Origin of the sequence: Acinetobacter nosocomialis (assembly GCF_041021905.1) — a bacterium.
In the GTDB taxonomy this organism is placed as follows: Bacteria; Pseudomonadota; Gammaproteobacteria; order Pseudomonadales; family Moraxellaceae; genus Acinetobacter; species Acinetobacter nosocomialis.
The window spans coordinates 1,557,128-1,614,798 of sequence record NZ_CP157432.1 but is presented as its reverse complement, the minus strand read 5'-3'; the positions used below and the strand labels follow the sequence as shown (position 1 = coordinate 1,614,798).

At 40.0% G+C, this 57,671-nt stretch carries 52 protein-coding genes (2 of these 52 running past the window's edge); 23 read left to right on the top strand and 29 right to left on the bottom strand.

Translation table 11 applies throughout. The features are described 5' to 3' along the window. From ABLC00_RS07425 to surA1, 3 genes are all read left to right on the top strand, one after another. Window positions 1-63: the 3' portion of a CinA family protein gene (locus ABLC00_RS07425; protein ID WP_033846800.1), read on the top strand. 432 nt of this gene lie to the left of the window's left edge; the window shows 63 of its 495 coding nt (coding positions 433-495); its start codon lies off the left edge, out of view; its stop codon occupies window positions 61-63. Between the two features lie 259 nt (window positions 64-322). Then, window positions 323-544, top strand: a complete 222-nt coding sequence (locus ABLC00_RS07420) for a hypothetical protein (RefSeq protein WP_000108365.1) — start codon at window positions 323-325, stop codon at window positions 542-544. Window positions 545-649: 105 nt separating this feature from the next. Continuing rightward, entirely contained in the window at window positions 650-967 is a 318-nt protein-coding gene (gene surA1 / locus ABLC00_RS07415) for a surface antigen protein 1 (protein ID WP_002048358.1), read from the top strand. Window positions 968-1,036: 69 nt separating this feature from the next. Here the strand turns inward: surA1 and ABLC00_RS07410 are convergent, their stop codons facing one another. The 3 genes from ABLC00_RS07410 to ABLC00_RS07400 form a co-directional block, all read right to left on the bottom strand. Beyond that, a complete protein-coding gene (locus ABLC00_RS07410; RefSeq protein WP_002048363.1) occupies window positions 1,037-1,258 on the bottom strand; it encodes a hypothetical protein in 222 nt (73 codons plus the stop codon). 87 nt (window positions 1,259-1,345) lie between these two features. Then, window positions 1,346-1,774, bottom strand: coding sequence for a hypothetical protein (locus tag ABLC00_RS07405; RefSeq protein ID WP_001136759.1), 429 nt, complete (start codon window positions 1,772-1,774; stop codon window positions 1,346-1,348). Between the two features lie 270 nt (window positions 1,775-2,044). Beyond that, on the bottom strand, window positions 2,045-2,188 hold the full coding sequence (locus tag ABLC00_RS07400; RefSeq protein WP_004887681.1) for a hypothetical protein: 144 nt from the start codon (window positions 2,186-2,188) through the stop codon (window positions 2,045-2,047). Between the two features lie 963 nt (window positions 2,189-3,151). Between ABLC00_RS07400 and ABLC00_RS07395 the strand changes: the two genes are divergently transcribed. Continuing rightward, a complete protein-coding gene (locus ABLC00_RS07395; RefSeq protein ID WP_004709395.1) occupies window positions 3,152-3,442 on the top strand; it encodes a hypothetical protein in 291 nt (96 codons plus the stop codon). 1 nt (window position 3,443) lies between these two features. Here the strand turns inward: ABLC00_RS07395 and ABLC00_RS07390 are convergent, their stop codons facing one another. Next, window positions 3,444-4,349, bottom strand: a complete 906-nt coding sequence (locus tag ABLC00_RS07390; protein ID WP_002048352.1) for a LysR family transcriptional regulator — start codon at window positions 4,347-4,349, stop codon at window positions 3,444-3,446. 111 nt (window positions 4,350-4,460) lie between these two features. On the opposite strand from ABLC00_RS07390, the gene ABLC00_RS07385 reads away from it, so the two are divergent. Continuing rightward, window positions 4,461-5,699 (top strand): SGNH/GDSL hydrolase family protein, encoded by a 1,239-nt coding sequence (locus ABLC00_RS07385; RefSeq protein WP_033846801.1) that lies wholly within the window; start codon window positions 4,461-4,463, stop codon window positions 5,697-5,699. A 45-nt stretch (window positions 5,700-5,744) separates the two neighbouring features. Here the strand turns inward: ABLC00_RS07385 and ABLC00_RS07380 are convergent, their stop codons facing one another. The 4 genes from ABLC00_RS07380 to ABLC00_RS07365 all read right to left on the bottom strand — a co-directional run bounded on the left by ABLC00_RS07380 (window position 5,745) and on the right by ABLC00_RS07365 (window position 10,438). Beyond that, entirely contained in the window at window positions 5,745-7,028 is a 1,284-nt protein-coding gene (locus ABLC00_RS07380) for a DcaP family trimeric outer membrane transporter (protein ID WP_080775657.1), read from the bottom strand. Window positions 7,029-7,272: 244 nt separating this feature from the next. Further along, window positions 7,273-7,944, bottom strand: coding sequence for a class I SAM-dependent methyltransferase (locus tag ABLC00_RS07375; RefSeq protein ID WP_033846803.1), 672 nt, complete (start codon window positions 7,942-7,944; stop codon window positions 7,273-7,275). Window positions 7,945-8,015: 71 nt separating this feature from the next. Then, the gene (locus ABLC00_RS07370; protein WP_033846804.1) at window positions 8,016-9,710 is read right to left on the bottom strand and encodes an AMP-binding protein; all 1,695 of its coding nucleotides are present in this window, start codon (window positions 9,708-9,710) and stop codon (window positions 8,016-8,018) included. Window positions 9,711-9,820: 110 nt separating this feature from the next. Further along, a complete protein-coding gene (locus tag ABLC00_RS07365; protein ID WP_000120687.1) occupies window positions 9,821-10,438 on the bottom strand; it encodes a TetR/AcrR family transcriptional regulator in 618 nt (205 codons plus the stop codon). A 144-nt stretch (window positions 10,439-10,582) separates the two neighbouring features. Between ABLC00_RS07365 and ABLC00_RS07360 the strand changes: the two genes are divergently transcribed. The 5 genes from ABLC00_RS07360 to ABLC00_RS07340 are packed head-to-tail and all read left to right on the top strand — an operon-like array spanning window position 10,583 to window position 17,096. Continuing rightward, window positions 10,583-11,755: an isovaleryl-CoA dehydrogenase gene (locus tag ABLC00_RS07360; protein ID WP_001053639.1), complete on the top strand. Its 1,173-nt coding sequence runs from the start codon at window positions 10,583-10,585 to the stop codon at window positions 11,753-11,755. A 24-nt stretch (window positions 11,756-11,779) separates the two neighbouring features. Then, entirely contained in the window at window positions 11,780-13,381 is a 1,602-nt protein-coding gene (locus ABLC00_RS07355) for a carboxyl transferase domain-containing protein (RefSeq protein ID WP_033846805.1), read from the top strand. A gap of 9 nt (window positions 13,382-13,390) precedes the next feature. After that, window positions 13,391-14,194, top strand: a complete 804-nt coding sequence (locus tag ABLC00_RS07350; protein WP_033846806.1) for an enoyl-CoA hydratase/isomerase family protein — start codon at window positions 13,391-13,393, stop codon at window positions 14,192-14,194. Window positions 14,195-14,205: 11 nt separating this feature from the next. After that, on the top strand, window positions 14,206-16,197 hold the full coding sequence (locus ABLC00_RS07345; protein ID WP_033846807.1) for an acetyl/propionyl/methylcrotonyl-CoA carboxylase subunit alpha: 1,992 nt from the start codon (window positions 14,206-14,208) through the stop codon (window positions 16,195-16,197). After that, window positions 16,194-17,096 (top strand): hydroxymethylglutaryl-CoA lyase, encoded by a 903-nt coding sequence (locus tag ABLC00_RS07340; RefSeq protein ID WP_033846808.1) that lies wholly within the window; start codon window positions 16,194-16,196, stop codon window positions 17,094-17,096. Before ABLC00_RS07345 ends, ABLC00_RS07340 begins: the two co-directional genes overlap by 4 nt. A 251-nt stretch (window positions 17,097-17,347) precedes the next feature. On the opposite strand, the gene ABLC00_RS07335 is transcribed toward ABLC00_RS07340, so the two are convergent. Further along, the gene (locus tag ABLC00_RS07335) at window positions 17,348-18,289 is read right to left on the bottom strand and encodes a LysR family transcriptional regulator (RefSeq protein ID WP_032011831.1); all 942 of its coding nucleotides are present in this window, start codon (window positions 18,287-18,289) and stop codon (window positions 17,348-17,350) included. 204 nt (window positions 18,290-18,493) lie between these two features. Between ABLC00_RS07335 and ABLC00_RS07330 the strand changes: the two genes are divergently transcribed. Beyond that, complete coding sequence (locus ABLC00_RS07330; RefSeq protein ID WP_348941087.1) at window positions 18,494-21,976, top strand: indolepyruvate ferredoxin oxidoreductase family protein; 3,483 nt, start codon at window positions 18,494-18,496, stop codon at window positions 21,974-21,976. A gap of 61 nt (window positions 21,977-22,037) precedes the next feature. On the opposite strand, the gene ABLC00_RS07325 is transcribed toward ABLC00_RS07330, so the two are convergent. Both ABLC00_RS07325 and ABLC00_RS07320 read right to left on the bottom strand, forming a co-directional pair. Further along, entirely contained in the window at window positions 22,038-22,841 is an 804-nt protein-coding gene (locus ABLC00_RS07325) for a thioesterase family protein (RefSeq protein ID WP_032028460.1), read from the bottom strand. A 196-nt stretch (window positions 22,842-23,037) separates the two neighbouring features. After that, window positions 23,038-24,840: an acyl-CoA dehydrogenase C-terminal domain-containing protein gene (locus ABLC00_RS07320; RefSeq protein ID WP_033846810.1), complete on the bottom strand. Its 1,803-nt coding sequence runs from the start codon at window positions 24,838-24,840 to the stop codon at window positions 23,038-23,040. Window positions 24,841-25,145: 305 nt separating this feature from the next. Here ABLC00_RS07320 and ABLC00_RS07315 point away from each other — a divergent pair, with 305 nt between their 5' ends. Continuing rightward, on the top strand, window positions 25,146-25,595 hold the full coding sequence (locus tag ABLC00_RS07315; RefSeq protein WP_080775655.1) for a PaaI family thioesterase: 450 nt from the start codon (window positions 25,146-25,148) through the stop codon (window positions 25,593-25,595). A 20-nt stretch (window positions 25,596-25,615) separates the two neighbouring features. On the opposite strand, the gene ABLC00_RS07310 is transcribed toward ABLC00_RS07315, so the two are convergent. From ABLC00_RS07310 to ABLC00_RS07285, 6 genes are read right to left on the bottom strand one after another with little or no spacing between them, the layout of a single operon-like run. After that, on the bottom strand, window positions 25,616-26,833 hold the full coding sequence (locus ABLC00_RS07310) for an MFS transporter (RefSeq protein WP_033846812.1): 1,218 nt from the start codon (window positions 26,831-26,833) through the stop codon (window positions 25,616-25,618). A gap of 18 nt (window positions 26,834-26,851) precedes the next feature. Next, window positions 26,852-28,168: an outer membrane trimeric porin-like protein DcaP gene (dcaP, locus tag ABLC00_RS07305; protein ID WP_033846813.1), complete on the bottom strand. Its 1,317-nt coding sequence runs from the start codon at window positions 28,166-28,168 to the stop codon at window positions 26,852-26,854. Between the two features lie 37 nt (window positions 28,169-28,205). After that, window positions 28,206-28,859: a 3-oxoacid CoA-transferase subunit B gene (locus ABLC00_RS07300; protein WP_000116037.1), complete on the bottom strand. Its 654-nt coding sequence runs from the start codon at window positions 28,857-28,859 to the stop codon at window positions 28,206-28,208. Continuing rightward, window positions 28,859-29,527 carry a 3-oxoacid CoA-transferase subunit A gene (locus tag ABLC00_RS07295; protein WP_002048307.1) on the bottom strand — a complete coding sequence of 223 codons (669 nt, stop codon included), beginning with the start codon at window positions 29,525-29,527 and terminating at the stop codon, window positions 28,859-28,861. The genes ABLC00_RS07300 and ABLC00_RS07295 overlap by 1 nt, the downstream gene beginning before the upstream one ends. A gap of 47 nt (window positions 29,528-29,574) precedes the next feature. Then, window positions 29,575-30,858: an MFS transporter gene (locus ABLC00_RS07290; protein ID WP_002048335.1), complete on the bottom strand. Its 1,284-nt coding sequence runs from the start codon at window positions 30,856-30,858 to the stop codon at window positions 29,575-29,577. Window positions 30,859-30,916: 58 nt separating this feature from the next. Then, complete coding sequence (locus ABLC00_RS07285) at window positions 30,917-32,071, bottom strand: acyl-CoA dehydrogenase family protein (protein ID WP_033846815.1); 1,155 nt, start codon at window positions 32,069-32,071, stop codon at window positions 30,917-30,919. 312 nt (window positions 32,072-32,383) lie between these two features. On the opposite strand from ABLC00_RS07285, the gene ABLC00_RS07280 reads away from it, so the two are divergent. The 6 genes from ABLC00_RS07280 to ABLC00_RS07255 all read left to right on the top strand — a co-directional run bounded on the left by ABLC00_RS07280 (window position 32,384) and on the right by ABLC00_RS07255 (window position 38,957). Then, window positions 32,384-33,172 (top strand): enoyl-CoA hydratase, encoded by a 789-nt coding sequence (locus ABLC00_RS07280; RefSeq protein ID WP_000116913.1) that lies wholly within the window; start codon window positions 32,384-32,386, stop codon window positions 33,170-33,172. Between the two features lie 29 nt (window positions 33,173-33,201). After that, window positions 33,202-33,963 carry an SDR family oxidoreductase gene (locus ABLC00_RS07275; RefSeq protein WP_033846816.1) on the top strand — a complete coding sequence of 254 codons (762 nt, stop codon included), beginning with the start codon at window positions 33,202-33,204 and terminating at the stop codon, window positions 33,961-33,963. A 61-nt stretch (window positions 33,964-34,024) separates the two neighbouring features. Continuing rightward, the gene (locus ABLC00_RS07270; protein WP_033846817.1) at window positions 34,025-35,548 is read left to right on the top strand and encodes a 3-hydroxyacyl-CoA dehydrogenase; all 1,524 of its coding nucleotides are present in this window, start codon (window positions 34,025-34,027) and stop codon (window positions 35,546-35,548) included. A gap of 14 nt (window positions 35,549-35,562) precedes the next feature. Then, window positions 35,563-36,768 (top strand): 3-oxoadipyl-CoA thiolase, encoded by a 1,206-nt coding sequence (locus tag ABLC00_RS07265; RefSeq protein ID WP_000930801.1) that lies wholly within the window; start codon window positions 35,563-35,565, stop codon window positions 36,766-36,768. Between the two features lie 109 nt (window positions 36,769-36,877). Next, complete coding sequence (locus ABLC00_RS07260) at window positions 36,878-37,720, top strand: IclR family transcriptional regulator (protein ID WP_000081482.1); 843 nt, start codon at window positions 36,878-36,880, stop codon at window positions 37,718-37,720. 64 nt (window positions 37,721-37,784) lie between these two features. Next, window positions 37,785-38,957 (top strand): MFS transporter, encoded by a 1,173-nt coding sequence (locus ABLC00_RS07255; RefSeq protein WP_080775654.1) that lies wholly within the window; start codon window positions 37,785-37,787, stop codon window positions 38,955-38,957. A 39-nt stretch (window positions 38,958-38,996) separates the two neighbouring features. Here ABLC00_RS07255 and ABLC00_RS07250 read toward each other — a convergent pair whose 3' ends face one another. Beyond that, entirely contained in the window at window positions 38,997-39,968 is a 972-nt protein-coding gene (locus tag ABLC00_RS07250; RefSeq protein WP_033846819.1) for a nitronate monooxygenase family protein, read from the bottom strand. 284 nt (window positions 39,969-40,252) lie between these two features. On the opposite strand from ABLC00_RS07250, the gene ABLC00_RS07245 reads away from it, so the two are divergent. Then, entirely contained in the window at window positions 40,253-41,062 is an 810-nt protein-coding gene (locus tag ABLC00_RS07245; RefSeq protein ID WP_004709435.1) for an enoyl-CoA hydratase, read from the top strand. Between the two features lie 65 nt (window positions 41,063-41,127). Here ABLC00_RS07245 and ABLC00_RS07240 read toward each other — a convergent pair whose 3' ends face one another. Both ABLC00_RS07240 and ABLC00_RS07235 read right to left on the bottom strand, forming a co-directional pair. Continuing rightward, on the bottom strand, window positions 41,128-41,973 hold the full coding sequence (locus ABLC00_RS07240; protein WP_000996083.1) for an IclR family transcriptional regulator: 846 nt from the start codon (window positions 41,971-41,973) through the stop codon (window positions 41,128-41,130). A 186-nt stretch (window positions 41,974-42,159) separates the two neighbouring features. Next, on the bottom strand, window positions 42,160-43,377 hold the full coding sequence (locus ABLC00_RS07235) for a CaiB/BaiF CoA-transferase family protein (protein WP_348941089.1): 1,218 nt from the start codon (window positions 43,375-43,377) through the stop codon (window positions 42,160-42,162). A gap of 331 nt (window positions 43,378-43,708) precedes the next feature. Here ABLC00_RS07235 and ABLC00_RS07230 point away from each other — a divergent pair, with 331 nt between their 5' ends. Together ABLC00_RS07230 and ABLC00_RS07225 are read left to right on the top strand one after the other, a co-directional pair. Beyond that, window positions 43,709-44,860: an acyl-CoA dehydrogenase family protein gene (locus tag ABLC00_RS07230; RefSeq protein ID WP_033846820.1), complete on the top strand. Its 1,152-nt coding sequence runs from the start codon at window positions 43,709-43,711 to the stop codon at window positions 44,858-44,860. 61 nt (window positions 44,861-44,921) lie between these two features. After that, entirely contained in the window at window positions 44,922-46,172 is a 1,251-nt protein-coding gene (locus tag ABLC00_RS07225) for an MFS transporter (RefSeq protein WP_016804477.1), read from the top strand. Window positions 46,173-46,396: 224 nt separating this feature from the next. Here the strand turns inward: ABLC00_RS07225 and phnX are convergent, their stop codons facing one another. The 8 genes from phnX to pobA all read right to left on the bottom strand — a co-directional run bounded on the left by phnX (window position 46,397) and on the right by pobA (window position 55,879). Next, on the bottom strand, window positions 46,397-47,212 hold the full coding sequence (phnX, locus tag ABLC00_RS07220) for a phosphonoacetaldehyde hydrolase (RefSeq protein ID WP_033846822.1): 816 nt from the start codon (window positions 47,210-47,212) through the stop codon (window positions 46,397-46,399). 27 nt (window positions 47,213-47,239) lie between these two features. Continuing rightward, on the bottom strand, window positions 47,240-48,427 hold the full coding sequence (phnW, locus tag ABLC00_RS07215) for a 2-aminoethylphosphonate--pyruvate transaminase (protein WP_025469320.1): 1,188 nt from the start codon (window positions 48,425-48,427) through the stop codon (window positions 47,240-47,242). 26 nt (window positions 48,428-48,453) lie between these two features. Beyond that, window positions 48,454-49,608, bottom strand: coding sequence for a TIGR03364 family FAD-dependent oxidoreductase (locus ABLC00_RS07210; protein ID WP_033846824.1), 1,155 nt, complete (start codon window positions 49,606-49,608; stop codon window positions 48,454-48,456). 101 nt (window positions 49,609-49,709) lie between these two features. Beyond that, complete coding sequence (locus ABLC00_RS07205) at window positions 49,710-51,419, bottom strand: putative 2-aminoethylphosphonate ABC transporter permease subunit (protein WP_033846825.1); 1,710 nt, start codon at window positions 51,417-51,419, stop codon at window positions 49,710-49,712. Continuing rightward, on the bottom strand, window positions 51,413-52,615 hold the full coding sequence (locus ABLC00_RS07200) for an ABC transporter ATP-binding protein (RefSeq protein WP_033846826.1): 1,203 nt from the start codon (window positions 52,613-52,615) through the stop codon (window positions 51,413-51,415). The genes ABLC00_RS07205 and ABLC00_RS07200 overlap by 7 nt, the downstream gene beginning before the upstream one ends. A gap of 22 nt (window positions 52,616-52,637) precedes the next feature. Next, window positions 52,638-53,675: a putative 2-aminoethylphosphonate ABC transporter substrate-binding protein gene (locus ABLC00_RS07195; protein ID WP_004709446.1), complete on the bottom strand. Its 1,038-nt coding sequence runs from the start codon at window positions 53,673-53,675 to the stop codon at window positions 52,638-52,640. Window positions 53,676-53,766: 91 nt separating this feature from the next. Beyond that, window positions 53,767-54,489: a UTRA domain-containing protein gene (locus ABLC00_RS07190; RefSeq protein ID WP_002048349.1), complete on the bottom strand. Its 723-nt coding sequence runs from the start codon at window positions 54,487-54,489 to the stop codon at window positions 53,767-53,769. A 175-nt stretch (window positions 54,490-54,664) separates the two neighbouring features. After that, entirely contained in the window at window positions 54,665-55,879 is a 1,215-nt protein-coding gene (gene pobA / locus ABLC00_RS07185) for a 4-hydroxybenzoate 3-monooxygenase (RefSeq protein WP_044423689.1), read from the bottom strand. Between the two features lie 141 nt (window positions 55,880-56,020). Here pobA and pobR point away from each other — a divergent pair, with 141 nt between their 5' ends. Continuing rightward, on the top strand, window positions 56,021-56,836 hold the full coding sequence (gene pobR / locus ABLC00_RS07180; protein WP_032041103.1) for an IclR family transcriptional regulator PobR: 816 nt from the start codon (window positions 56,021-56,023) through the stop codon (window positions 56,834-56,836). A 56-nt stretch (window positions 56,837-56,892) separates the two neighbouring features. Here the strand turns inward: pobR and ABLC00_RS07175 are convergent, their stop codons facing one another. Beyond that, window positions 56,893-57,489 (bottom strand): NAD(P)H-dependent oxidoreductase, encoded by a 597-nt coding sequence (locus ABLC00_RS07175; protein WP_044423690.1) that lies wholly within the window; start codon window positions 57,487-57,489, stop codon window positions 56,893-56,895. 98 nt (window positions 57,490-57,587) lie between these two features. Here ABLC00_RS07175 and ABLC00_RS07170 point away from each other — a divergent pair, with 98 nt between their 5' ends. After that, window positions 57,588-57,671 carry the 5' end (the start) of a LysR family transcriptional regulator gene (locus ABLC00_RS07170; RefSeq protein ID WP_044423691.1) on the top strand. The gene runs 828 nt beyond the window's last position, so only the first 84 of its 912 coding nucleotides appear in the window; its start codon is at window positions 57,588-57,590; its stop codon lies beyond the right edge, outside the window.

The following is a 57,671-nucleotide window of genomic DNA, read 5'->3' as shown; positions in this document are numbered from 1 at the left end:
ATTACTCAAGATATAAAATTTATTATATTAGATAAAAAACACCTTAACCTATATAAAAGATAACAAATATACATTTAGACATATTTATTATCTTTTTTAAATGTTGTGTACTGAAATGTAATTTATTAAACATTCATATTAATAATGTTTATTCTAAAAAATTACTTATATTAAAAATCAGCAATTTATTCAAATTTTAAATTTACAGTTAAATATAGGGTAACACCCCTACCCTACACATTTAAAATCTACATGTTTTAATAAACCTATCTGAAGCTCTCAGATAAAACACATCGTCATAATTGATATGAGGTATTAAAAAATGAGCACTACTAATAATCAAGCAAATCAACGTAATAATCAGCAGCAACAACAACAGCAAAATGACAACCGTAATCAACAGCAACACGGTAACCAACAGCAAAACGATCAACAGCAACAAAATAATCAGCAGCAACAGCAAAATGATAACCGCGGCCAACAACAAGGATCTAACCAAAAAGATTCTGGCCAACAAAACTCAAATAACAACCAACAACGCTAATCGTTTTGAGTTGTTCTTTGATGCGGTCAATCATTTAGGAAGGTGAAAGCACCTTCCTAAATCAAAATATAAACATAAAATTCAATAAAATATGAGGGAATTCTGATGACAGATCAAAATACAGATCATGCTCAACTGGTAGCTGGCGATCATAACTATTCTGACTCTCGCTGGCGTGAAAGCTATCTTACTCGTCCTTATTATCAAGAAGCGCAATTAACTACACCAGATCTAGATTATGATCGTGATTTTTCTGCAGCTTATGAACTTGGTCATCGGGCTCGTTCTGAATCTAAAGAAGGAACTCAGTTTGAAGATATGGAAGGTAGCTTAAAGCAAAAATGGGAAGAGCTAAAAGCCGAGTCCCGCCTTAAATGGGAACACGCTAAACAAGCGATTAAAGATGCATGGGATGATATGTAACATTCTCAAGTGGTCCAAAGCTATAAGCTTATTTCCTATTGGCCCTGGGAAATAGGCTTTTTTATTGTTTTAAAAATATGGTGGCATATTAAAATTATGATTAAGGTACTGATTTGCTAAATTTGGATCATCAAAAACTTCTTTCTTAAATTGTACGCTCACGGTTGTAGTGAGTACATGGGTCGGCTTAATAGTCACCTCCACTACATATTTATTTTGCTCGTGCTTAGCTTTTACGCCATAAATTTCAGAATCATTAATGCAAGTTCCATCTGTAAAATATACAAACATACGTACTACCTTAAATATCACTAAACATAAAGGTCCTATCAAACATAAAGCCTGACTCAGTTAATATGGTCAGGCTTTTCCTCAAAATCAACTTTGATTTTTTTTAAAATATTCAATTATTTCTTCCCCATTATTTACAGGCTTTTTCTGCGAGGGGTAAGTTTCTTCGTAAGCATAGGCGGGTAAAGTAATTTTAGCTCGAATTGGGGGTAATTTCTCTTGTCCACCCGTAGTAATCCGCTCAATAAAACCAGCAAGCCAGAGTACAAATTCTTGAGTATTCTTACTTTTAGGAATAAGACTTAAATCCAATTTAATTTTTGACTCTTGCAAGGGCTTAATAAGTATTTCGGCAAAATCAATATAATTATATAAAAGCTTTAACTTTGTCCCCTTTATTTCTTGTCTGAGTTCGATCATCAAGTTGTTAAGATCTTCCATTGGATCATCTGTAAAACCTTTTTTTTCTTTAACATTTTGATATATTTTCTCAGCTATTTTTAAATATTGGGGCATATCCTTACCTTTAGAGTTCATTATTACTAAAATGAATTTTGGATGAATATAAGTAAGCTATTGTGTTTGTTTTATTAACTTTTTGAAAAGATATATTCATTTTACAACAATTCAGTAACACTAAAAATTCCAGTTATTTAAACAACATAAATTATTGATTTATATTTTATTTTAAAATATTTGATTACTTGTTAAGTTATATTCTTTAGATAAAATAACGATAAAAAAAGCCCACTTATAAAGTAGGCTTTTTTAGTAAAAACTAATTTATTACGAGTTTTTATTCATATCATGAGAGGTCGCTGGATCACTTGCTCCATGCATGCCATCATTTCTTGAATTACGGTCTTGGCAAGCACTCATGCCCATAGCAATTGCCAGCACCATACTTACTGCACAAAATATTCTTACCATTTAAATCACCTTTATAAATATTAAAATGTAGGTTTATGAATAACATTATCTTATGTTGGCCTACCGCAGTGGTTCTCTTAACTTTTGTAGATTATGCAAGCTTTTGTAAAAACCCAAAAATATGATTAATAAAATTACATTTCTTGCAATTGAAATTTTGGTTATTTTTTGGCATGCAGTGTTGATACTACATCGTCTAGGTTATAAAAATCGAATTATTAAATAGTTTAGCCAAACGATACATCTAATTAACGACATTGACATACTATACAAATAAACAATTAATAAATATTTGATATATAAGATTAAAAAACAACTCCAAAGGTGAAATAAAAAACAGTTATATACACATTATATTTTTTAATTTTTCTATTTTCTAAATAAAAACAGGCAAATATTTATATCAAATTATATAAATCAATCTTTTATTTTTGCAATTGACCCACCCTAATGCTCAGCTTATGATGCTCGCGCTGACCAATTTTGTCAGTCGGTTTTAGCAGACCGTCTACCTAAGTGCACTAAAAAACACGTTTTTTGGTGTGATGCCCCTCGTGCCTTTGATGGAGGAACGAGAGTGGGACACCTTCGGGTGTGCTGGTTTCTTAGGTATCAGTCTGCTAACCCTCTTTCGTTTCGCCACCATAATGATTAGCAATGAGTGGGCATAACTTCTTTTAATCAAGGAGTCACTCATGACTATTATTCTATATTTTTTACGTACTTTTATTGATTTTACTTACATTCGGCATTTTTTATTTGTTCAAGCATTTTTAGAGATCGTATCCATTTCTCAAAAATAAAAACTTTCTATAGAGTTCAAAAATCGTTTACTTAAATCTTTTTTCTACCCTTTTTATATAAGTTTGGGTTAAAAGTTTTAAGTATTCAAATACCACATAAAGATTAGAACTTCTATCAACATCACTTAACGATAACAACACCCCATGCAGAGTAACAACAATGTTTTTTCTCTATCGTTTTGTTTTGGTGAGCCTTGTTACACTCAGTGTTTTAAATCTGATGGGCTGCAGACCCATGAGTAAAAATGAATTTAATACACGTTGTGTTGGGGCGGGACATGACCTTTCACAGTGTAATTGTATCTATAGCTCGTTAGAGCAGCACTATTCACCACAATTTGTAGAAAGCTTACCAAAAGTGAGCTTGCAGAATATTGATACTAAAATGAATTTTGTAGAAACAATGAATAAAACTATGCAACAGTGCCAATTTAGTGCAAGGAAACAATGAGTTACTGTATAGGAGCATGCTCTACCAAAAAATCTAAAAATGCGCGAACACGATTTGGAACATATTTATCATGACCAATCCAGACAGCATGGAATTCTTCACAAGCATGAATATTCCAGTCTTCAAGAATCTTGATGAGTTGCTTTTGCTGTATTGCTTTTTGAATTTGAAATTCATTCAGCTGAGCAATACCAACGCCTGCCAGTGCTAACTGTAAAATTGCTTCACCCTGATTTACTTTTAAAACTTTAGATGGCGTTAAGTTAATTTCCTGAGTTGCTTTTTTGAATAACCAGGTTTTGTTCTGGCGTTGATAACTTACATCTAAAAGCCGATGTGCATGTAGCTCATCCGGATGTTTGGGACAACCATACTTTTCAATATATGTAGGTGAACATACATAATATTTATGTGTACTCCCGAGTGAGCGAGCTACCAAATTGGAGCTTTTCAAAGGTCCTGTTCGAATCGCTACATCAATTCTTTGTTCAACTAAGTTAATTACTTCATCACTCAAATGAGCTTCTAATTCAATTTCAGGATAGCGTTGATTAAACAAACTAATGCAAGGCAATAAAAAGTGAGTCCAATATGAAAAGCTGGTATGGATTCTAATTCGCCCTTGCGGTTTATGGTGAGCAGTAACAGATTGTTCAAGTTCATCTAAATTATTGAGTATTTGAAGGCCTTGCTCATAAAACTGACACCCTTCACTGGTAAGCTGAAACTGACGTGTTGAACGGTTCAATAACCTGACACCAAGTCTTTTTTCTAAACGGGAAATTAACTTACTGACCGCAGACGGCGTCATATCACATGCTCGTGCTACGGCTGAAAAACTTCCAAGCTCGACTACACGTATAAAAATTGCCAACTCACCAGATCGATTAATATCAAAATAAGACATAACAAAATTTATTTATGAATTGTATTCACAAATCTTATTCCGCTTAGCCCGCTATAACAAGGCATCAATTTATTTCAAGATAACTTTAATTCGTTTTAAAGAGTTCACGAGATGAAACTTTCTCAATCTACCCTATTTTCTCTGGTTTTATTTACGAGCGTTGCACAAGCAGAAGTACCAAAGAACCATTGGATTACCACTTGGGCTGCCAGCCCCCAAAAAGTCTGGAATAAAGATTTCGTTTTTCCGACACTCATTCCAGAGCAAATATCCAACCAAACAATTAGGCAGGTAAGCCAAATTAGTTTGGGTGGTGAAACTGTTCGGCTCGTTTTTACCAATCAATATGGCGAGCAACCGCTTTATATTGATCAAACAACGATTGGTTTAGCGAACGCAGTAACTCCAAAATCTAAGAGCACCTATTCCGTTTATTTTTCTGGTCAACTTAAAGCAAAAATTTTACCTGGCAAACAACTGGTGAGTGATCCAATCAAGTTAGCTGTTCCCGATCATGCTCAATTGGTGGTGAATAGCTTTATTCAAAAGCCTACAACGTTTAAAACATTTCATTGGGATGCCAAACAAACCAGTTGGCTCATTAGTGGAAATCAGACAACAAATTTAAATGCGCCTACGAATGCCAAAACTACAACAGCACGATTATTACTGTCTGCAATCGAGGTAAAACCCAAACAGAAAGCTCAGGTGGTTGCTGTTATTGGAGACTCAATTACCGATGGAGCGACTGCAACCTTAGATGCGAATACGAGATGGACCGATTTTTTGGCTAAGCGTTTATCTCCCCATCAAGTAGCGGTAATTAATAGCGGAATTTCAGGAAATCGACTGCTTACCGATGGTATGGGCGATAGTGTTTTAAAACGTTTAAACAATGAAATATTTCAATATACAGATGTTAAAACTTTAATCGTTTTAATTGGTATAAATGATATTTCATGGCCCGGCACAGCGTTTGCTCCTAAACAGCAAATACCTTCTTTTGAAGCCTTAACTAAAGGTTATCAACGTGTTGTAAATGAAGCTCACAAGCAAGGTATTCAGGTAATTGGTGCAACCTTACTTCCGTTCTCTAGTGCTTTGCCTAATACCCCTTTAGATAATTACTATCAACCCAACAAAGATCAATTACGTCAGCGCATTAACCACTGGATAAGAACCAGTCATACATTTGATGGTGTACTTGATCTTGATGAAGGCTTAAAAGATCCAAAGCATCCCAATCGATTAAATCCAATTTATGATTCTGGAGATCATTTACATCCTAATGACCGTGGCAATCAACACATGGCGGAATTGGTAGATTTAGATCAAATTACTAAAAATTAATGATTGCCCCATCAGGTGAGCCTTTCATCTGATGGGAATAGCTATTTAGAAATCATAACTTGCTATCATGTTGAAGCGGTTATCCACCCCGTTTCGACCATCGAAAGTTTCTCGTTCGCCATATACATATTCAACACCTAAGGTAATTGGCTTGTATGGGTTATACATCGTATTTACCCAGCCCTGCCAAAGCTGTTTGTTTTGAGTCGTGCTATTGTGCTGTAATTCGGCAAAACGGTTATCGTCTTTAGCTTTCATATAGCCATAAGCTAAAGTCGAGCGAATTTTTGGCGTGAATTGATGAGTTACCCCCAAAGACACCGTATCAAATTCATTGCTATGCATGTTGTTCTGCTCATCTATTGCATAGCCACTATTGCTCCACAATAAGAAACGTCCATCGCCTTTGACATGGTAATAATCGGCTTTAAGTAAAGTATCGGGTGTCATTTGGTATTTACCGCCGAAACCTACGCCCCAAGCCCATTCACTGTCATTATTGGTTCTTTTTTCTGCAATAAAACTACGGCCTGAAAGCATCGAACCATTGGCAAATTTATGATTTAAGCGCCCCACTAAAGCAGGTAAACGCATTTTGTTATCTGGATCTGTTGCAGCAGTATATTTCGGGTCTTCAACTGATACTGCAAAACTTGTATTTGCCGTTAAATTATCGCTATAGCGAACCATAGGCGATCTAAGTAAAGCACTGCCTACAAATGTTCCTGCATCGATTGTTTCTGGGTAATATTCAGGGGCAATAAATGTCGACCATGTTTGACCAATCAACCATTTATCATAAGTTAAATAAGCATGACGTATACGGAACTGATCACGAGTAGCCGCCCCAAAAAAGTCCATTTCTAACTTTCCACCCACATCACCAGCAGTTGTTGGTGTTTTAAAATTCAATCCGAAACGAGTCACATAAACCGTACTGTGCAATTGGTCTTTCTGTGCAGATTCTTCTGGCGTATGTTCAAGTGGAACTCCACTAATATTGTTATACATCGTAGATGCACCCTTAATTTGGTAAGAAGCATCTGCTCGTATATAACCATATAAGTTAAATTCTGTACCCGATTTAGTTAATACTTGTTGTATGGATTGTGGAGCTTGAGTAGCCACAGGAGCGACTTGTTCTACTTTTTCTTGGCTTAAAGATTTTTGAGTTTGTATATCTGCCTGTAGCATTGCCCGTAATTCGTTTACTTCTTGGCGAAGTTGCTCTATTTCAGGGTTTACTTGACCAGCAAAAGCAGAAGGCATAAGTAGAGTCACAGAAACTGCCAACAAGTTTTTTTGAACCGTTGTATTTAAAACTTTCATCATGAAATTTTCCTTTAGACCTTTAAGTAGTCTTAAAAGTCTCGACATCCTTTTTGTTATGTACCTATCTAAAATAGATCCTTAAAAATTTGCCTTTCTTTCACAAGAAAGACCTTCCCTCATATTTTTTAGCCGTATCCTCCCTAACGCTGCAAAAGCAACTTTTTAATTTTTCATTTTTTTATATTCTCTTCCACATTGAGAATATTCAGTTTTAACCCCTTATTTATATTCCCCAATAGTATTATTTTTTTGCATTAAACCCCTGATAAGTCAAAATTTGCGTATAAGGCTGTACACTTTCAAAGCCTGTCTTTTCCAAAAGTTTTATATATCCTTCAGTCGTTAAGCTAAAAAAGTCCTCCGCCATACGCTCCAACATTTTTTGACATTGTTCTTCTGTTAACCCTTGAGCCAAGCACAAATAACGCAATGCTTGAAGCTGCTGTGGATTTACACAAGTCATGAGGTCATAAGTAAGTAAAGGCGCCTTTTCTTTTAAGCAATCATAAATATCCTTAAAGAAGGTTGGTTTTATGTCATCTGCAATAAAATGCGCCACAAGAATAGACAATCCAGCATCGAAACATGGTTCCAAAGGCAGTGCTGAAGTATCACCATGTACAAAAGTGACTTGGGTAGATTTACCTAAAAGTTCAACCTGCTCCTGAGCTTTTTGCAGCATGGTTAAAGATGGATCGACTGCTGTAAATTGCCAGTTTGGATGTCTTTTAAGTAAATATTCGAGTTCATAACCCGTACCACAGCCCACAATTAAGACATGAGCATCTGGTGGCAACACCGACTGTAAAATGGCATCCACCTGTAGATGGATGACTTCATAACCCGGAATTAATTTACGAATATGCGCATCATATCCTTCAACTACTTTAGGGCTATTAAAGTCTTTTGCCATTTTGTTTTATTCCTTTTAAAACTGCTTTTCGGTTTATCATTTTCTGCACTTTGAACGAGCTTTTAACTTATTTAGTCAAAGACATTGCCCGTTAAATTAAGTTCAGCTCGCATAATTTCCTGCAATTTAAACTTTTGCGCTTTGCCAGAAGCAGTCATTGGAAACTCACTAAAAAATCGGACATAGCGCGGCACTTTATTATGAGAAATATGCTCTTTGCAAAATTGGCGAATGCTGTCTTCATCGACTTGGTGATGCTCATGCAAAATAATGCATGCGCAAAGTTCTTCACCATATTTCGCATCTGGCAAGCCAATCACCTGTACATCGCTTACATCTGGATGGGTATATAAAAAGTCTTCAATCTCTTTTGGAAAGAGGTTTTCTCCTCCGCGAATCACGACATCTTTAATGCGGCCTTTAATTTTAATAAAACCGTCTTGATCCATCTCGGCAATATCACCCGTATGCATCCAACCAGCAGCATCGATCACTTCACGGGTCTTTTCTTCTTCTCCCCAATAACCAGCCATCACTGAATAACCACGAACGCATAACTCACCCAATGTGCCTTGCGGAACAATTTGTCCTTCTAAATCGACAATTTTAATTTCAACATGCGGATGAACATGCCCAACTGTGCTTACCCGTTTATCGATTGAATCGTTTACCGAGCTTTGTACACTCACTGGCGAGGTTTCGGTCATACCATAACAAATGGTAATTTCCGACATATGCATTCGGTCTATGACACGCTGCATAATTTCACGTGGACAAGGACTACCTGCCATAATGCCTGTTCTTAAGCTCGAAAGATCAAACTCATTAAACTGTTCATGTTCTAAAGTGGCAATAAACATGGTTGGTACACCATAAGCTGCCGTGCAACGTTCTTGATGAATCGCTTTTAAAGTTTCTAAAGGATTAAATACAGCCGATGGATAGACCATGGTTGAACCATGTGTCACACACGCTAAATTCCCCATCACCATGCCAAAACAATGGAACAATGGCACAGAAATACAGACTTTATCTTGAGCAGTTAAACGAATGCCTTCACCGACAAAATAACCATTATTTAAAATATTATGATGGGTCAACATGGTCCCTTTAGGATTACCTGTTGTACCTGAGGTGAATTGAATATTAATGGTTTCATCAAACTGGAGCTGTCTGGCTAATTGTTTTAATTGTTCTAGCTGTTCAGAAGTTGGTGTGGTGACTAAATCACTAAAACGATAAATACCCGTATGTTGTTGGTCATCAATTTTAATGACAAATTTTAAATGCGGCAGACGCTCTGAACTGAGCACTTTATCTGTACAGGTGGTTAACTCAGGGGCAATTTTTGTGAGTAATTCTTGGTAATCAGTCGTTTTGAATTGAGAAGCAATAATCAATCCTTTGCACGAGACTTTATTCAACACATATTCAAGTTCATGACTTTTATAAGCTGTATTCAGGTTAACTAAAATAATCCCTGCTTTAAAAGCTGCAAATTGGGTTACCGTCCATTCCACACAGTTAGGTGACCAAATCGCTAATCGGTCTCCTTTTTTTAATCCCAATTTTAATAGGCTACAAGCAAAAGCGTTTACTTCATCTTGTAAAGCTTTATAGGTTAATCGTCTGTTTTGATGAAAACTAACGATTGCTTCCTTTTCAGCATATTGCTGACAGGCCTGATCAAATTGTTCACCAATGGTCATACCCAATAAGGGTTGTGTACTTGGTCCCGAGGCGTAGCTTAACCGTTCTTGTTGCATTGAATCATTCTCCTTGATTCTTCTAATTCTCTTCTTACCTGATCTAATTGTTGTTACTGCAACTACTTTTCCAAACTACTTATTTTGTGTTGTTTTATCCTTTATATGCCCTATTTCTTTTGCACAGCATCCACACAAAAGTCCGCAATCTGTTTTGAAAAATAGTCTTTGTGCGCATGATCAAACTTTGTATTTTGAGCTGGGTCTAGAGGTTCAACCACCACATAGGTCATAGCACCGACTACACAAAGTGCTGCTGTGTTTAAATCATCCAAGACAAACTCACCACTTGCATTTCCATCCGCAAGTATTTTTTTAATACTTTGTTTAATCAATTGCTTCACACGAAAACGCTCATGTTCAACCGTTGAATCGACGGGTTCAAACATGAGTGAATACGCAAGCTGAGGACTATTTAGTGCCCGTTTTACAAAAGTTGCCACCGCCTTGTGTAATTTCTGCTTTGCCGATAAGTCACTTTCGGTAATCGAATCGATGACCAATAGCTCTGTATTAATGGCATCAGACAAAACTTCTATTAGCACTTGGCTTTTATTATCGAAGTAGCGATAAACCAGTCCACTAGATACACCTGCTTGCTCTGCAATTGTTTGTATTTGTGCGTCCTTAAATCCTCCTTCTGAAATTATTTTTCTAGCTGAATTCAAAATCGATTTACGATTTTGCTCCATCCGCTCTTGCATTAAAGATGATCGTTTATAGCTCATAATTTATTCTCTAACAAATAAAATGAATTGTAAATCATTTTATGAATCTGTATTCACTTTTTCAAAAAATCATTGTATGGTAATTATCAAATACCCACAAAATATTTTATGGACAACAAATATAACCAATAGGATGAAAATATCATGAACCTACGCAGCTTGAATTTCGGTCTAGATGAAACTTTAATTGCGCTTCAAGATTCGGTAGCCGCATTTTGTGCAAAGGAAATTGCACCAATTGCCCAACAAGTTGATCAAGACAACAAATTCCCTGCACATCTCTGGAAAAAATTCGGAGATATGGGCCTTTTAGGCATGACAGTTTCTGAAGAATATGGCGGTGCCAATATGGGTTATTTAGCTCATATTATTGCCATGCAAGAAATTTCTCGTGCTTCGGCAGCCATTGGTCTTTCTTATGGTGCTCATTCTAATTTATGTGTAAACCAAATTAACCGTAACGGTAACGAACAGCAGAAACAAAAGTATTTACCAAAATTGATTTCCGGTGAATATGTGGGTGCACTTGCCATGTCTGAGCCGAATGCAGGTTCTGATGTCGTCAGCATGAAATTACGCGCCGAGCAAAAAGGTGATCACTTTGTTTTAAACGGTTCAAAAATGTGGATTACCAACGGCGGTGATGCGGATGTACTGGTCGTTTATGCTAAAACCGACCCACAAGCGGGCCCTAAAGGCATGACCGCATTCTTGATTGAAAAAGGCATGAAAGGCTTTAGTCACGGCAACCACTTAGACAAACTCGGTATGCGCGGCTCTAATACTTACCCACTGTTCTTTGACAATGTAGAAGTTCCTGCTGAAAACGTACTCGGTGGTGTGGGTAACGGGGTTAAAGTACTCATGAGTGGTTTGGACTATGAACGAGCAGTTTTAAGTGCCGGACCTTTAGGCATTATGGATGCTTGCTTAGATGTCGTTATTCCCTACTTGCATCAGCGTGAACAGTTTGGTCAGGCTTTAGGTGAATTCCAGCTTATGCAAGGCAAACTTGCCGATATGTATTCAACATGGTTGGCATGTAAAGCTCTCGTTTATGCTGTTGGTGCTGCCTGTGACAAAGCAGATCATGACCGCAGCCTACGTAAAGATGCCGCAAGTGCTATTTTATATGCTGCTGAAAAAGCAACTTGGATGGCGGGTGAAGCCATTCAGACTTTAGGTGGCAACGGCTATATCAATGAATTCCCGGCTGGCCGTTTATGGCGCGATGCAAAACTTTATGAAATTGGCGCGGGAACTTCTGAAATTCGCCGCATGCTGATTGGCCGCGAACTTTTCAATGAAACCAAATAATAATTATAAATAAGGACGCATCTTATGAACCAATTACAAAGCAAGATTAATGTTCGAAGCGAAGACTTCAAAACAAACCAGCAAGCCATGCAAACATTGGTCACAGATCTCAAACAAGTTGCCCAGCGTATTGCTTTAGGCGGTGGTGAAAATGCCCGTCAAAAACATTTGGCTCGAGGTAAACTTTTACCTCGTGAACGTATTGATCAACTGATTGATGTCGGCACGGCATTTTTAGAAATTGGTCAACTGGCAGCGTACAACGTTTATGAAGATGATGTTCCTGCTGCGGGTGTGATTGCAGGTATTGGTCAAGTCAACGGCGTAACTTGCATGATCGTTGCCAACGATGCAACGGTTAAAGGTGGAACGTATTATCCACTTACAGTTAAAAAGCATTTACGCGCACAAGAAATTGCTGAACAAAATCACTTGCCTTGTATTTATTTGGTAGATTCTGGCGGTGCTTATTTACCAATGCAAGATGAGGTTTTCCCAGACCGCGATCACTTTGGACGTATTTTCTATAATCAGGCACGTATGTCGAGCCTAGGTATTGCTCAAATTGCCGTGGTGATGGGGAGCTGTACCGCTGGTGGTGCGTATGTGCCTGCCATGTCTGATGAAACCATTATTGTCCGTAATCAAGGTACGATTTTCTTAGGCGGCCCTCCTCTGGTAAAAGCTGCAACAGGCGAAGTGGTAAGCAGTGAAGATTTAGGCGGCGGCGATGTACACACACGTCTTTCAGGTGTAGCTGACCACTTAGCTGAAAATGATGAACATGCCATTGCGATTGCACGAAACATTGTTGCTAACTTAAATAAAAAGCCAAATGAGTTAAACAAGCAAATTGATGAGCCGCTGTTTGATGCATCGGAACTCTATGGCGTGGTGCCAAGTGATGCGCGTAAGCCTTTCGATGTGCGTGAAGTCATTGCACGTATTGTAGACGGCTCGCGTTTTGATGAATTCAAAGCACGCTTTGGTTCAACCCTCATTACTGGTTTTGCTTCACTCTATGGTATGCCAGTCGGCATTATTGCCAATAACGGGATTTTATTTTCTGAGTCTGCACAAAAAGGTGCGCACTTTATTGAGCTATGTACACAGCGCAATATTCCATTGTTATTCCTACAAAACATTACGGGCTTTATGGTTGGTCGCCAGTATGAAAATGAAGGGATTGCAAAAAACGGCGCTAAATTGGTGATGGCAGTTGCCACTGCAAATGTACCTAAACTAACCCTGATTATTGGTGGTTCATTTGGTGCAGGTAACTACGGTATGTGTGGCCGTGCTTATTCACCACGCTTTTTATGGACATGGCCGAACTCTCGTATTTCAGTGATGGGCGGCGAACAAGCAGCGAGCGTACTTTCGACTTTAAAACGAGATCAGATTGAGCAAAAAGGTGCCCAGTGGTCAGCGCAAGAAGAAGACGAATTTAAACAACCTATTCGTGAACAATACGAGCGCCAAGGCCATCCATACTATGCTTCTGCCCGCCTTTGGGATGACGGTGTAATCGACCCAGCTCAAACCCGTCATGTACTTGGTTTAAGTTTGGCTGCGGCCATGAACGCTCCAATCCAGCCAACCAAATTTGGCGTGTTCCGCATGTAAGAGGTGTATATGAGCTATCAATTTTTACAACTCGAACAACAAGGTCAGGTTGCCTATGTTTGGCTGAATCGCCCTGAATTGCACAATGCATTTAATACAACAGTCATTGAAGAATTGCATGCCTGCTTTAAGCAAATCAATACACGTGATGATATACGTGTTGTGGTTTTAGCAGGTCGCGGTAAAAGCTTTTCAGCAGGTGCTGACCTCAACTGGATGAAACAGGCAGGTCAGGCATCTTCAGCTGAAAATGAAGCAGATGCATTAAAACTTGCGCAAATGCTTGATGCACTCGCAACACTTAAGCAACCGACTATTGCTCGTGTGGATGGCATTGCCTTTGGCGGAGGTATGGGCTTAGCGTCGGCATGTGATATTTGCATTGCCAGCACGGATGCCAAGTTTGCAACCTCTGAAGTTCGTTTAGGTCTTGCTCCATCTACCATTAGTCCTTATGTGATTCGTGCGATTGGTGCAAGACAAGCTTCTCGCTACTTCTTAACTGCCGAGCGGATTTCAGCACGTGAAGCCAAACAAATTGGTTTGGCACACGAAGTAGCAGATGCCGAAGACCTAGATAAAAAAGTTCAAGAAATTATTGATGCTCTATTACTCGGTGGCCCGCACGCTCAAGCAGCCTCCAAACAACTCATTCAAATGGTGAGCAACCAGACCATGAGCAATGACTTGCTCCAACAGACAGCACATCATATTGCTCAAGTTCGTCAAGGCAGTGAGGCAAAAGAAGGTCTGAGTGCCTTTTTAAATAAACAGCAGCCTGCTTGGGTTTCTAACTCGAATAACAACAATTAAGGACGATCATCATGTTTGAAAAGATTTTAATTGCGAACCGTGGCGAGATCGCCTGCCGCGTAATTCGTACAGCTAAAAAATTAGGTATTAGAACGGTTGCCGTTTACTCAGATGCAGATGCAAATGCACAACACGTCAAACTTGCAGATGAAGCGGTTTATATTGGTCAGTCCCCTGCCACGCAAAGCTATTTACAGGTTGATCGAATTATTCAAGCTGCCATTGATACAGGTAGCCAAGCGGTTCACCCAGGTTACGGCTTCCTTTCTGAAAATGACCAGTTTGCACTCGCTTGCCAACAACACAACATTTGCTTTATTGGCCCGCCAGTAGATGCCATTTTAGCGATGGGCTTAAAAGCGACTTCTAAAGCTTTAATGGAAAAAGCAGGCGTTCCTTTAACACCGGGCTATCACGGAACCAACCAAGATGCCGACTTTTTAAAACAACAAGCAGACCGAATTGGCTATCCTGTTTTAATTAAAGCCAGTGCTGGCGGCGGTGGTAAAGGCATGAGTCTGGTTGAACGCAGTGAAGATTTTCTGCATGCCTTAGCCTCTTGTAAACGTGAAGCCAAATCGAGCTTTGGTAATGATGATGTCTTGATTGAGCGTTATGTGATTCAACCGCGCCACATTGAAGTGCAAGTGTTTGGCGATACACATGGCAACTACGTACATTTGTTTGAACGTGATTGTTCGGTACAACGCCGTCACCAAAAAGTGCTAGAAGAAGCCCCTGCTCCACAAATGCCAAGCGAAAAGCTCGATGCAATGCGCCAAGCTGCAATTGATGCTGCACGCGCCGTAAATTATGTTGGTGCAGGTACGGTCGAGTTTATTGTAGAACAAGACGGTACGGCGTATTTCATGGAAATGAATACCCGTCTGCAAGTCGAACATCCTGTTACTGAAATGATTACAGGTGAAGACTTGGTCGAATGGCAACTTCGTGTGGCTTATGGCGAACCTTTACCTAAACTACAAAACGAATTGCAGATTCACGGACATGCGCTCGAAGCACGTATCTACGCTGAAGAACCTGAAAAAGGCTTTTTACCTGCAATCGGTAAAATTGACTATCTGCACTACCCAACGCAAAACCAATATGTGCGTGTAGATAGCGGTATTGTTGAAGGCGATGAAATCACGACCTATTATGACCCGATGATTGCCAAACTGATTGTATGGGGTAAAAACCGTGAAGCTGCGCTTATTCAAATGCAAAATGCTTTAAGCCAATTCCATGTCGATGGCTTAGGTAACAACATTGCCTTTCTTGAAAAGATTGTACGTAGCGAATCGTTTAAACAAGCTAAGCTTGATACCAACCTGATTCAACGTGAACAAAACTTCTTGTTTAGCCCTGAAGAGATCAAACCGGAACTGGTAGTGGCAGCGGCATTTATTGAGTTTCTAAGCAAACTTAATAACAACAGCTCAAGCCAAAAACAGCTTTGGCAAGCTCAACCTCTATGGCGTTTAAATATTGCTTATCAGCACAGCATTAAACTGAATTATTTAAATCAAAATATCCAAATCAAATTTGCCTCAAATGAAGATGGCTTCACCGCAGAATATAACGGCCAAAGCTACCCGATTTCAGGTCAATTGCTTGATGCACATACGGCCTCTATTCAAATTGGTGGGACTCAGCAAAAGCTGCCTTTTAACCAAAGTCAGCAAGGTATTACCTTGTTCCAAAATGGTCAAAGCTATAAGTTTGCTTATATTCGCCAAGACTTTAATCAGGCAGATAGCCAAGCCGATGAAGGTCACTTAAAAGCCCCAATGCCAGGTGTGGTCACTCAAGTGCTAGTCAGTGCAAATCATAGCGTGAAGAAAGACGATATTTTAATGACGCTTGAAGCCATGAAAATGGAATACACCATCCGCGCCCCTAAAGATGGCGTGATTGTAGCTTCCTATTTCCAAGTCGGTGATCAGGTCAAAGCTGGCGATGAGCTTGTGGAATTTCAACCTGCACAGGAGGAAGTTGCATGAGTGAGTTTGTCAAAATCGTGGAGGTCGGACCCAGAGACGGCCTCCAAAACGAAAAGCAGGCTTTAACTGTCGAACAACGCTTAAATTTCATTAATGACCTAATCAGTGCGGGCTTAAAATCGATTGAAGTCGGTTCATGCGTTTCGGCAAAATGGGTGCCGCAAATGGCTCAAAGTGATGAGCTATTTAAGTTATTACCCCAAACAGCCGATGTGCAATTTAGCCTGCTCACCCCCAATATCAAAGGTTTTGAAACTGCTCAAGCGGTCGGATGCAAAGAGGTTGCCGTGTTTACCGCAGCTTCGGAAAGCTTTACCCGCAAAAATATCAACTGTTCAATCGAAGAAAGCTTTGAGAAATTTAGCGATGTCATGAGCGCGGCAAAAGCCCATAACATCCGTGTGCGAGGTTATGTCTCTTGTATAGTCGATTGCCCTTATGAAGGCGCAATTGCCCCTGAGCAAGTCGTAAAAGTGGTTAAACGACTCTATGACATGGGCTGCTATGAAGTGTCTTTAGGTGAAACCATTGGCACCGCAACACCAGATCGCGTTCAAAAGGTATGGCAAGCCTGCCTTGCTGAACTCGATAGCAAGGTTTTAGCTGGGCATTTCCACAACACCTATGGCATGGCAATTGCCAATATTTATCAGTCTTTACAGCAAGGCATTCGTGTTTTTGACTCGTCTCTTGCAGGACTTGGGGGTTGCCCTTATGCCAAAGGCGCCTCAGGTAATGTATCGACCGAAGATTTGTTTTATTTACTATCCCACATGGGTTTTGAAACTGGCATTGACTTAGATAAACTGATGCAAGCCAGCCAAAATATTAGCAACGTATTAAACCGAAAAAGCTTGTCGAATTATGCAAATGCTTACTGGCAAACCAAGTGTGCCTAGTCATCAATTAAAGTAGCTCAGCATCTGGTATAAAGCTGAATATTAGGTGAAATACCAGATTATCCTATCTCATCTTTATCTCATTCTGTTCAGGAATTGGGACTCAATCCCCCATGCAATTTTTTTAAAATCTGTTATTTATCTTTGTATTAAATGCCTCTTTCAAAAGAAGCATTTTCTACCCTATTTTTATTCTAATCCGTATTATTCTTCATCCTTTTTCAATTGTAATCCTTAAAAAATTTATCTCATTATTTATAAAAATAAGATGCATCCATTTCAATTCTTGGAGAAATATATTCTTCTACCCAATCTAACCATGCACGTGTTTTGGCATCAATAAAATGGCGTGAAGGCAATAAGGTATAAACCCCGATATCAGGTGAACGCCACTCTGGCAAGATATGACATAATCTTCCATTCTGAACTGCATCTAAAGCCGAAAACATCGGCAATAATGCGATGCCCATATCCTGCTGCACCACATCTAATAATAACTCAGGGTTATCTGCAATGAGTTGCCCACCAATGTCGATTTGGTAAGACTCACCGCTTGTATTTAATAAGTGCCAATCTGGTGTAATAGACGGATTTACCAAGCGTAAACAGGCATGATTTTTTAAGTCTTCGGGGGACTCAGGTATCCCATGTTTTTCTAGGTAAGCAGGTGATGCACATAAAACAGAAAAAATAGTGCCAATTCTGCGTGCGACAAACCGTGAGTCTGTTAATGATTCAGTCAGATAAAGACTAACATCGACCCCTTTTGCCAACAGGTCCGGAACGTATTGAGAAGTCGTATATTCCACGGTTAATTCGGGGTAATGTTTACAAAACTCAGCCATCACTGGAAAAACATAATGATGCCCAAAGCTTCCCATACTTAACACGCGTAAACGGCCTTTGGGTTTAGAAGCTGTTCCTGTTACTTCTGACTCCGCTTCATCCACCATTGAAATGACTTGGCGACAGCGCTCTGCATAAGTCGCACCAATATCAGTGAGGGCCTGCTGGCGTGTTGAGCGTTGTATTAATTTTGTACCTAAGCGTGTTTCTAGCTCGCTGATAAGACGTGAAACCTGTGCTGTGGTCAGATCCATCTGCTCAGCTGCTGCTGTGAAACTCCCGCTATCAATCACTTTCAGGAACGCATGCATAGCATGCAATAGTCCACCATCGAGATTTTTGCGCATAACGTAAATATGTTTTCCTAAATTACGGATTGTTGCACCAGTTTAGTTCAACCACAATGACTAAATGTACATACATTGGCACCAATTCTTTTTAAGAAGAGGAACCGATCTTTTTTTATTTCGTATGTCACTTGCTCCAAATATTCAACTGGATGTTGAAAAAAGAAAGTAGTCCGAGCTACTAAAAATTCTAAGGAGATATAAATGAATATAGCTACAAAAGTCACTCCAAATATTATTGCAACAAAGGATGTGTCACTTGAAGATAAATATGTAAGTGATAACGGTACAGCATTTATGACCGGCATTCAGGCACTTGTTCGGTTGCCTCTTGCCCAAACTCGCCGTGACGCGATCAATGGTTATCATACTGCTGGTTTTATTTCTGGTTATCGTGGCTCCCCTATTGGTAACTATGATAATTTCCTTTGGCAAGTTGAAGGATTACTTAAATCCCATAATGTTGTATTTCAACCTGGTGTAAACGAAGACTTGGCTGCTACCGCAATTTGGGGTACCCAACAAGTTAACCTTTCAGGTCAAGGCAAATATGATGGAGTGTCTTCATGGTGGTATGGTAAAGGCCCGGGTGTTGACCGTTCAGGCGATGTACTCCGCCATGCTAACTTAGCTGGTACCTCTGAACGTGGTGGTGTCGTTGCTTTATTTGGTGATGACCACTCTTGTAAATCTTCTACAATTCCCCACCAGTCTGAACATGTCATGATTGGTTGCGGTATTCCAATTTTCTACCCAACATCCGTTCAACAAATTTTAGACTTTGGTGTTCATGCCATTGCTGTTTCACGTTTTTCTGGTCTGTGGACTTCAATGAAGCTGGTCAGTGAAATTGTAGAAACTTCAGCTTCTGTTCATGTCGATTTAGATCGTGTCACTCCTGTTATACCAAAAGATGTCAATTTCCCAGAGGGTGGCGTTAATATTCGTTGGCCAGATCATGGCATTCAACAAGAAGAACGTCTTTATAAATATCGCTTACCTGCTGTTTTGGCTTATGCCCGTGCGAATAAAATCAATACCGTAACATGGCCTTGTGAAAATGCCCGTATTGGTATTGCTGCAAGTGGTAAAGGTTATTTAGATACCATTGAAGCCCTACGTATTTTAGGTATTGAGGATGAAACAGCCCAACAGCTTGGGTTACGTGTTTATCAAGTTGGGCTGATTTGGCCTCTAGAACCACAAGGTCTACGTGAATTTGCCGAAGGTTTAGAAGAGCTAATTGTTGTTGAAGAAAAACGTCCAATTCTTGAGACACAAATTAAAGATGAGCTTTATTCACTTCCTGATGACAAACGTCCTCGCGTTATTGGTAAAGCGATTGATGGCAAAGGTGAATGGAGTACCTCTATTGAAGAAGCACCACTCATTGGTCACTATGAGTATCAGCCTGAACCGATTGCAAAAATGCTGGCTGCTCGCTTCTTAAAACTAGATATTCCAGAAAGCTTAAAAGTACAAATTCAAAGCAGAATCGACTTACTGCTAAAAGCAGAGCAAGAATCAAAACGTGTGATTGACCTTGCTGAACGTAAACCGTATTTCTGTAGTGGTTGCCCACATAACTCATCAACAGTCGTCCCTGAAGGTAGCCGTGCACTTGGTGGTATCGGTTGTCACTATATTGCCGTTTCACTTGACCGTGGTACCGAAACGTTCTCTCAAATGGGCGGTGAAGGTGTAAGTTGGGTGGGTGCATCACCATTTACCAATGAAAAACACATTTTTGCTAACCTTGGTGATGGAACTTATTTCCACTCAGGTTATTTAGCAATTCGTCAATCTATTGCTGCAAAAACAAATATCACCTACAAAATCCTCTACAACGATGCAGTCGCTATGACAGGTGGTCAGCATGTAGATGGTCATTTGAGTGTTGCACAATTAACTCGCCAGCTCGCTGCCGAAGGTATTAAAAAACAAGTAATTGTCACTGATGAAGTTAAATTATTAAATGAAGAAGACGGTATTGCAGCAGGTGTAGAAATTCGCCACCGTAATGAGCTTGATGCAGTTCAACGTGAGCTACGTGAAGTTTCAGGTGTAACCGCTTTAATTTATGTACAAACCTGTGCCAGTGAAAAACGCCGTCGCCGTAAACGTGATGCCTACCCTGACCCAGCTGAGCGTTTATACATTAACAGTGATATTTGCGAAGGTTGTGGCGACTGTTCGAAAAAATCAAACTGTTTATCAATTGAACCTGTAGAAACAGCATTAGGTACTAAACGTCAAATTAACCAAAGTAGCTGTAATAAGGACTTCACTTGTGCCGAAGGGTTCTGCCCAAGCTTTGTGACTGTTCATACACGTGACATGAAACGTCCTGCTAAATTTGAAGGTATTGGTGCAGGCTGGCCAACATCACCCGTTATTCCTCAGTTATATGACGTTCCAAGTCGTATTATGGTCGGCGGTATTGGTGGTACGGGTGTTGTGACTATCGGTGCATTGCTTGGTATGGCAGCTCACCTAGAAGGTAAAGCAACACGTGTTATGGATATGGCAGGTCTTGCGCAAAAAGGTGGTACTGTTTATTCATACGTACAACTTGCAGCAAGTGATGAGCAAATTTCTTCTACCAAAATTCCGGCGGGTCAATGTGAATTACTCATCGGTGCAGATGCCGTAGTCGCTGGTGGTAGCGCTGCTCTATCTCGTTTAAAAGATGATGCTTTAGTTATTGTGAATGAAGACAGTACCCCTACTTCTGAGTTTATTAAATCTCGTGACTGGTATGCGCCTATTACCGATTTAATTGACCGTCTTCGTGGTCGTGTTCGTCAAGGTCAACTGGTTTCTCTGCCAGCGGCTCGCATCGCAACTCAGCTCTTAGGTGATTCAATTTATACCAACCAGTTATTGCTCGGTATGGCATGGCAATCTGGTCGCATTCCGCTATTACGTGAAAGTATTGAAAAAGCAATTCGCCTAAATGGTACGGCTGTTGAAAAGAACCTTGAAGCTTTCCGTGTAGGCTGTCATCTTGCAAGTGACCCGACTTTAGCTGCGCGTTTACTTGCAGCAATGCCAAAAACCAAAACTCCGCAAACTTTAGCTGAACTTGTTGAAGACCGTTCTGCTCGTCTAACAGACTACTGGAATGAAGCTTATGCAGCTAAATACCGCACTCTTGTAGAATTGGCAGCTAAAAAGTTACCAGAAGAGTTAACAGGTACGATTGCAACTCAGCTTTACAGAGTTATGGCTTATAAAGATGAATATGAAGTTGCACGTCTACTAACAGGTAAAAGCTTCAAAGAATCAATTGAAACCCAATTCGGTAAAGGCTTACGTTTAACCTATCATCTTGCTCCACCAGCGTTACTTGGTGGTCTGAAAAATGTCCGTATACGTGCGTTTGGTTACTGGATGCGCTTCCCGATGATGATGCTCGCTCGCTTACAATGGCTTCGTGAAACTTTCCTTGACCCATTTGCGCGTCAAGAAGAACGTCAACACGAACAAGCTTGGCGTGACCGTTACATCGCATTTGTTGAAGCACTTGTTGAGGCACCAGACAATCATAACTTGGCAGTTGCTGAACAAATTGCAAAATTACCGGCAGAAGTCCGTGGTTATGGGCATATCAAAATGAAAGCAATGGACGCTGCAAAACAACGTTGGGATGAGCTTACGCCAACATTGCTAAAAGTACGTAACTAACAATTAAATCTCAATAAAAAAAGTCATCCTTGGGGATGACTTTTTTTATTGGCTCAAAAATTTATTTAGTCATTTTACGTAAAGTCAAAATCTGCTCGCTCCGTCCAAATGGACCATACACATCATGTAAAACTGCACTGGTTAAACCAATGCCATCCGAACCATATTGCTGGACGGTTTCCAGGCCTAACCATTTCCCTTGCGGATAACGGTGCATGTGAATTTGTAAATCAAGATTTGGAAAGCCCCAAGTAAATTCTCCTTCTTGTCTTGGGACAATGCCGTTTGCGGTATCTACCATGCCAATTAAATGCGCAAAATCTGTGGTCGGCTGCCCTTCAACTATTTCTTTATCATTGTTTAGCCAAACAATGCCTTTGCCCGCGCGATGCTGATCATCAGTTTTAGTGACTAATGTCTGGATAAAACCACCCGGCCATCTTTTCATGCCTGTCCATTCGGCAAAAGTATCGGGATGATGAATTGGTTGATCTTCAAGCCCAGCAATATCGGAACTGTCTTGAGTGCACATGCGCCATGCTCTAGCCACAATACAAGTTTTACCTTGTGCTTGTAGTTCCGCTTCAATCAATTCAATCGTTTTACCGGCACGAATGACATGTGTTTTAATCGTAAATTCACCAAATGCAATCAATCCAAAAATATCAAAACTAATTCGACCAATTCGCATATCTTGTCGTGGTGAAAACTGTTCTAACTCTACTGCGATCACGCCACTTGCAGGCGCCATATGCTGTTCATGAGGGTTCCATGCCCCTTGTGCATGAACAGTTGAGCAATAATGAGCAATCACTTCACCTTGAGGACCAATTGTTCTATTCAGTAATTGATAATAAGCATTCATGATTTTCTTTCCTTAGTCCTTGTCCAACATCAATATTTGATGAAAATTCACGTTTTAATGCTTATGTTAACCCTCTATTTATTTGACTCAACTGGTTTTTCCTACCAAAAACTGATGAGTCTAAATTTACAAATTTAATCACTAGGTAAAATTTCGCATGTCAATTTCACCCAGTGATTCTAAAAATTACTAGTTGCTAAAATGCAAAAGCATCTTGATCGAGCTCCATCACAGCATCAGCTCCAGACTCAATAGAAGCAGCATGGCTCTGTGTACGATGTAAAAGTTTTTGATAGAAAAACTTAGCTGTCGTTAATTTTGCTTTATAAAAAGCTTGCTCTTGTGTACCCGATTCTAATTTTTCATGGGCAACTTGTGCCATTCGAGCCCACAAATACGCGAATACGACGTAACTAGAAAAATAAAGATAATCCACTGAAGCTGCCCCTATTTCTTCAGGATTGTGCTTGGCTTTCTCTGCAATCGATTTGGTCAGTGACAGCCATTGCTGCTTAAGCTCAGCTAATTTTTCTAAATAAGGTTTTAACACTTCATTAGATTGGTGCTGACTAATAAACTGATCAATTAAATCGGTCATATTTTTTAAAAGTTTGCCTTCCGACTTGAGGACTTTACGTGCCAGCAGATCTAAAGACTGAATCTCGGTTGTACCTTCATACAATGTCGAGATACGTGCATCACGTACAATTTGCTCCATGCCATGTTCAACAATAAAGCCGTGGCCACCAAATACTTGAACGCCATGCTTTGCAGACTCATTACCCGACTCTGTTAAAAAGGCCTTAGCAATCGGCGTTAAAAAAGCCAGCAATTCATCGGAGTGTTTTTGCTGTTCCTGATCGTTTGAGCTTTCGACAATATCGACATGCTGAGCTAGAAAGTAAGCCAGTGCGCGGCCACCTTCAGAAAACGCTTTTTGTGTCATTAACATCGAACGTACAGCGGGATGTACAATAATTGGGTCGGCATTTTTCTCAGGATATTTAGAACCAGATAACGAACGCATAGCGAGACGCTCTTTAGCATAACTTAATGCGCCTTGAAATGAGATTTCAGAAGCAGCAAGCCCTTGTACGGCTGTTCCAATACGTGCGGTATTCATAAAGGTAAACATACAATTGAGCCCGCGATTTTCAGGACCAATTAAATAACCTTTGGCACCATCAAAATTCAGTACACAGGTCGCATTTCCATGAATCCCCATTTTATGTTCAATCGCACTACAAACGACTTTATTACGGTCCAGCACCTGACCATCATCACTCACATTAAATTTAGGCACAATAAATAAAGAAATACCTTTAGTCCCTGCAGGTGCTTGAGGCAAACGGGCTAAAACAATATGAATAATATTTTCAGAAAGATCATGTTCTCCTGCTGAAATAAAAATCTTTTCGCCTGTAATCGAGTAACTACCTTCCGAATTTGGTTCTGCTTTAGTTCTAATTAATCCAAGGTCTGAACCTGCATGTGATTCGGTTAAACACATGGTTCCGGTCCAAACACCGCTAATGAGTTTAGTCAAAAACTTCTGTTTTTGTTGCTCGGTCCCATGGTGCTCAATTGTTCTCATTGCGCCATGAGACAACCCCGGATACATTGCCCACGCCCAATTGGAACCACATAACATTTCAGAAATCGCAATCCGTAGCAATGTCGGCAAGCCCTGCCCACCATATTCCGGATCGGCGGTTAATGAAGTAAACCCAAGCTCGGCATATTTTTGGTAGGCTTCTTTAAAACCTTTAGGGGTTGTCACCACACCTTGATTTAAATGGCATCCTTCCTGATCGCCATTTTGGTTAATCGGTGCCAATTCATTTTCACAAAAATCTGCTGCTGCCTCTAAGTATTGATCAATTAATTCTCGATTTACGCTTTCCTGATATTTGCTTAAACCTTGATAGTTCTGTTCTGTTTGAAGCATTTCATGCAGTACAAATTGCATATCGCGTAATGGAGCTTTGTATAAAGGCATAGTTTTTTTCCTTTCACCTCTCTGCCTATGTTATGGGCAGATATCGTTTTTCCTTAAAATGGACTTTTATTGTTTCAATCTCATCAAAATACCAAAAAATTTCTTATAGCAAAATATATTTTCACTAATTTAATAAAATTATCCTGGCTCAGCTATAGAGGCATAATATAAACACATGTTTTTAAATAATAATGTAATATAAAAAGTAGTTAGGCTCGTTTAACTAGAATAAATTTATATTTTGTATTGCAAAATTTTATTCCGTAAAAATTCAATTTATAGTATGGTGATTAGACTGCTTAATCATGCAAGGACGATTTATGGAAAGCCCGAAATACACAGGTCTTGAGTTTTTAACCGCTTTAAAAAATGGTGAAGTTTCACCATCACCTATGGCTCACACTATACCGATGGAGCTCGTTGAAGTTTCCGAAGGTAAAGCAACTTATAAAGTTACTCCCCGCAAAGAACATAGAAATATACAAGGCGGTGTACACGGCGGCTTTTGTGCCACAGCTTTAGATACGGCAACAGGCAGCGCAGCTCATACCCTACTTGAACATGGTGTTGGTTATAGAACTATTGATTTAAATGTAAAAATGATTCGTCCTATGCAAGTTGATACGTCCTACTATGCGACAGCCGAGTTGATTAATGCGGGCCGTAATATTATTAGTACCCAAGGTAAAATCGTAGATGAAAACGGCAAGGTGTATGCTTTTGCTTCGGCAACCTTAATGATTATTCGCAAATAATAAAATTTTAAAGCTCCTGTTTATGGAGCTTTTTCTTGCTTGGTAATCTTACCCATTTCATAAAAATCTAAGCGATCAATCGTAAAACTTAACATTGCCATTGCTAAACCTAAAGCAACACATGCTTCCCATCCCCAGTGTTTCCACGCATACACCGCAATAAACGAACCTAAGGCGGCTCCACCAAAATATAAAGTCATATAAATTGAATTAATACGGGAACGTGCCTCGGCCGAAATCCGGTACACCAGATTTTGGTTGAGTACATGAAATGCTGACAACCCAAAGTACGCCATGATCACACCAACAGCGTAGGCAAGCAGAGACTGCTGTGCAAAAAATAGTGGTATCCATGCACTCATTAATAGTCCCATACAAATCAATGCAATCCTATTTTCAAGGCCTGCTGCAATTTTCTTGCCTGCCCATGGGGTCGCAAACACGCCAGCCAAGCCAACAATACCAAATAAACCAATCTGGAAATCGTTAAAGTGATAAGGCTCATTCGCCAAAATAAAAGTCATGGTAGTAAAAATAAGAGCCAAAATACCAAAGCCAATTCCCCCTGCCAAACCACGGCGTAGTAAATGAGGCTGGTGAACAGCTAATGAAAATAGCGAACCATAAATCTGTAGAATATTGAGTTGATGGGATTTTCGCGCCACTGGTAACTTTACCCACATTACCCAAGCAAACACCAAAATGACAATTCCGCTAATTAAATAAACCGCATGCCAAGACCAAACTGTAGAAAGTAAGCCTGCAATAGAACGTGCCAATAATATTCCCAAGAACAAACCACTCATGAGAGTCCCTACAACTTGAGGGCTTTTTTTCGGGCTGGCTAAACCCGCGGCAAAAGGAACTAAAACTTGAGTCGCAATCGAAAAGAATGTAGCTAAAAAGGTAAAGCCATATAAAGCTGGCAAGGTTTGACTTAAGGATAGCCCTACTTGTGCAAGCCCCGTACAACACATGAGCAGGCAAATATAACTACGCTTTTCAAAAAAGTCGCCTAAGGGAACTAATATAAAAAGGCCAACTGCATATGACAGCTGGCTAATCACAATAGTTAAAGCGACCTGATCGGCATTGACTTTTAATGCTTCTGCAATGGAATAGATTAAGGGCTGATTATAATAGTTTGAACCCGCACAAATTCCACATGTCATTGCCATGATAAAAATAAAGCTTTTTGACAGTATATTTTCTGCATTGGGCTCAACTATTTTTTCCATTTTTAATTACGCCCTATTTTAGAATTTATACATTGATACAAAGTTTATGCGTGACACATCAGCGGTTCGGCCATCAAACACTTCACGTTTGCCTTGGTGATATTCCATCCCAATATCCATTTGCTCAATTGGAGAATAAAAGACGTTAGCAGCATAGTCCGTTAAGCGTTTATTAGCATCTGGGTTAAGTTTGGCATAAGCCGTGTCGTCATCATAATCAAACATTGAAGCCGATAAGTTCGCACGCCATTGCTCATTAAATTTATATGAATAGCCAATATTGATACTATTCAACTTATTCATCACCAAATCTGTTTTATCTTCGTTTAAAGAAAAATCACCCGCAGCATTTAAACTTGTTGAATTTGCCAAACCACTTTGGGTGGTATACGGCATAAATTTTTGATCACCGACAATATATTGATAATTTGCTTGTACCGATTGTTGTGGTGTGAGTTGATATTTTAAGCCGCCTCCTGCACCCCAACTTACTTTCTTCACTGTGGCAGTGGCGACATCTGCGGATTTTTCATTGATAAAACCTTGCGCAAGAGCAGTTAAAGGACCTTGTTTAAAAGTATAGCGCCCCGTTAAAGATGGCAATGCCGAGACTCTCGAACCTGTATATTCCAAAGCTACTTTTAAATCATTATTGGCGTCGATTTTCCAGTCATAGCGAATTTGAGGAGTACGCGTATAGGAAGTTCCCACAAATTGTGTGTAATCAACAGCTTCTGTACGGGTTTCCATGTTAGACATGAGTGACCATGTTTGACCAAAGGTCCAGTCTTTATAGGTAAAAAATGCATGACGGATACGGAATTTACCATCTCCCGTTCCCATGTTAGAACTATCAAAGAAATCGGCTTCGATATTTCCTGTAACCGCTTTATTTGGGCTATTAAAATAAACACCGAGTCGGCTTGCATTAATCATGGCATCAGAGCGTGCATGATTCGAACGTTTTTCATTTTCAAAAGGTGTTCGGTACAGACTGCTGGTCGTTCTACCGCCCGAGTCTGGTGATGACTTAAAATCGACCGCTGCATCAATACGGGCAATACCGTAAACCTTAACGTTATCCGTCCAGGTAACCCATGAAGGAGCAACTGGCTTTTCTGTTACCGTTGCTTTAGTTTTTTCAATGTTCTCTTCGATCTTAACCTGCTTGACCTGTAAATTATTTTGAGTTTGTTTCTGAGCAGCAAGTTCTGCTTTTAATTTTTGCAACTCAGTTTCTAGCAAATTAATTCTTTGTTCTGTCGTATCTGAAGAATTTGCAAAAATAGTCCCTGAAGCCGCAGCGCAAGCTGCAGCTAAAATTAATTTTTTCATCTTTTAATCCTTAAAGAAGCGTTTTTTCCGTGTGTATTTAGGCTACACGTGCATCGATTAATTCACAGTCAGTGACTGCCTGTAATTCATCAAAGGTTAAGCCGTCTACCATTTCCTTGACGTAAGCTTTTTGGTCCTTGAGTTCAATAATGCATAAATCGGTATAAATACGGTTTACACACTGCTCACCCGTTATTGGATAACTCAGTTCTTTTACAATTTTGGGCTCACCTTTTTTAGTGACATGCTCCATATAGACATAAATTGTTTTTGCACCGACTGCCAAATCCATAGCACCGCCAACTGCTGGCACATCATCTGCTTTACCGGTATGCCAGTTTGCCAAGTCTCCATTGACCGCAACTTGGAATGCACCAATCACGCAAATGTCCAAATGACCGCCACGCATAATGTCAAATGAGTCGCCATGATGCATAAAGCATCCACCATCTAACAAAGTGACAAGTTCTTTTCCGGCATTCACTAAATCTTCATCTTCCTCACCCGGTTGTGGTGGAGGTCCAAAAGCCAAAACACCATTTTCCGAATGTAAAAAGATTTCTTTGTCTTTTGGCAAGAATTTAGCAACGTTGGTCGGTAAGCCAATGCCTAAATTGACATAAGAACCTTCTGGAATGTCATTGGCAATGAGTTTGGCAATATCTTCACGAGAACGCTTTTGAACTGACATTAGATATCTCCTACTTTTACAACGTGCTGAACAAAAATTCCCGGTGTAATAATGCACTCTGGGTCAAGCGTTCCTAGCTCTACGGTGTCATTCACTTGAACAATCGTGGTCTTGGCGGCTTTTGCCATAATTGGTCCAAAATTGCGAGCCGCTTTGCGGTAAGTTAAATTGCCCCAGCGGTCGGCTTTATCGGCATAAATCAGTGCAAAATCAGCTTCAAGTGGATATTCAAGCACATAGTTTTTACCGTTGATGGTTCGGGTTTCTTTGCCTTCGGCAATTTTAGTGCCATAACCAGTCGGAGTAAAAATAGCACCGAGACCAGCTCCCGCTGCCTGAATACGACATGCCAAATTACCTTGCGGTACCAGTTCTAACTCAATTTTTCCCGCTCTATATAAGTCTTGAAAAACGGTTGATCCTGCAGATTTCGGAAATGAGCTAATCATTTTTTTGACACAACCGGCAATAATCAGCTTGGTTAGACCACGGTCACCCGAAGCTGCATTATTGTTTACAATGGTGAGTTCTTTTTTTCCTAAATCGATTAAGGCTTCAATTAATTCAGCAGGTTGCCCCGTCACACCAAACCCGCCTGTCATGATGGTTGCACCATCAGGAATAGCTTTTAAAATCGGTTCAATGTCACTGGTGATTTTATTTATCATCTCACTTGTCCCTTTTCATCCTTAATTTAAGGTGACAGATAAATCTGTCACTCTGCCTTTTGCGGGTTAAATAGTCGGTCTTTAATAAATAACAATGGAATTACCCCGCAGATAAAATAAGCCGCAGCCATTACCAAAAGTCCTAAGCCAATAGAACCGTTTTGCGATAGATAACCAATTGTTAATGGAGAAAAAATTGAAAGTACTTTGCCAATGTTATAAGCACCGCCCACTGCCGAGCCTCGAATAGAAGTCGGGAAGCTTTCTGTCATATAGGTGGCATTAATTGCATATGGAATACCGTAAAGGAAACCGAAAAACAGCATCATCCATAAAATGTTGGTTGGTGTATTTAAGTAAACAATGACTGGAATAAATAAGGCTGTACCAATGGTTCCAAAAGCGAATACAGCGCGGCGTCCTAATTTATCGGCAACAATTCCTGCAATTACTTTGGCGAACATCATAATCAGGAAAGTACCCACCATATACATGGCCATTTCTTTAAACTTGATGCCTAGATCAGACTCTAAATAAGCCGGTAACCAGTTACTTACGCCGTAATAACCAAACTGTAGTGCACCAGTACTAATAATCCAAAGTACAAACATGGTGCCATGTTTTTTATCTCTTAAAATCTCAAGATATGGATTTTGACGTTTTTTAGGTTGGCTACTTTGAGCTATTTCTAACGCTTTTAATTGACGCGCTTTTTTCCATGACTCAGGTTCAGGTACACATATGTGCATCAAAATTGATAACACCACAGGCGCAATTGCAATCCAATACAGGAAACGCCAGCCGTGTTCAGGAATAATGTGTCCAGCTAATAAGGTCGCTAATAAAGAACCTAAGGTATAACCTGTCATCAGCGTTGCTAAAACGGTAGAACGATGTTTGGTCGGAACCATTTCTGACATTAAAATATTACAGGCAATATAAAGTGCACCTAAACCCATCGCTCCAAAAGTTCTTAAAACTGCAAATTGCATATAAGAGTGTGTAAAGCCTAGCGCACAGGTTAGAACTGAAGAATAAGCAATAAAGAACACAATAATGCGAACCCGACCAAAACGGTCACATGCCCAACCACCAATGAGACCGCCCACGGCCGAGCCAAATAGAGTCAGGCTTCCTAATGTTCCAGCTTGCACACCAGTTAAATGAAATTCTGTTTTAAGACTGGTGAGGCTTAATGCCAAAAAACCTAAATCTGCCCCATCACATAAAAGTGTAAAAAAAGCGAATATAAATGCAGTAATCCAAATCTTTTTGGGTGTTTGAATAGCTTCAGTGCTACTCATATTTTCTGTCACAGTATTTGTTGTCATGTCCATATCCTCAGAAGGAACATGAGGCATCCCATGCCTCATGGCATTTGATTTTTTATTAGGTTGTAGCTTCCCTAATCATGTTTTTGGCAATAATAAGTTGTTGAACTTGCGTGGTTCCTTCATATAAACGGAACAAACGCACATCTCGATAAAAACGCTCAATCGCATATTCACTGATATAACCCGCGCCACCGTGAATCTGTACGCAGCGGTCGGCAACGCGTCCGCACATTTCGGTCGCAAACATTTTTGCGCAAGAGGCTTCCGTACTAATGTTTTCGCCATTGTCACGGCGGCGAGCTGCATCTAAGACCATACATTTAGCGGCATATATTTCGGCTTTTGAGTCGGCAAGCATGGCTTGAATCAGCTGAAAGTTCGCAATAGGCTGACCAAACTGTTTACGCTCAATCGCATAGTGCAATGCGTCATTTAACATACGTTCGGCGACACCCACGCTATAGGCACCAATGTGCAACCGTCCTTTATCCAGCACTTTCATGGCCGTTTTAAAACCAACACCCTCTACGCCACCAATCAATGCAGAAGCAGGTACACGGCAATTTTCAAAAATCACATCACAGGTGTGTGAACCCTTTTGACCCATTTTTTGGTCAATTTTGCCCAAGGTAATACCTGGTGTATTCGCTTCGACTAAAAAAGCTGAAATACCTCCCGACCCTTTAATTTCAGGATTCGTTCGAGCCATTACGGTAAAAGTCGCAGCATGGGGTGCATTGGTAATAAAACGCTTGGTACCGTTTAACACATAAAAGTCACCATCTTTTACCGCACTGGTTTTTAAAGAGGCAGCATCAGAGCCAGATTCAGGCTCGGTTAAACAAAATGAACCAATAATTTCGCCACTTGCGTAACGAGGTAAATATTTTTGCTTTTGCTCTTCTGTGCCATCAATCAAAATTGCACTTGAGCCAATACCGTTATTAGTCCCAATTAAAGAACGGAAAGCCGGTGAAGTTTGTCCAAGTTCAAATGCAACTCTGACTTCTTCTTCCATAGTGATGCCTAAGCCACCATATTCTTCGGGAATTGTGAGGCCGAACAAACCAAGCTCACGCATTTGCTGCACAATGTCATCTGGAATTTTGTCTTTCTCTACCACTTCGTTTTCACGAGGGATCAATTCATTTTTTACAAAATCTCGAATTGTTGAAAGTAACTGCTCCAACATCCCTTCATCACGGATCATCTTTGATCTCCCTTTTTATATATTTCCATCGTATCCATCAGCCATTTCCAGCTGGTCTGGATACCATGCTTTTAAATCTTGTTTACTGCGGATGTGTTTCATAGTACGAGAACAAAAATACAAATTTCAAGCTTTTTTGAAAATTAATTTCGTTTAACGAAATTTAAATTTATACCATTACGTAATATCAATAACTTATCTATTTTAAAAGATGATACCTACGCTATTAAGAGAAATAAGACTTGAAATAAATTCCAAAATAAGCATCATAAAAGGAATATAGTTTTGATGTGCGAAACAAGGAATTCAAAAATGAGTGTATCAACAGGGAATAATTTCGTAGAAGTCGACTTTTCTATTCAAAAAATAGCGGTTGTTAAAATTAACCGCCCAGAAGCTAAAAATGCTTTAAACGGTGAAGTTCGCAAACAACTAGCTCAAGCTTTTACCGAGTTAAGTTTTAACGATGAGATCAATGCAGTTGTACTCACAGGTGGTGAAGAAGTCTTTGCCGCAGGTGCAGATCTAAAAGAAATGGCAACCGCAACTTCCACAGAAATGTTATTGCGTCATACCGAACGTTATTGGAATGCAATTGCCCAATGCCCTAAACCCGTGATTGCTGCTGTAAATGGTTATGCATTAGGTGGTGGCTGCGAACTTGCAATGCATGCTGACATTATTATTGCAGGTAAAGGCGCAACCTTTGGCCAGCCGGAAATTAAAGTCGGTCTAATGCCGGGTGCTGGTGGTACACAACGATTATTCCGTGCAGTGGGTAAATTCCATGCCATGCGCATGATTATGACAGGCGCCATGGTCAAAGCCGAAGAAGCTTATTTGATTGGTCTTGTTTCACAAGTCACAGAAGATGACCAAACTATTCCAACTGCAATTCAAATGGCACAAAGCCTCGCCAAAATGCCTCCTATTGCCCTGCAACAAATTAAAGAAGTTGCACTAATGAGCGAAGATGTTCCATTAAATGCAGGCTTAACTCTAGAACGAAAAGCATTCCAGTTGTTATTTTCTACCGAAGATAAAAATGAAGGTGTCCAAGCTTTTATCGAAAAGCGTAAGCCGTCGTATCAAGGTAAATAATTTAAAACCATAATAACAAAGGAATGAAAATGGCCAGAAAAGTATTAATTAGTGCAGGCGGTTCAGGGATTGGACGATGCATTGCCGAGGCATTTTTAAACAATCAGGATGAAGTTTTTGTTTGTGATATTAATGCTAAAAGCTTAGAACAATTTCAACGAGATTATCCAAAGCTACACATATATACTTGTGATTTAGCCGACCATGAACAAATTAAACTGATGTTTAGTCAAGCCATTCAGAAACTTGGCGGTATTGATATTTTAGTCAATAACACAGGCATCTCAGGCCCGACCGTTGCAGCAGATGAGCTAAGTTTTGAAGATTGGAACACGGTGATTAATTTAAACCTGAATAGCACTTTTTTAATTACCCAGTTAGCCATTCCCTATTTAAAGCAAGCACAGGCAGGCGTGATTATTAATATGTCGTCTATTGCAGGCCGCTTAGGCTATCCATACCGATTAGCCTACTCCACTTCAAAATGGGGACTGATCGGTTTTACCAAAACGCTTTCTATGGAACTCGGTGCAGACAATATTCGAGTTAACGCTATTCTTCCGGGGGCAGTCGATGGTGATCGGGTTCAGCGCGTATTACAAGCCCGTGCCGATGTAGCGCATACCTCACTTGAAGAAGTGACTCAAAATGCACTGAAAAATCAGTCGCTCAAATATTTTGTCAATCCAAAGCATATTGCAGATTTATGCCTATTTTTAGCGTCAGATAGTGGTCGCTCAATTTCAGGGCAAATCTTACCTATTGATGGTGATAAACAATGCTTAAGCTAAATCACCCAACCTTATTTTTCCGTTTAATTTCAGATATAGATTAATCATCAGGATGATCGACATGACTTATGATATTAAAAGCATGGCTGTGATTGGTGTAGGTGTCATGGGCAGTGGTATTGCTCAAATTGCTGCGCAGTCAGGTCATACCACTTATTTATATGATGCCAAAGCAGGCGCCGCAGAACAGGCCAAAGAAAAACTAGCTGCTACATTTCAAAAGTTAGTCGAAAAAAATAAGATTACGCCTGAGCAAGCAACAGCGGCAAATAACCATTTAATTGTTGCCCATCAAATTGAAGATTTAAAAAATTGTGACCTCATTGTAGAAGCAATTGTTGAACGTCTCGATATTAAACAAAGCTTGATGCAACAGCTTGAAGACATTGTTTCGGATACTACTATTTTAGCCTCAAACACTTCTTCTCTCTCTATTACAGCCATTGCGGCAAATTGCAAGAAGCCTGAGCGTGTTGTGGGTTATCACTTTTTTAACCCAGTTCCACTCATGAAAGTGGTTGAAGTCATTCGTGGTTTAAAAACAGATCCACTTATTATTGATGCTTTAAACGATCTGTCTCGTGCATTTGGTCATCGCCCTGTTGTAGCAAAGGACACCCCTGGATTTATTATTAACCATGCGGGCCGTGCTTATGGAACTGAAGCGCTCAAAATTTTAAACGAGAATGTCTGTGATATTAGTGAAATTGACCGAATTTTACGTGACGGCGTTGGTTTTAGAATGGGGCCATTTGAATTAATGGATTTAACTGGCCTTGATGTCTCGCATCCAGTTATGGAGTCGATTTATCACCAATACTATGAAGAAGCCCGCTACAAACCAAGCCCGCTGACCAAGCAAATGCTTGATGCCAAGCAACTTGGACGTAAGGTTAATCAAGGTTTTTATAACTATGAAACTGGTTCAAAAACAGGTGAACAACCAGCCAAATTGGTAGAGCGTTTAGCACAATATCCAAAAGTTTGGATCTCTGCCGATTTCTTGGACGATAAAAAACAACTCGAAGATTATTTAACTCAGCAAAATATTGCCCTAGACACCAATTCTGAGCCACAAACAGATAGCTTATGTTTACTCGCTTGTTATGGTGAAGATACAACCCAAGCAGCCACTCGCCTAGGGGTTAATCCAAAGCACGCTGTTGCTATAGACATGCTTTATGGCATTGCAAAGCACCGCACCTTAATGCCTTCACTTGTTACCAAACCTGAATATCGTCAAGCAGCTCACTCTATTTTCAATCTAGATGGAAATATGGTCAGTATGATTAATGAAAGTATTGGCTTTGTTGCACAACGCGTTTTAGCCATGGTTATTAATTTAGGCTGCGATATTGCCCAGCAAAATATTGCCACAGTAGATGATATTAATGCTGCAGTACGTCTTGGCTTAGGCTATCCATTTGGACCAATTGAATGGGGCGATCAAGTCGGCAGTGAAAAAGTCTTACTTATTCTGAACCGTATAACAGCACTTACCCATGACCCGCGTTACCGCCCTAGCCCGTGGTTACAACGTCGTGTCGCACTTCATTTACCTCTTACTTTTACTCACGAGTCTTGAAAAGGAATTTCTCAATGTTAAATGCATATATCTATGATGGTTTACGTAGTCCATTTGGCCGTCATGCGGGTGAACTTGCCTCAATTCGCCCTGATGATTTAGCAGCAACCGTTATTCAAAAATTACTTGAAAAAACTGGTGTACCAGGCGCGGATATTGAAGATGTGATTTTAGGCGATACCAACCAAGCGGGTGAAGATAGTCGTAATGTGGCACGAAATGCATTATTACTTGCAGGTTTGCCTGTTACTGTACCGGGCCAGACGGTAAACCGCCTATGTGCTAGTGGTTTAGGTGCCGTGATTGACTCAGCACGTGCGATTACTTGTGGTGAAGGCGAGCTCTATATTGCTGGTGGTGTAGAAAGTATGTCACGTGCACCCTTCGTGATGGGTAAAGCAGAAAGTGCTTATAGCCGCGATGCAAAAATTTATGACACCACGATTGGCTCTCGTTTTCCAAATAAAAAAATTATTGCTCAATACGGCGGTCATTCAATGCCTGAAACGGGCGATAACGTTGCAGCCGAGTTTGGTATTAGCCGTGAACAAGCTGACTTATTTGCAGCCCAATCACAAGCCAAATATCAAAAAGCCAAAGAAGAAGGATTCTTTGCCGATGAAATTACGCCAATTGAGGTTTTCCAAGGCAAAAAATTGCCACCTAAGCTCGTTTCAGAAGATGAACACCCTCGCCCAAGCTCAACTGTTGAAGCACTTACAAAGTTAAAACCACTCTTTGAAGGTGGCGTAGTTACTGCGGGTAATGCCTCAGGTATTAATGATGGTGCAGCAGCACTTTTGATTGGTTCAGAAGCGGCAGGTCAAAAATATGGCCTAAAACCAATGGCAAAAATCTTGTCCGCTGCGGCAGCGGGTATTGAGCCACGCATTATGGGTGCAGGCCCGATCGAAGCCATTAAAAAAGCAGTTGCGCGTGCAGGCCTTACTTTAGATGACATGGATATTATTGAAATTAATGAAGCCTTTGCTTCACAGGTTTTATCTTGTTTAAAAGGTTTAAATGTTGATTTTAATGACCCACGTGTGAACCCGAACGGTGGTGCGATTGCTGTTGGTCATCCACTTGGTGCTTCAGGCGCTCGTCTTGCGTTAACAGTAGCGCGCGAGTTAATTCGCCGTAAGAAGAAATATGCCGTGGTGAGCCTATGTATTGGTGTAGGTCAAGGTCTTGCGATGGTGATTGAAAACGTTTCATAACCATTGAACCCGATATCCATTCATCACAACAGCGCAGTGATGAATGGATTTATTTTGCAGAGCGAAATATAATGGCAAAACTATTGCTTTAATTATATTTGAGGATCGAATGTCTCAAAACACGGAAACTGAAAAACCAATAAATTTTGATGAGATACGTTTAGATCCTATTTCGCATATACATCGGGAAAATAACCCGCAATTTATTGCTTCTTTAGCACGCGGTTTAGAACTTTTAAGATGCTTTTCTGCAAATAACCAGGTTCTTGGCAACCAAGAATTAGCAAAAATGACAGGTTTACCTAAACCGACCATTGCACGTATTACCAATACCCTTGTGTCATTAGGTTATTTAAAACAATTACCTAACTCGACCAAATACACATTAGATATTGGTGTCTTATCTTTAGGATATGCAGCTTTATCTAACATCTCGATTCGTAATATTGCTCATCAATATATGGAAGAGATGAGCCAGTATGTTCAAGCGCCCGTAGCGATGGCAACGCGTGATCGCTTAAATATGGTGTATATCGACGTTGTGCAAATTGAAACAGCCTTAAATATGCGCCGTCCAATTGGTTCGACTTTACCACTGCATAGCAGTTCTATGGGACGAGCATGCTTGGCTGCGACTCCTGAACGTGAGCGCAACTTTCTACTTGATGCATTGAAACAAAAAAATCCCGAAAATTGGCCAGCCATCAAACGCTCATTAGAACGAGCTTTCCGTGATTATCAAGATTATGGATATTGTTTGTCTTTGGGTGAGTGGCATAAAGAAGTAAACTCAGTAGCTGTACCTTTGGTCAGCTCCAAACATGGTCTTTATGTTTTTAACTGTGGTGCGCCAAGTTTTCATTTAAATCCGGAAAAACTTGAAGGTGAAATTGGACCACGTTTAATCCACATGGTGCACAATATTCAAGATGCCTTGAATGAAACGCACTAACAATCGTACTTAAAACAGTTATGGTTGTGTTGATTAAAGTTCCTCTTTCATTATGACAATAGGCATGATGAAAAACGCACTCTATACCCCAACCATTATTTTAATGGCGATTGCTGCAGGCATTTGTACAGGTGGAAATTATTTTAGTCAGCCACTTATTCATTCAATTAGTCTAAGCCTAAATTTGACTGAAACCACTACAGCTTGGGTGCCCACTCTAGCCCAAATCACCTATGCCTGTGGCTTACTCTTTTTAATGCCGTTGGGAGACATATTAGAAAAGTGCAAGCTGCTATTTATCTTTATGTTACTAGCTTCAAGCGGATTAATTATTAGTGGCTTTTCGCACAATATTTATCTTTTACTGCTTGGTACTGTTATTACCGGTTTATTTTCCAGCGCAGCCCAACTTTTGTTACCGCTTGCTGCAAGTCTGGTTCCAATTCAACAAAGCGGCCGTGTCGTTGGCTTTCTACTGAGTGGACTCATGATGGGTGTTTTACTCGCCCGCTCCCTTTCAGGGTTAATGTCTACACTTTTTGCTTGGAATATTATTTATCTGGTTAGTGGCTTTCTATTACTCATCATTGCCATTATTTTGCATCGTAATATTGGGTTATTTCCACCCACCAAATCAGAAAACTATGCAAAGACCATTCGTTCTCTTCCACAGATTTTTATTCAAAATCCACGTTTAAGAACCAGAACTTATATTGGCGGTTTTACATTTGCTTGTGTGAGTTTAACCTTTACCACCATGTCGTTGCTTCTGGCTCCAGCGCCTTATTTCTTTAGCGACTTTACCATTGGCCTTTTCGGTTTTGTTGGCGTGTTAGGAACTTTCGTTGCTAATTTCTCAGGCAAATTTATTGACCAAGGCTATATCCATAAAATTTCAGTGTATTGCGGTATTGGGCTTATTTTAAGTTGGATTCTTTTTTCACTTTTAACCTACCATTTTGCTTTTTATATTATTGCCTTACTTATTCTCTACGCTTCTCTTTCTGCGGTACATGTCACCAACCAAAGTATTGTATTTAAACTTAATCAAGAATTACGTTCACGGTTTAATGCCATTTATATGACAGGTTACTTTGCTGGCGGTGCTTTAGGCACAACAGCGGGAAGTTATGCTTGGAAACATTTTGGATGGACAGGTGTCTGTGTTTTAGGCTTAATTTTTGCCGTTTTATGTCTTTATTACTGTGTGCATGATGCAAAAAATCAGCACAATTAAAGCTTGTGCTGATCATATATAAAGTAGGCTAAAGGTTGGCTATAAAAGCCCTAATAAGCGTCCACGAATAATATCTTCTGCATCTTTAACAATTCGGCTAACCAGTTCATCGCATGTCGGAATATCATGAATCAAGCTTGCTACCAACCCACATGACCATGCACCTGCATTAACATCGCCGTCAATCATGACTTTTGGATAAACCCCTGCAACCTCTTCAATAATATCTTCAAATTTAATGCTATCGCCGAGCGCTTTTTCTTTTACCACGATTTTTTCTACGGCCGCATTATTCATGACACGTTCTGTATTACGCAAAGCGCGCATAATTAAACGCGTATCTCTTTCAGTTGCATTCAAAATCGCCTGTTTCACATTTGCATGTACAGGAGCTTCCTGAGTGGCAATAAAACGGGTGCCCATATTAATTCCATCGGCTCCCATCGCTAAAGCAGCCGCGAGTGAGCGTCCATCTGCCATACCACCTGAGGCAACAAATGGGATGTCTAACGCATCAGCTGCTAAGGGCAATAAAATCATATTTGGTACGTCATCTTCACCCGGATGCCCACCACACTCGAAACCATCTACAGAAACTGCATCACATCCAATTTGCTGCGCTTTTAAGCTATGTCGAACCGAAGTACATTTGTGAATTACTTTAATACCAGCAGCCTTTAAATACGGCATGACCTGTTCAGGATTACGCCCTGCTGTTTCTACAATCTTTACGCCACCTTTAATGATTGCCTCTACAAAACCCGGATAATCAGGAGTATTCACCGTTGGTAAAAAGGTTAAATTCACCCCAAAAGGCTTGTCGGTCATTTCTCGGCAACGTGCAATTTCTTTTGCCAGATTTTCAGGTGTACGCTGAGTCAGGCCAGTGATAATACCTAATCCACCCGCGTTCGAAACTGCAGCCGCAAGCTCTGCAAAACCAACATAATGCATACCACCTTGAATAATTGGATGCTCGATTTCAAATAGTTCTGTAATTTTGGTCTTCATATTCTTTCCACTCACCGTTCTATAACTAGCTTCTTATTTCCTTAGCAGAGCTAGATGCTTATTTACGCATAAATCCTGTCATCATTTAAAGTGACTTAAGATAAAAATTTCACAATACAAAATTTTATACCACAATATAAAACAAAATAATTGATAACGGAATTATTTTTCGATAGCATTATTTTAATAAGTTTAAGTTTTAGACAGTACGTCATCTGAAAAGTATGAGCTTCCACCAACTGAAAGCAGATATTTTTCAAATAGTTAATTTAAAGGAATAAATGATGCAACAGGACAATGTAACTCAAAGCGAGCTTAAAACAGGTACAATTCAGGAGCATTTTGATAAAAATATACTAACGCTCACCATGAGCAACCCCACTAAAAAGAATGCAATTAATTATGAAATGTATACGGCTTTAAGTCAGGCATTAGATAAGGCTGCAACCAATCAAGATGTTCATGTGGTTATACTTACTGGCAAAGGTTCGGCATTTACGAGTGGAAATGACGTTAATGCTTTTGAAAAACGTGATACCACCACTTCAGAACCACCCGCTTCGATTGTTTTTTTAAAAAGCTTAGCAACATTTCCAAAACCGATTATTGCTAAAGTAAATGGGGTAGCAATTGGCATTGGCAGCACTATGCTTCTACATTGCGACCTTGTGTATGCAAGCCAAAACTCTATTTTTCAGTTTCCCTTTGTGAATTTGGGACTGGTACCCGAAGCCGGTTCAAGTTACATCTTGCCAAGATTATTGGGTTTTGCTCGTGCTTCGGAACTTATTTTACTGGGTGAAAAGTTTTCGGCAGACCAGGCAAAAATTTATGGTTTGGTAAATGAGATATTTGAAGCAACTGAGCTGGATCAAGTGGTTGAAGACGTAGCCATTAAACTCGCTCACAAACCCAGCCAAGCCTTACAGCTCAGTAAAAAGTTACTAAGAGATATGCCAATCTATGATCTACTCAATCGTATTGATCATGAGTCGACTATTTTCTCGCGTTGTTTACAGGGTTCCGAATTTAAAGAAGCATTAAATGCTTTCAAAGAAAAAAGAAAACCGAACTTCCATAAGCAAACAGCCTAAAACTCACACACTAAAAAGCCAGCCTTGAAAAACAAGGCTGGCTTTTATAAGTGAATCAGATACGTTTAGCTAATCTCGGTACGAATATTATTCACCATGTGTAAAAGACGCGGTGCAATATCTTCTTCGAGTTTTTCACGGTTCATAATAAAGCTTGGACCACCACAGTTAAATACCAGCAAACCATGTTGTTCATGAATGAGTGGAACCGCAACCGAGTTAACGTCTTTATGCCATTCGCCAATTGAAAAACAGTATCCAAAATCTTGGTAGTCTTTAAAGGCTTTGTCTAGATCACGGTTAATTTTAATCCAGTCTTCTTTGTGCTTGTTACGAATGGCATTAAGCAAGAACTCTCTTTCATCTTCTGGCATGGCAGCTAAACATGCTCGCCCCATCGAACTTAAATGAATCGGTAAATAGGTTCCGACTTGACGGCGCATGGTCATATTGCCTTTGCCTTGTACCACATCAAGATAAATCATATTCAGTCGATCGCGTGTTGCCATTGCTACAGCAGCACCAGCATAGTCTGCCAAATTTTTCATATATGGATGAGCAATAGAGCGAATCGATACGTTAGATAACATGGAATAACCAAAAGCAAGAACACCAACTGAAAGCTGGAATTTGCTTGAGTTTGGTACTTGTTTGATATAACCCAAACGCGACAAAGTATGTGTCAGGCGAGTAATGGTCGGTTTTGGCAAACCAGTCATCTGAGCAAGCTCTTGGTTGCCCAAATGCTGATGTTTAGGCGTGAAACAACGTAATAGTTCTAAACCACGTGCTAATGCAGTAATAAATTGGCGATCATTTTCATCCTGCATGTCTTCAATTGGATGTAATAATTCATGCCTTAAAGGCGCGAGTAATTTTTCTGTCTGTTCTGCATCAACTGCATCGTTCATTGTCATACCAATCCATATTTTGTTTCGCACTGCGAAAATTATAATCTATTTTTTCTATAAATAGCAAAAGAGCAAACGTCCAAGTCTGCATTTATAAAATAACTTCATTTAACTCATTAAAGCGAAAGATTAAATATTTTATTTTCTGATTTTAAATATCATTTTAACCTTTCGCTTTTAGGTTACTTATCCAATTACACCCTTTTCTTTAAGCTCTGCTAACTTTTCTGTAGATACTACTCGCCCTAAAATCGCCTGCGTATGTTCACCTAACAATGGAGGTGCTGTTTTGTATTCAACAGGCGTTCTAGAAAGTTTGATTGGCGAGCCAATTATCTTCAATTTTTTACGTTGAGGATGGTTCATCTCGACTAACATTTCTCGGGCTATCACTTGTGGTTCTTGAAAAGCTTGTTCCAAGTTATTAATGACACCTACGGGAACTTTAGCCGCATAAATTGCGTCTACCCATTCATCTGCTGTTTTTGTTAAAAAGTGAGTTTGTAAAATTCCGATAATTTCATCGCGATGCTTGATTCGGTCTGCATTTCGGGCAAAACGCGCATCATTTGGTAAATCGGGTAAACCAATACTTCGACAGAGTTGAATAAACTGAGTGTCATTTCCACATGCAATAATGAAGTCACGGTCAGAGGCTTTGAATACTTGATAAGGCACAATATTGGCGTGTGCATTGCCATAACGTTTAGGGATATTACCCGATGAAAGATAGTTCATTCCCTGATTTGCCATTGTGGCAATTTGAACATCAAGCAAAGCCATATCAATGTATTGGCCTAAACCTGTCACATGGCGGTTGAGTAAAGCAGCCTGTATGGCAATCGTAGAATAAAGCCCCGTGGCTAAGTCAGAAAATGCAACACCTACTTTTTGTGGTCCACCGCCGGGCAAATCATCACGCTCACCAGTGACCGACATGAGTCCACCCATACCCTGAATAATAAAGTCATAACCGGGTTCTTCTGCTCTGGGACCAGTTTGACCAAAACCTGTAATTGAGCAATACACCAATTTAGGGTTAATTGCAGATAAAGACTCGTAGTCCAAACCGTACTTTTTCAAAGAACCCGCTTTGTAGTTTTCAATCACGACATCGGTGTCTTGAATAAGTGCTTTAATCAATTCTTGGCCTTCAGGATTGGCAATGTCGAAGGCAACCGATAATTTATTACGGTTAGTTGACTGATAATAAGCGGCTTCTTGAGTGTCCTGACCTGAGTCATCTTTCATCCAAGGTGGTCCCCAAGAACGAGTATCGTCACCAACCTTCGGCCGTTCAATCTTGATTACTTCTGCGCCTAAATCGGCAAGAATCTGTCCACACCAAGGCCCAGCCAATACCCGACTTAAGTCAAGCACCCGAATTCCATTTAAAGCACCCATCTTCATCCCACTATATTTTGTGATTCATTTCCTATAGGAAAACTTATCCATTTAAAATTTCGCATAGCGATATATATTTTTAATATACACGGCTCTTTTTAAAAATCAAACTTTAATTTTCCACTAAAAATGATGATTTTTTATAAGAAAATATAGCTTAAATAAATCAATAAATTAGCCAAAGATAAAACAACAACAAAGTATCGCATTGCGAAATTAATTTTCAAAATATATTGTTTTGCGCTCATCCTTTGATTACTATCACTTCAAATATTGGTGATTTTACGAACATCACATTGATGTTTTTTGCATAGAGTAAAAGGACGAGACTATGATTCGAGATCAGGAAACCTTAAATCAACTTGTTGATATGATTCGACAATTTGTTGAAGGTGTCTTAATTCCTCATGAGAATGAAGTCGCTGAAACGGATGAAATTCCTCAAGAGATTGTTGAGCAAATGAAAGCTCTCGGCTTATTTGGTTTAACCATTCCTGAAGAATACGAAGGTCTTGGCCTAACGATGGAAGAAGAGGTCTATGTCGCTTTTGAATTAGGTCGTACCTCTCCTGCTTTTCGCTCTCTTATTGGGACCAATAATGGCATTGGCTCAAGTGGCCTGATTATTGATGGGACCGAAGCACAAAAATCATTTTTCTTACCGCGTCTAGCTCGTGGTGAAGTGATCAGTTCTTTTTGCTTAACCGAACCTGACGCAGGTTCTGATGCGGCATCTTTAAAAACCACCGCAGTAAAAGATGGTGAGTTTTATATTTTAAATGGTACCAAACGCTTTATTACCAATGCTCCTCATGCTGGTGTATTCACAGTCATGGCACGTACAAACACTGATATTAAAGGCGCTGGTGGCATTTCTGCTTTTATTGTTGATAGCCAAACTCCGGGCATTTCTCTTGGCAAACGCGATAAAAAGATGGGACAAAAAGGCGCCCATACCTGTGACGTTATTTTTGAAAATTGCCGCATCCCTGCTTCAGCACTTATTGGTGGTGTTGAAGGTGTTGGTTTTAAAACTGCCATGAAAGTACTCGATAAAGGCCGTTTGCATATTGCTGCCTTGAGTGTCGGTGCAGCAACACGAATGCTAGATGATTCTTTAAATTACGCCATCGAACGCAAGCAATTTGGACAACCAATTGCCGAATTCCAACTCATTCAAGCCATGCTTGCCGACTCAAAAGCTGAAATTTATGCAGCTAAATGTATGGTCTTAGACGCTGCACGCCTACGCGATGCGGGAAAAAACGTCAGCACGGAAGCTTCTTGCGCAAAAATGTTTGCAACCGAAATGTGTGGCCGCGTTGCTGATCGCTGCGTACAAATTCATGGTGGTGCGGGTTACATCAGTGAATATGCCATTGAACGTTTTTATCGAGATGTTCGTCTGTTCCGCCTTTATGAAGGCACGACTCAAATTCAACAAGTGATTATTGCCCGAAATATGATTCGCGCTGCGTCTTAATCAAATTTAAAGCACTTCAAAACGACTTGAAGTGCTTTTTATCAAATGTAGGTAATGGATTATGGCTACAAATTACAAAGAAGGTCTTTCTCGTATACAGCCTCATACGTGGAAAATAGCATTTATTTTTGCATTTCTGGCACTGCTGGTAGATGGTGCAGATTTGATGCTGCTGTCTTATAGCTTAAATAGTATTAAGGCAGATTTTGGATTAAGTTCAGTACAAGCAGGTATGCTTGGCAGTTTTACATTGGCAGGTATGGCTGTTGGTGGCATTTTTGGGGGATGGGCATGCGATAAATTTGGTCGCGTGCGTATTGTGGTTATTTCTATTTTAATTTTCTCGCTCCTTACCTGTGGCTTAGGTTTTACCCAGAGCTTTCTTCAGTTTGGTATTTTAAGATTTTTTGCATCTCTTGGTTTGGGTTCACTTTATATCGCCTGTAATACCCTCATGGCCGAATATGTCCCAACACGTTTCCGCACAACAGTACTTGGCACTTTACAAGCAGGCTGGACGGTTGGCTATATTGTTGCGACCTTACTTGCGGGCTGGATTATTCCTGATCATGGCTGGCGCATGCTGTTTTATGTTGCGATTATTCCCGTCATTATTGCTGTTCTCATGCATGTGCTTGTACCCGAACCAGAAGCATGGCAAAAGTCTCGACTACAACAACCAGTTGTGGCTCAAAACGTATCGAAAACTTCAGCATTTAAGCTTATTTTCCAAGATAAACGAAACCGTAATATGTTTATCTTATGGGCGTTAACCGCGGGCTTTTTACAGTTTGGCTACTATGGTGTAAATAACTGGATGCCGTCATACCTTGAAAGTGAACTCGGTATGAAATTTAAGGAAATGACCGCCTATATGGTAGGTACATATACCGCCATGATTTTAGGTAAAGTTCTTGCGGGCATGATGGCCGATAAATTAGGGCGTCGCTTTACCTATGCTTTTGGTGCAATCGGTACTGCTATTTTCCTACCTCTGATTGTTTTTTATAACTCGCCAAGCAACATTTTATATTTACTGGTGACCTTTGGTTTTCTATACGGCATCCCTTATGGCGTAAATGCAACCTATATGACCGAAAGCTTTGCAACAGCAATCCGCGGTACAGCGATTGGCGGTGCTTATAACGTCGGACGTTTAGGCGCTGCATTAGCCCCTGCAACGATTGGTTTCTTAGCATCCGGCGGGTCTATTGGTTTAGGTTTTGTCGTGATGGGTGCTGCCTACCTAATTTGTGGTGTGATACCAGCCTTATTCATTAAAGAAAAAATATACGACCCACAAAAGTCGTAAAGAGATCCATCACAAAAAATCCTATAGGTCCTGTACCTATAGGATTGATGGTACTAACGATCTAAACATGTGTTTTAGATGGTTAGCAGGAAATAAGGAATTGACGTTTCAAAGTTACTCCTTATTTCCACGTATGTAGAGTTTATTACTCTTCATTTTAATTTTTTAGGTAAGCTTAGCTCCCAAGGGAGCTAAGCTTAAAAATATATAGACCTAAACTCTGTTTAAGGTCGTTCACCCTGCCCCAAACGGCGTTCAATATCATCAAGTACATTTGGCAAATCAGCGACACTATCAATCACATAGTGAGCGCCCGACGCATTCATTTTTTGGTATGCCTTATCTTTTAGAACAATCTGTTCATCGGCCGATAATGCGCTCCACTCTTCATAGCTTAAACCAACTTCATTGCCACTAATTGCAAGTCCTACTGTCCAACATCCCGCATTTAAACCTTCATCTATACCTACAACGGTATCATCTACTTTTACAACAGTTTTAATGTCGGATACTTCGAGTTGAATTAAGTTTTTCCATAGCATTTCAGGATATGGACGGCCATATTTCACGTCGCTGGCAGTAACGATACAGTCCGGTCGGTAACCCTGATCAGCAGCATCTTTAACTAAACGACCAATCATCATGGATGCATAGCCCGTGTTACTGCCAATTTTTGCACCACGCTTTTTAATATTTTCAAACGTTTCTAATGCACCCGGAATTAAAGCAGAACATTTCGGAATAGAATTTAACTGATACGGAATAAAGTCTTTATATAAACGGTCAATATCTGCTTCAGTTGCAGGTTTCCCATATACTTCCTGCCATGCCGCTGCTACACGCGGCATTTTTAAAACTGCTGCAATATGATCACGTTTCTCTAATCCCATTGGGGCACGGGCTTCTTCAACCGTAATTTCAACTTTATTGTCTTTAAATAAAGCCATAAAAGCTAAAATTGGTGCGCGTGAGCCAAAATCTACAGTTGTACCAGCCCAGTCAAAAACCACAGCCTGAATTTGTGTATTGTTGGTCGTCATGGTGTATTCCCTTTAATTTAATAAAAATTATGCTGTTACAGCTTGGTTTAGGTGGTTTTCGCAGTAGCTGGCAATCGCAGCAAGAAGCCCTTCAATGTCATGAATATAAACTTCGCCAATATTGCCTATACGGAAGCAGTTAAGATCTGTGACTTTGCCCGGATAAATTACGTAGCCTGATTTTTTCAGCGTTTCATAGAATGACTGGAAGCTAAATGTTTCGGCTGTTGGATAAAGAAAAGTAGTAATAATGGGCGATTGTGGGCACTCTTCACCGAGTACCAATTCAAAGCCCAGTTGTTGCATACCTTTAGATAAGGTTTGTTGGTTTTGTAAATAACGTTGATAACGTGCAGCAACACCGCCTTCTGTCTCAAGCTCAAGTAATGCTTGATAAAATGCACGTACCACATGGGTTGGCGAGGTAAAACGCCATTTACCGTTATGCTGCTCCATCGTATTCCACTGGTCATACAAATCGAGACTTACCGAACGAGCTAAACCTTTACATGCTTCTAGGCAATCACGCTTTGCCAAAATAAAACCAAAACCCGGAACACCTTGAATACATTTATTTGCACTTGAAATTAGAAAATCAATTTCAAGCTCGGCAATATCCATAGGCACACCACCGAATGAACTCATGGCATCCACAATCCAGATTTTTCCTGCTGCTTTCACCAAACGGCCAATGTCTTGAATCGGGTTTAAAATTCCTGTGGTGGTTTCACAGTGTACACACGCAACATGGCTAATGGTTTTATCTTGTAAAACGCGCTCAATCTCTTGTAAATCTGGTGTCTGGGTTTCTAAATAGTTCAGTTCGATCACTTCAATATTTAAGCAACGCGCCATTTGCACCATACGTGCACCATATGCGCCGTTATTAATGATCAAGATTTTGCCATCACGTGGAATAGCTGACCCAAGCACAGACTCCACAGCAAAACTTCCACTGCCTTGCATTAACACAGCCGTATATTTTTCAGGTTCGCTGGTTGCCAAGTTGACCAGTCGATTACGAATATCTTGTACCAGCGAGTTGTATTCTTGGTCCCAAGTACACCAGTCTTTTTGCATGGCGCGGCGTACTGTTGCCGATGTTGATAATGGTCCTGGAGTAAGAAGCAAATATTTGTTCTCTAAATCCATATCGAGTTGGGGTTGCATGTTCATAATGTTACTCATTTCTTTCGCGTTCATTTCAATATACACCAATCTGGTTTAAACCAGATTACAAACTAGTAAATATTTTGTTCTAATACTTCTTTCATAAATCCGGCCCCTGTGGTCATGCCTTTGCCAGCAATTGCACTCACCAGAAAGATATTTTTTTCGGCTTCAGTGACACAAGCCAACTCATGTTCATGGGTCAGGTAATAACCATTCCAGCGTTTTTGAATTGAGGGTAAAGTCAGCCCTAATTTTTCGTGACAGTAAGCTTGGATAAACTCATTAATCTCTTCACGCTGCTCAAACTGAGGTGCTTCATTAATCGAATGATATTCGTGGCTATCGCCCACGATCAGTTCTCCAAATTCATTTTGTTTAATCAGAATATGGATACCAAATTCTTTAATGAATCCCTGCTGTGACGCTTTAACCAACTCAGAATGACTTGGGCAAATTTCAAAAGCTGGATAACGTGAAATAGATAAGCCTGAATAAAGAGAAGCATTTAATTTTTGTTGAAATGGTTGCGTCAGCGCCATTTGTAAGCCACAACGTTTCAGATTCAAGCTTTGTAATAGATCTGGATATAAAATATCGATGACTTCGCCGTGACAGATCAAAACTTTATTTGCCCGATAAGTCTCACCACTTGCCAAACGAACCTGACAACTTTCCTGCTGATATTGAGTTTGAACAATACAGGCATTGGTATAAATCTCTACACCTTTTCTTTCGGCATATGCCAACAGTCTCTGCCCAATCACATGTGGTTCGACCGAATAATCTTCCTCAAAAACCAAGCCGCCTTGAAACTGCTGCTCGGGGTTTAAATAAGAAAATTGGTTGACCAGTTCATCATGGTTTAGCAAATGAACTGGAATTTGGTAATGATTTGCCCGCTCGGCAAACTCATTTAAAACCTGCCATTCAAGTGACGTATTGGCGAGATAGATACCTTGTCTTTGCTCAAATGAAATATCGGTTTCAGCCTGAATACGCTGATAAAAAGAACGCGTTTCAAGTGCGTACTTTCGCCACTGTTTCTCTGGATGGATTAATGTCGAAGTTCCGACCATGCCGAAATTACGACGAGTTGCGCCCACAGGTTTGGCATTTTTCTCGAAGATACAAACTTTTAAGCCTTGTTCTTGCGCTTGTATGGCAGCGGACAAACCTAAAATACCGGCTCCGACAACAATTAAATCAAACTGTGCGTGATTCATAAGACTTCCAATTTGCGAAATTTAGGATGAATAAACCCTTGCCTTGTTGAACAAAGCATTCAATTTCAGTCGGTTAAATAAAAATTGTGTTTAGCTAAAACTTAGTGAGTACTTTCACGCCATTGCTGACTTCTTGCCATAATTTTTCTGGTAAATAACCAATGAATGAGTTTTACAACACATGAGGTGGTTAAAATCAAAATGCTCATCGCAACAGCAGCAACCGTGTCTCCCGCATCATCCATATTTAAAACCGCCACCGCCGCTAAACTAGTGTCTGGTGAATAAAGGAAAATGGCAGCCGACACAGTGGTCATGGCATTCACAAAAATATAAACCGATACATCGCATAGCGCTGGAAAACACATAGGCAAATACACTTTCCAAAAGGTTTTCCACTTCGATGTTCCTAGAGTTTCCGCCGCCTGATCGAGCTGTAGCGGAATCTGTTTAATGGCATTGGTTAAAGTGAGGTGTGGCACGGTGTAATAATGCACAATGGTTGAAATCACCAAAATGGTCATGGTTCCATACAGCACATTTAACGGATTACTCTGCTGGTTAAAAAACAAAATATAAGCAATACCTAGAACCAGCCCCGGCACAGCAAGGGGTAATAAAACCAAAGCTTGCACATAGTTTTTAATGAGTGGATGTGCCTTAAAACGTTCGGTTAATAGTGCCACCATAAAAATCAGTGCTGTTCCAAAAAACGTACTAAAGAGTGCCATACGAATCGAGTTAAAGTACGCTGCCCAACCGCCGCCATCGACATATTCAAAACTGTAATGTGCCAAGGTTAAAGACAAATCATAAGGCCAAGACTGGATGAATGAAGCCAGCACAGCCGTAAAGATAATCAGTAAAATTGCACCTGAAACCAAACCACAAAATAAGCTCAGAATGACTTCAAGTTTTTTATTCGGTGCTGAAACATAAGGTTTAGTCTGAAAAGCTTGAAACCGTGCATGCCGCTTGCTTTGTATTCGGTCGAAAATGAACACAAAAACTGCCGGTAACAACAATAAGATAGAAATTACCGCACCCATGCTCATGTTTTGCTGACCAATAATCTGTTTATAGACATCAAGCGCCATCATGTTAAATGAACCGCCAATGACTTTCGGAATTCCGAAATCGGTTAATACATAAATAAAAGCCACTAGACTTGCGCTGATGAGTCCATACCGAATTGCAGGTAGCGTGACGTGGTAATGGGTCTTCCAGATATTTTTGCCGAGCGACAAAGATGCCTCAATTAAACGTTGATCGACACTGCGAAAAGACACCATCATCAACATCAACATTGCTGGAAATAGCCAAAAGCAGTAACTGATTAAAATACCGATTGGGCCATAAATTTGTATATCGCCCAGTAAAGACTTTAATACGCCTTGCTTACCAAACAAATAAACCAATGCTAAAGAAGGCAAAAGTGATGGCGCTAAAATGGGTAAAAAAGCCACCAGTTTAAAGAAGCTTTTACCCTTTATATTCACATTGGTGAGTGCAAAAGCATAAACACTGGCAAGCAATACTGTAATGACAGTAGCAGTACAAGCAACCCACACCGAGTTAAATACGGAACTGAGTAAAGCTGGACTACCAAAATAATGATAAAAATTTTCAAGACCAACAAAATTTTGATTTTCATCAAAAAATGCAGTTTCAAACAGCATGATTAATGGAGCAATAATCGCTAAAGTTAAAGCGATTGCAACGGCTGCCAAAGCAATATTTGATCTTAATGAATATTCAGTTTTTCGACGCGGCTGTGTTTTTAAAACCGCTGAAGCAGCTTCATTTAACATAGTGCGTACCCTTGTTCGTCAAAGACATGAATGAGCTGATTAGGCACTTTTATAAACATGAGTTCTTGCAAAGATTTGAACTTGGTATTTTCAATTTCAATTTGCAAAAGGTGTTTTGCTTGCTCAATTCCATCAATATGAATAGTGCAAAACAAACGACGTTTCGCACCTAAAAATTCAGTGCTTAATACTTTAACCGGCAAATACAACGACTCTTTATCACTACCAAAATCATCAACCAACTCGACAGCTTCGGGTCTAAAACCAATGTTGTAGCTTTGCCCTGCTTTAAGTTTTTGCTGTTCCAAATTCAGAGGAATAAAACCCAAAACCTCGAGCTGATTAACGACCGAACAAGTGGCTGCCAAAAAGTTCATGGTGCCAATAAACTTTGCAACGAATTGGGTTTGCGGCTTGTAATAAATATTGTGTGGCGTATCAATTTGCTCAATGACGCCATGATTCATGACTACAACACGGTCAGAAATGCTTAAAGCTTCTTCTTGGTCGTGTGTGACCATAATGGTTGGCAAATTAAGCTGTGATTGAATCGAACGAATCTTCTGTCTTAGGTTTAGACGTACCTGAGCATCAAGTGCAGACAATGGTTCATCTAATAGTAAAATATCAGGCTTCGGCGCAATTGCCCGAGCAAGCGCAACACGTTGCTGCTGCCCGCCCGACAATTGATTTGGATATTTTTTTGCAATATCAGGTAATTCAATCAGCTCTAATAACTGCTGAACTCGTTGGCTACGCTGTACTTTATCCCACTTTTTTTTATCTAAGCCGAAAGCAATATTTTCTTCGACGTTTAAGTTTGGAAATAACGCATAGTTCTGAAACACAATACCACAGTGACGCTTTTCAGCACTGAGCAACGTAATGTCTGCGCCCTTTTTTATGACTTTTCCATAATCAGGTTTTTCTAGACCCGCAATTATCCGTAATAATGTAGTTTTACCGCACCCTGAAGGCCCCAAAAAGCTCACGAACTCGCCAGCTTTCAGGTCTAAATTAATATGCGTTAGGGCCTGAAAGTGTTGGAACTTTTTTTGGATATCCACCACTTCTAAAACTGAGGGACCATGTTCAGGATATTTATAGGTCGTTAATGACGATAATAAATGCCCTGCTAACTCACCCTTTTGGTTTTGACCTAGCAGCGATGATTGCAATGATGAAGGAATTTGCATAATGAGGCCCTTATCCAAAAGATCACTTTTCAAAACGCTTTGACCATTCAGCCAAAATACGTTCACGCTGCTCGGCCGCCCAATAAAAATCATTTTTTACGAGCATTTGAGGAAGATTTTTTGGGAAGTCCATGGTCGTATTTTCAATGCCTTTATAAGCCACCATTGAAAAGTTATGTGCATAAGCTTCATTTGCCGCTTTGCTTACCGACCAATTTATAAATTTTTGTGCGCTACTTAATTTTTTGGTTCCTTTCACAATTGCTGAAGCTTCCATTTCCCAGCCTAAACCTTCAGTTGGATAAACCACTTCTAAAGGTGCACCTTCTGCTTTTAATTTAAATGCCGGATAACCGAAAGAAACACCAATTGGGATTTCGCCTTGTGCTGCCATCTTGCAAGGTTTTGAACCCGAATGAGGATATTGTGAAATGTTTTTATCTAAAGCCTGCATATAGTCCCATGCCTGCTTTTCACCCCAAATTTGCATCCAAGCTGTGACATCCAAATAGCCTGTTCCACTTGAGGCTGGGTTTGGCATCACAATCAGGTTTTTATAAATGGGGTTGGTTAAATCTTTCCAAGTTTTTGGAATCGGTAGCTTACGTTTTTCTAATTCGACTTTATTGACACAAATTGCAGATTCCCATGCATCCATACCTGTCCAAGTCGGTACAGGTTTTTGGCTTACAAATTCCGGTTTTAAATTTTGGATGCCTTCAGGTTTAAAAGGCTCAAGCATGTCTTTCTTTTCCATGACCAGCAAACTGGTTAAAGCCACACCAAAAACCACATCCGCTTGTGGATTTTTCTGCTCTGCCAAAAGTTTAGCGGTGATTACACCTGTTGAATCACGTACCCATTTTACTTTGAGTTCTGGATAGGCTTTGTGTAATTCCTCTTGGTATTGCTTCAGCTGGTCGGCTTCCACTGCCGTATAGACTGTAATTTCTTCTGATTGTTTTGATGTTGCTGATGAACATCCCATTTGAATAGCGACCACTACACCTAAAACTGATGCAGTACCTAGTTTAATTGTCTGTTGAACGTACTGTTTCATCTGCAAACCATCGAATGCAATTATTTGATGATCGTATTTCAACAGCTTTATATGACAGTTTAATTAATCTGGTTTAAACCAGATTGTATTTTTATGCTCGCGCTTCGAAATGTAAATCTAAAACATCATGTAGCCAATATTCTTGGTCAACATCGGTAATTACGCCTTCTTCATTTCTGTTGCTACGGCAAATATATAAACCCAGTGCCCCAACATTCACATGCAGTGCTTTAGCCTGTTGTTCCGATAAAGCGGTTGGATAAAGGTTAATGTCAGCTCGGGTGATATGGCAGTCATATTGATTTGCCATCAGTAAAGTAATGGATTGCTTGAGATCGTGAGTTAAAAACTCAGGGAAAAGTTCGGCATTCACCCGTAAATGCTCAACCAAAACAGGGCGACCATTAATACAACGACGTCGCCAAACTGAATAAATCGGATGCCCTTTTTCAACTTTTAAATGCTTGGCATCCCAAGAAGTAGCCTGAGTCAGTTCACTCGAAATTACTTCTGTAGATGGTTCATAGCCTTGTTCAATCACAAACTGGTTAAAGTTTTTTGTCGATTGCGGATGATAAATAATACGAGGAGAACGAACATACCAACCACGGCGATCTAATCGATAAATCAAACCATCGGTTTCCAAAGCCAGTAAAGCTTCACGTGCAGCCACACGAGTGGTTTGGAACTGTTCAGAAAGCACTCTTTCTGATGGGAGTTTTGCGTGGGCTTCTAATACGCCAGATTCAATATCATGGGCAATTGCATCGCGAATAGGAATATATTTAGGTATGCGTGCTTGGTCCTGTTCCATACAAACTTAGAATTTATAAATAAAGAAATTAATAGCAATATACTGAAAAAATGTGACAAAAGCTTTTATTAATGCTGATCTTTTAAGCAAAACAATCTCTTAAGCTATTACGTCCTACTTAAATTTTTATATAAAAAAAGAGCATTTTCATGCCCTTTTTATTTTTACTTAGTCTTTAGCTTGCATGCTTAAAACGATCTATTTGCTTAATTTCATAAGGCAACCCAACATAGTTTTCAGCCAATGTGGTTTTACCCGCAATCGAACTTAGTACATAACTTAACTCGGCTTGTTTAATCTTATGATCAAACTCACTTTCAGTTTCAAAACGATGCAATAAATGAGTCATCCACCAAGAAAAACGCTCTGCTTTCCATACGCGTTGTAGGCATTTTTCAGAGTATTCATTTATCCCTTGTTCGGAACCTTCGGCATAATATTCAATGAGTGCACTGGATAAATAAGCAATATCAGATGCAGCGAGATTTAAGCCTTTTGCTCCAGTCGGTGGAACAATATGAGCGGCATCTCCTGCTAAAAATAGTTTTCCGAAACGCATTGGCTCGGTCACAAAGCTACGTAACGGCGCAATACTTTTTTCAATAGAAGGTCCTGTGACTAACTTTTCACGGCTTTCGGGATCTAGGCGGTTTTTTAACTCATCCCAAAACTTTTCATCCGACCAGTCTTCGACGTGATCTGTTAAAGGGACTTGTAAATAATAACGGCTACGCGTTTCTGAACGCATACTACATAAAGCAAATCCACGTTCAGACTGTACGTAAATGAGTTCATCGGCTACAGGTGGGACATCGGCCAACACCCCTAACCAACCAAACGGATAAACTTTTTCAAAGGTTTTAATTTTGTCTTCTGGCACGCTGGCACGGCAGACACCATGGTAGCCATCACACCCTGCTATAAAGTCACACTGAATTTGAAAAGCTTTACCTTGGTACTCAAACTCAACTTTTGGTGCCGTGTAGAAATCTTTTACCTGTACATTTTGAGCTTCATAAAATGAAGTGAGCTGTGCTGCTTCACGTGCAGTCATTAAATCTTTGGTGACTTCGGTCTGACCATATACAGTCACTTGTTTTCCACCTGTGAGTGCGGCCAAATCAACTCGATGCAATTCACCGTTGGTCAAGATTTCAATGCCCGAATGTGGTAATCCTTTTTCTTTTAAGTTTTGGTCAACGCCTGCTTGTTTGAGTAAGTCGACCGAAACTTGCTCTAAAATTCCTGCACGAATCCGTGAAGCCACATATTCAGCACTACGTTGCTCAACAATAATATGATCGATGCCAGCTTTATATAGAAGTTGCCCAAGCAATAACCCTGCTGGCCCAGAACCAATAATTGCAACCTGTGTCTTTAAAATATCCATAACTTCATCCTTGTTTCATCCTGACTTTTAAATTACTGGCTTTAACTTTTGTTCACTATGTATCCAAGACGAAAATAACCGTTTATCATTTAGTTTGTCCGAATAGCGGACAGAAACAATCAAAATAACAGGAATGAAAGGATGCCTTCTCTCGATGCTTTTCTAGAGCACCCAAACTCGCATGAGAAAATACGTCAAGATGACTACATTGCAGGGTTAGCAAAAGGCTTGGCTTTACTGGAAGCTTTTGGAACAGATCGGCAACGACTCAATGTCACTCAAGTGGCCGAGCGAACCGGTATTAGTCGTACAGCGGCAAGGCGTTACCTAAAAACTTTAAAATACTTAGGCTATTTAGAAACCGATGAACATTACTTTTGGCTCACTCATCGTGTGCTGCGCTTTTCGAGTTCTTATCTAAGCTCTGCCCACCTGCCTAAAGTTGCTCAATCATTTTTAAATCTATTATGTGCGCAGACATCTCTTACTTTTTCAATTGTGGTGTTAGACGATAACGAAGTCGTACCGATTGCCCGTAGCTATTTACCACAGCAAGATAATTTACGTGTCAGCCCTTATGGTATGCATTTAGGAAACCGACTCCCTGCCCATGCCACTTCCACAGGTAAAGTATTGCTGGCAGCACTGTCCCCAGAAGCTCAACATGCATGGGTAAAAACTTACGGTTTAAAACGCTTAACGCCTTTTACCATAGTAGATGAGTCAAAGTTTTTTGAAGTGCTTAAGGGTATTTCGTTATCGGATTATTGTCTTTCCAAAGAAGAACATGAGCTTGGTGTGATTGCGATTGCAGTGCCCGTATTTAACGCCCAAGGTCAAGCTATAGCAGCGCTTAACTGCATGTCTCAAACTAACCGTGTACAAGAAGATTATTTGGTTCAGCAAATTTTGCCATTGCTGCGCAACACGGCAAATGAACTGAGAAATGTGATTTAAATAGACTTAGAAACTCCTGTGATCAATTAGATGTACAAGAGTTTCAACCCATAATTTTAAATAGTGAATTCTTTAACTTGCTGGCTTGCCAGATCTAATGCCTTGCTGCGATAAGCTTGCATGTCTAAGCCTTCTGCATAAATAAATTCAACATCATGAATGCCCATTAGCCCTAACACTGCCTTGAGATAAGGCGTGACTGCCTCAGTTTCTTGGCCAACATGAATGCCGCCCCGACTGCTTACCACCACCGCTTTTACCCCTTCAACCAAACCTTGAGGGTAAGTTTCGGTGTAGCGGAATGTTTGTCTTGCTCGTGCCACCAAATCAAACCAGTTTTTGAGTTGAGTCGGCACATTTAAGTTGTACATTGGTGCGCCTATCACCAATAAATCAGCACTTTTTAATTCAGCAATTAATTCGTCAGACAAAGCAACGATTTGCTGAATGTCTTGATTGTTATTTTCCGCACCACGCAGCGCCTGAAAAATTTCCAGATCTAATACAGGCAGATTTATTTCAGCTAAATTGCGTATGGTGATGTCATCTTGCAAACCTTGATCTTTACGGTGTTCAAGCATTACATCAATTAAGCGATTGGTTTGTGAACCCTCACCCATAATGCTGGATTTTAATACCAATATTTTAGCCATGACTGTCTCCATATTTTTGATGAAGCCATAGTAACTCCACAATAAATTCAACAGTGGTGATATTATTTCTTATCATTGGTTCCTTTTAGGCAACAATCATGCAACATGAACTAAGTGCAATTTCGATATTTGTGACTGTGGTTGAAGCTGGAAGTTTTGTAAAAGCTGCCGAGCAATTGCAT

Excerpts from the sequence above, each read along its gene's own strand:
- ABLC00_RS07420 (WP_000108365.1), top strand. The coding sequence starts at position 323 with ATGAGCACTACTAATAATCAAGCAAATCAACGTAATAATCAGCAGCAA.
- surA1 (WP_002048358.1), top strand. The coding sequence starts at position 650 with ATGACAGATCAAAATACAGATCATGCTCAACTGGTAGCTGGCGATCAT.
- ABLC00_RS07410 (WP_002048363.1), bottom strand. The coding sequence starts at position 1,258 with ATGTTTGTATATTTTACAGATGGAACTTGCATTAATGATTCTGAAATT.
- ABLC00_RS07405 (WP_001136759.1), bottom strand. The coding sequence starts at position 1,774 with ATGCCCCAATATTTAAAAATAGCTGAGAAAATATATCAAAATGTTAAA.
- ABLC00_RS07400 (WP_004887681.1), bottom strand. The coding sequence starts at position 2,188 with ATGGTAAGAATATTTTGTGCAGTAAGTATGGTGCTGGCAATTGCTATG.
- ABLC00_RS07395 (WP_004709395.1), top strand. The coding sequence starts at position 3,152 with ATGTTTTTTCTCTATCGTTTTGTTTTGGTGAGCCTTGTTACACTCAGT.
- ABLC00_RS07390 (WP_002048352.1), bottom strand. The coding sequence starts at position 4,349 with ATGTCTTATTTTGATATTAATCGATCTGGTGAGTTGGCAATTTTTATA.
- ABLC00_RS07385 (WP_033846801.1), top strand. The coding sequence starts at position 4,461 with ATGAAACTTTCTCAATCTACCCTATTTTCTCTGGTTTTATTTACGAGC.
- ABLC00_RS07380 (WP_080775657.1), bottom strand. The coding sequence starts at position 7,028 with ATGAAAGTTTTAAATACAACGGTTCAAAAAAACTTGTTGGCAGTTTCT.
- ABLC00_RS07375 (WP_033846803.1), bottom strand. The coding sequence starts at position 7,944 with ATGGCAAAAGACTTTAATAGCCCTAAAGTAGTTGAAGGATATGATGCG.
- ABLC00_RS07370 (WP_033846804.1), bottom strand. The coding sequence starts at position 9,710 with ATGCAACAAGAACGGTTAAGCTACGCCTCGGGACCAAGTACACAACCC.
- ABLC00_RS07365 (WP_000120687.1), bottom strand. The coding sequence starts at position 10,438 with ATGAGCTATAAACGATCATCTTTAATGCAAGAGCGGATGGAGCAAAAT.
- ABLC00_RS07360 (WP_001053639.1), top strand. The coding sequence starts at position 10,583 with ATGAACCTACGCAGCTTGAATTTCGGTCTAGATGAAACTTTAATTGCG.
- ABLC00_RS07355 (WP_033846805.1), top strand. The coding sequence starts at position 11,780 with ATGAACCAATTACAAAGCAAGATTAATGTTCGAAGCGAAGACTTCAAA.
- ABLC00_RS07350 (WP_033846806.1), top strand. The coding sequence starts at position 13,391 with ATGAGCTATCAATTTTTACAACTCGAACAACAAGGTCAGGTTGCCTAT.
- ABLC00_RS07345 (WP_033846807.1), top strand. The coding sequence starts at position 14,206 with ATGTTTGAAAAGATTTTAATTGCGAACCGTGGCGAGATCGCCTGCCGC.
- ABLC00_RS07340 (WP_033846808.1), top strand. The coding sequence starts at position 16,194 with ATGAGTGAGTTTGTCAAAATCGTGGAGGTCGGACCCAGAGACGGCCTC.
- ABLC00_RS07335 (WP_032011831.1), bottom strand. The coding sequence starts at position 18,289 with ATGCGCAAAAATCTCGATGGTGGACTATTGCATGCTATGCATGCGTTC.
- ABLC00_RS07330 (WP_348941087.1), top strand. The coding sequence starts at position 18,494 with ATGAATATAGCTACAAAAGTCACTCCAAATATTATTGCAACAAAGGAT.
- ABLC00_RS07325 (WP_032028460.1), bottom strand. The coding sequence starts at position 22,841 with ATGAATGCTTATTATCAATTACTGAATAGAACAATTGGTCCTCAAGGT.
- ABLC00_RS07320 (WP_033846810.1), bottom strand. The coding sequence starts at position 24,840 with ATGCCTTTATACAAAGCTCCATTACGCGATATGCAATTTGTACTGCAT.
- ABLC00_RS07315 (WP_080775655.1), top strand. The coding sequence starts at position 25,146 with ATGCAAGGACGATTTATGGAAAGCCCGAAATACACAGGTCTTGAGTTT.
- ABLC00_RS07310 (WP_033846812.1), bottom strand. The coding sequence starts at position 26,833 with ATGGAAAAAATAGTTGAGCCCAATGCAGAAAATATACTGTCAAAAAGC.
- dcaP (WP_033846813.1), bottom strand. The coding sequence starts at position 28,168 with ATGAAAAAATTAATTTTAGCTGCAGCTTGCGCTGCGGCTTCAGGGACT.
- ABLC00_RS07300 (WP_000116037.1), bottom strand. The coding sequence starts at position 28,859 with ATGTCAGTTCAAAAGCGTTCTCGTGAAGATATTGCCAAACTCATTGCC.
- ABLC00_RS07295 (WP_002048307.1), bottom strand. The coding sequence starts at position 29,527 with ATGATAAATAAAATCACCAGTGACATTGAACCGATTTTAAAAGCTATT.
- ABLC00_RS07290 (WP_002048335.1), bottom strand. The coding sequence starts at position 30,858 with ATGACAACAAATACTGTGACAGAAAATATGAGTAGCACTGAAGCTATT.
- ABLC00_RS07285 (WP_033846815.1), bottom strand. The coding sequence starts at position 32,071 with ATGATCCGTGATGAAGGGATGTTGGAGCAGTTACTTTCAACAATTCGA.
- ABLC00_RS07280 (WP_000116913.1), top strand. The coding sequence starts at position 32,384 with ATGAGTGTATCAACAGGGAATAATTTCGTAGAAGTCGACTTTTCTATT.
- ABLC00_RS07275 (WP_033846816.1), top strand. The coding sequence starts at position 33,202 with ATGGCCAGAAAAGTATTAATTAGTGCAGGCGGTTCAGGGATTGGACGA.
- ABLC00_RS07270 (WP_033846817.1), top strand. The coding sequence starts at position 34,025 with ATGACTTATGATATTAAAAGCATGGCTGTGATTGGTGTAGGTGTCATG.
- ABLC00_RS07265 (WP_000930801.1), top strand. The coding sequence starts at position 35,563 with ATGTTAAATGCATATATCTATGATGGTTTACGTAGTCCATTTGGCCGT.
- ABLC00_RS07260 (WP_000081482.1), top strand. The coding sequence starts at position 36,878 with ATGTCTCAAAACACGGAAACTGAAAAACCAATAAATTTTGATGAGATA.
- ABLC00_RS07255 (WP_080775654.1), top strand. The coding sequence starts at position 37,785 with ATGATGAAAAACGCACTCTATACCCCAACCATTATTTTAATGGCGATT.
- ABLC00_RS07250 (WP_033846819.1), bottom strand. The coding sequence starts at position 39,968 with ATGAAGACCAAAATTACAGAACTATTTGAAATCGAGCATCCAATTATT.
- ABLC00_RS07245 (WP_004709435.1), top strand. The coding sequence starts at position 40,253 with ATGCAACAGGACAATGTAACTCAAAGCGAGCTTAAAACAGGTACAATT.
- ABLC00_RS07240 (WP_000996083.1), bottom strand. The coding sequence starts at position 41,973 with ATGAACGATGCAGTTGATGCAGAACAGACAGAAAAATTACTCGCGCCT.
- ABLC00_RS07235 (WP_348941089.1), bottom strand. The coding sequence starts at position 43,377 with ATGGGTGCTTTAAATGGAATTCGGGTGCTTGACTTAAGTCGGGTATTG.
- ABLC00_RS07230 (WP_033846820.1), top strand. The coding sequence starts at position 43,709 with ATGATTCGAGATCAGGAAACCTTAAATCAACTTGTTGATATGATTCGA.
- ABLC00_RS07225 (WP_016804477.1), top strand. The coding sequence starts at position 44,922 with ATGGCTACAAATTACAAAGAAGGTCTTTCTCGTATACAGCCTCATACG.
- phnX (WP_033846822.1), bottom strand. The coding sequence starts at position 47,212 with ATGACGACCAACAATACACAAATTCAGGCTGTGGTTTTTGACTGGGCT.
- ABLC00_RS07210 (WP_033846824.1), bottom strand. The coding sequence starts at position 49,608 with ATGAATCACGCACAGTTTGATTTAATTGTTGTCGGAGCCGGTATTTTA.
- ABLC00_RS07205 (WP_033846825.1), bottom strand. The coding sequence starts at position 51,419 with ATGTTAAATGAAGCTGCTTCAGCGGTTTTAAAAACACAGCCGCGTCGA.
- ABLC00_RS07200 (WP_033846826.1), bottom strand. The coding sequence starts at position 52,615 with ATGCAAATTCCTTCATCATTGCAATCATCGCTGCTAGGTCAAAACCAA.
- ABLC00_RS07195 (WP_004709446.1), bottom strand. The coding sequence starts at position 53,675 with ATGAAACAGTACGTTCAACAGACAATTAAACTAGGTACTGCATCAGTT.
- ABLC00_RS07190 (WP_002048349.1), bottom strand. The coding sequence starts at position 54,489 with ATGGAACAGGACCAAGCACGCATACCTAAATATATTCCTATTCGCGAT.
- pobA (WP_044423689.1), bottom strand. The coding sequence starts at position 55,879 with ATGGATATTTTAAAGACACAGGTTGCAATTATTGGTTCTGGGCCAGCA.
- pobR (WP_032041103.1), top strand. The coding sequence starts at position 56,021 with ATGCCTTCTCTCGATGCTTTTCTAGAGCACCCAAACTCGCATGAGAAA.
- ABLC00_RS07175 (WP_044423690.1), bottom strand. The coding sequence starts at position 57,489 with ATGGCTAAAATATTGGTATTAAAATCCAGCATTATGGGTGAGGGTTCA.